This window comes from Sorangium sp. So ce117 (genome assembly GCF_051524395.1).
GTDB classification, from domain to species: Bacteria; Myxococcota_A; Polyangia; order Polyangiales; family Polyangiaceae; genus Sorangium; species Sorangium cellulosum_B.
The window spans coordinates 1,499,461-1,557,131 of sequence record NZ_CP150309.1; the positions used below are offsets into that span (position 1 = coordinate 1,499,461).

Genomic DNA, 57,671 nt, shown 5'->3' on the forward strand with positions numbered 1-57,671 from the left:
ACGGTCACCCGTCCGCCGCCCGCGCGACACAGCGCGCCGTGCTGGACCGCGTTCTCCACCAGGGGTTGCAGCAAGAGCCGCGGCAGCAGCACGCCGCCGACGTCGGCCGGAATGTCCCAGTCGAAGCGCAGGGCGTCACGGTGGCGTGACTCGAGGATCTCCGCATAGCGCCTGAGCCACGTGATCTCCTGGTCGAGCGGCTGCATCTCGTCTTCCCCTTGCAGCGAGCCCCGGAGCAGGTCTCCGAGTGACCCGATCAAGCGCCGCGCCTCGCGCGGATCCTGCACGACGAGCCCCGCGATCGTGTTGAGCGTGTTGAGGAGGAAGTGCGGCTCGAGCTGTGAGCGCAAGCGCGCGAGCTCCGCCGAGACCCGGAGTTGCTCCGCCTCGAGGCGGAGCTTCTCCGTCTCGAGCGCGCGGCGCTGGGCCTGTTCGGTCACGTGCGGGGACACGAAGACGAGCCCCCAGATGCCGGCGAGCACGAGGCCCATCATGGCGCCGAATCCCGCGACGAGCGGTGGGGAGAGCGGCCCCTTCTCGTCGAGCTCGAAGCCGAGGAGCCCCTCGAAGACGAGCACGAACGCGAGCGCGAACAGGGCCCCGATGACGACTGCCACGACGAGGCTCACGACCAGCAATCTGGTCGGGCTGAAACGGCGCTCGACGCAGCGCTCGAAGGCGGCGGCGAGGGCGAGCAGCACCACCGGCGCCGCGACCAGCCAGAGCGAGAAGCTGATGACGATGCTCGCGATATGCTCCCCGCCGCCGAGATCAGGGGCGGTCTGGAGCACCCCGACGCCGATGGCCGAGGCCATGCCGAGGAGCCAGCGTCGCCGGGTATGGAGGGTCAGCGGCGCGCGCGAAGCAGAGCCTTCCATGAAGGAAAGCTATCATTCAGGGAGACGGTCCACAACATTCGCCGCTCGCGAGACGACGGGGAGAAGGGCCGAGACCGAGCGCTCACCGGCTCGTGCGCGCGGAGCGACGGCTCGTCGGAACCAGCACCCGGCTCGTCGGAAGTGCGCGGCAGAGCCGCGCGCCAGATGGGAGAGCTGAGAAACCCAGCCAGCTCATCAATCTCACTCGCTCAGACGGACGAACCATGACCCAACACACATTCCGCAGAGAGCGCGAGCCGTCCGGCGGCTCGCGTCCAGGCCGGCTCGCGACCCGCCCTTGGCATTGGGCCGCAGTCGTGCTGATGGCGACGAGCGCCTGTGGCACGAGCAGCACGAGCAGCACGAGCAGAGAGGACCTCACGGGAGAGCAGCTCTTCAGCACGCCCTTCCCGCGCTCCAACGGCCGCTCGTGCGCCACCTGCCACGTACCGGAGGACAACTTCACGCTCACACCCGCCCACGTGGCGCGGCTGCTGGAGACGAACCCGGGCGACCCGCTGTTCAACGCGATCGACGCCGACGACCCCACGGCCGAAAAGCTCACCTTCGAACACCTGAAAAAGGGCCTCGTGCGCGTGTGGCTCACGTTGCCCGACAACGTGGACCTGATAGACGATGAGGGCAACGTGATCACCCCCGGCGATCGCAAGCTCTTCGTGTGGCGCGGAGTGCCCTCCATCGCTGACTCGGCGTTGACCGCGCCTTTTCAACTGGATGGACGCGTGGAAACGCTCGAAGATCAAGCCCAGGGGGCCATCACCGGGCACAGCGAAGGCGGCGAGGCTCCCCGGAGCGAGCTCGAGCGCATCGCCGCGTTCGAGCGCGATGTCTTCTCCTCGGACCGGGCGCGAAGCGTCGCGGCGTATCTCGCCGGCGGCGGCGCCCCGGAGAGCGCGCCGAACGTGGACGACGAGCTCGATCTCACGCCGACGGAGGAGCGGGGACGAGAGGTTTACAAGGTCCTATGCGCGGCGTGCCATGGGGGCGGCAACCAGGCGACCATCGTGGATCGGGAGATTCACGATCTGGCCTTCCCGGTTATCAAACCCGACGGAACCGTGCTTTATGAAGTGCCAGCTACGGATCCTCCGACCCCGGTGCTCGTCGCTCAACCCGAGAACGAATTTCTTAATATCGGGTCGGCATACGAAACATTTATGGGTCAGCTGGACCCTGATTCGCATGTCTTCACGAGGGGTGTGAGCTTTCCGCGTTACCGGTACCGGTTCTACACGGACGATTCTCGAAGAGAGATAGCCGCGGACCTGCCTCCGGCTCCCCCGCCGGGCTTCGATGACGATCTGGACGGCGATGGCGGCCCCGCGGGCCTCAATGACGATCTGGACAGCGATGGCAACCCCGTCGCGGGGCCGAACTTCGGGCTACAACTTTTTTCTGCCGATCCGGGTCGCTCCATGATCACCGGGAGCCCCAACGACTTTGAGGCATTCGATGTGCCAACATTGCGTGGAATAGGGAAGACTGCCCCCTACTTCCACGACAATGCCGCGGACACCCTGGAGAGGGTTGTTGAGGTCTACAGCGACCACCTGCTCTCCAGGTTCCCATCCCTCACCCTGCCTGGGGAGAAGGAGCCGGACGATGATGGGGATATCGGCCCTCCCGAAGCGTTGACCGCCGATCAGAAGCGCGACCTGGTGGCCTTTCTGAAGCGGCTGTGAGAGCGAGCCGACGGCGAGCCTGGTCGCGGCGTTCGCGCTTATCGACGATCGATGTTCGCGCGCCTAGCGCGGGACCTCGGGGATGAATTCGGCGCCCAGGCGGAAGATCAAGAAGTCCTTGGTGACGTTGCCGCTGCTGCTGCCGGGCCACATGAAGGGGCTGCCGCCGCTGCGCTCCGGATCCCACTCGTACCACATCCACCGAGCCTCCTCGTCGATGTCGCAGACGATGGAGAACTCATTGCCGGGCTCCGGGACCTCGCGCTCCGTGTCGTTCGTCTCTCCGAATGCCACATGGCCGTGCGCAGACGCCTCGGTGGTCACCCAGCCGGCGCTTGTCGTCTGCGGGTCGAGATCACCGCTGTTGCAGCGCGCGATATACTGGTTGATGGTCTCCAGCGTCGGCCCGTTCGAGCCGAGGTCGTAGTCCTCGCCCGTCGCGCAGACCTCCCACGCGCCGTTGCCGGTGAAGACGGGAGCGGCCCCCTCGCGGAAGAACTGGCCGATCACGCCCTGTGTCGTGGACTTGTCGGCGTATGTGATGATGTAGAGATAATGCCCGGCGTTCGCGGACGCCGCTGGCACGGTGTACGACTCTGGCCCGTTGCCGATGGGACAGGAGAAGATCTTGCCGGCGAGGGTGTTCTCGATGCCCCCGAAATAGTTCAGGAGCCCGTCGCCGGTTCCATAGCCGAAGCCGTACGCATTGTCGGCCGTGATGATCACGCTCACCGCGGTCGAGAGCCCGGTCCCTCCGCCGCCGCCGGCGATCTCACCGAGACCGTTCTCGTCCTCCCCGCCCGAGCCCCCGTTACCGCCGCCGCCGCCGGCGCCGGAATCGCCAGGATCGGTGCCGGCGTCCGAACACCCGGATGCATGAAGCGCGACAGCAAAAGCCAAAGCTGAAACAAGACGTAAATTCATTCCACCAGGATCGGCGAAGTCGCGCCCTGCGTAAAGGCCTCTCGGAGAGGACGAGCGCGGCGTCCGGGCGTCGCGGGCCATCTGGCACGATTCCGACGCTTCCCTCGCCGGGGTGCGGCCCGTCTCCTGGAAGGAAAAGGAGAAGGTCGAGAAGGCGGCTTGGTCCGCCTCAGCGCTTGTTTCCTGCTTCCGCTCGCCGCTCGAACCGCAGCCTGAGCACCTCGTCCTCGAGCTCGTTCGCGATCGCCATCGCCCGCCGCCTCGCCTCCGCGCCCTCGTCGCCGCCCACGATCCGCGCCAGCATGTTCAGCGCCATCGCGCGCATGCGCATGTGTCCGCCGTCCCCCGCGTGCCGGCACGCCTCGCGCGCGAGCGCCGCGCCTTCCTCGGGGAAACCCTGCTTCCACCGCGCATACGCCAGCCCGTTCGCCCGCCGCGACCGCGCGAAGGCCGGACCGTCCTCCGGGATGCGCCGGTACAGCGCCTCCGCGGCCGCCGGATCCGGCTGCTTGCCGCCCCAGGAGCGGTTCCGCTCGAAGGCGCGTTGATCGATCCACCGGGCGAACAGGCAGGCTCGGTCGCAGGCGGGCATCGGCAGCTCGAAGAGCGGCTCGATCTCGTCGAGCAGGCCAGGCACGCGCGCGACGTCATCGCGGCTCGCCACGAAGGCCTCTGTGAGCAGGGCCTCCACCCGCGCCTCGGGCGGGGCCTTTCCGAGCAGCGGCCGGATGCGGGCGAGGTGCGTCTTTCCGGCCTCGCGGTCGTCGCCGCGCAGCACGCAGGTGGCGTGGGCGAGGGCGAGGAAGACGTGGGAGGTCGGATCCTCGCTCACCGGCGGTCGATCCCAGAGGCGCAAGAGGTCCTGGGCGAGGGGCAGGGGCAGATCGGTGAACCGCGAGTGATAGGCGCCCATCCAGCGGGCGCGCTCGGTGAGCGCGTCCGGCAAGCCGAAGGCCGCGAGCGCGCGCGCCCCCCACGTCCCGCCGTCCCGCTGGCCGCGCGTCCGCAGCCGGCGCAGGGCGCGCTCGATCGAGGTCACGTCGTCCTCGTAGCCACGCAGCGAGGAGAGCCGCTCGGCGACCGCCGTCAAGGAGCCGTGCTGCGCGACGAGCCAGGCGACGTAATCCTCCCAGGAAAAGCCCGCGGGAGCGGCCTGTCCGGTTTCGTGTCCGGGCATTTTCTTCGCGTCGATCCTATCAAGGTCCAGCAGAGAGGAGGACGGACATGGGAAAGGATCCTGCGTTTTTCCTGGTGATCGATCTGGAGGCGACGTGCGACGAGGGGGGCCGCATCCCCGAGCGCATCATGGAGATCATCGAGATCGGCGCGGTCCTCGTGGACGGCGCGACGCTCGAGCCCGTGGGCGAGCTCGCCACCTTCGTGCGCCCGGTCATCCGGCCGAAGCTCACGGAGTTCTGCACGAAGCTCACCACGATCACGCAAGCAGAGGTCGACGCCGCGCCCACGTTCCCTGAAGCCATCGCGGCGCTCGGGCGCTTCGTCGGCCAGCGGGAGGCGCTCTTCTGCTCGTGGGGCGATTACGACCGCAAGCAGTTCGAGATCGACGCGGCCCGCTGGGGCGTGCCCCTGCCGCTGCAGGGGCACATGAACATCAAGAAGCGCTTCTCCGCGGCGCTCGGGGTGACCCAGCGCTACGGCATGGCGAGCGCGCTCGATCGGCTCGGACTCCCGCTCCACGGGACACACCACCGCGGGATCGACGACGCGCGCAACATCGCGCGTATCCTGCCTTACGCACTTGGCCGCGTGCCGATCCCGGAGGCCGGAGAACCGCCCGCGCGCGCGGGCTGGCTCACCCCGCGCGCGCCACGCGGATCGCCTCCGCGATGCCGGCGGAGGTGAGCTCGGGGTCCTTCAGGAGCGTCGCCGCCCAGGTCGCGAGCTCGCCGGTCGTCCGGAAGACGTTCGGCGCCCGCCCCGTGTGCAGCAGCATCATGATGGAGCGGACCGAGGCCGCGATGAACCCCTCCGACTCGACGAGCGTGGCGGTGCCCCTGAGGCTCCGGCCAGGGGAGCTCGCCGCCCGCCGCATCGCGGCCCGGCTCGCCTCGTCCGGCGGTAGGGTGCGCTCAAGGGGGAGGACGACGACGAAGACCGCGCCGCCCGGCTGGCTTGCCGACCAGCGAGCGAAGAGCTCTCGCGAGCGATCGATCCCGACCGCGGTGGCCTCGCCCCGCCAGATCAGCAGCATGAGCCGCCGCCACACCGCGACCACGTACCCGTCCGTGCGCTCGAGTAGCTCGGCCGTCATCGGAGGAGGACGGACCGTTATCATTGTGGCGTATTGTCGTTCCGCCGGGGGGATGGTCGTCAAGCCCATGCCTATTATTCGGCGCACGCCGGACCCGGCGGACGCGGTTACGCCGGGAGCCCGTCCCTGTCCAGCCGCTCCAGCCGCTCCAGCGGGCTCGATAGCCGCCCGGCGTCGCGCCAATCGGCCGCCAGCAGCGCCCGCTCGGCCGCGGTCCCGCTCAGCGTCTCGCCCCGCGGGAGGCGCGTGGCCGGGCCCACCATTCTGGGCCGGGCGCATCGGTGAGCCGGCTTTGGTGTGCAGCGTACCAGCGGCGGCGGACCTCCGGCGCCGCCCCGGGGGCGAGCAGCCGCCCACGTGGGAACCGCTTCCACGCTCGCTCGGGTTCGACGAGCTCGAAGACGTACTGATATCGTGTTGCACGCGCCGTTGGTGAGCCGCTGTAAGCAGGAAGAGCCGGTATCGGGGTGGCAGCGCGGGTGCAGCGCGGCGGACCATCAAGTTCGCCCCACAGCAGCGGCAGCGCGCAGCAGCCCAGCTTGCGGGCATGTGATGAACGGTGCGCGATGAGCTGCGCCCGCCGCCTGACACCCACCCGCACGCGAGCCCGCACGCGAGACCACGAGCCAGATAAAAAGCTCACGCGGCAAAAAAGGACCTAGACAGGCGAAGCGAAGATTCGTTATCTTGAAAAATGGTCCCGTGCGCACTCTGCATCAAATCTCGTCAGACACTCCCGCGTACCTGATCCGATCCTGTTCGTCCCCCGGCCTCCGCGAAGGGTCGGCGAGGGCTGCTGATCCGGCTGAGCGTGCTGAGCGTGAAAGCGTGCCGCCGCCGCACGCGCCGCCCGGGGCACGCCGCGACCCGCGGACCGCGAGCTGCGCACTGGCCATCGATGTCGATGAGACATCGATGCGACAGACCACGCTCGTCTCTGCGTTCCTCCCCACAGATCTCGAGACGACGCGAGACGCCGAAAAACGTCACCGCACGACCCAAAATTGTCACTGCGCAACTCGATATATTTTTCTGGTCTGTCTTCAAAAAGATCTGGACACCTTCGTAGTCGAGTTGCTATCTTGAACACTGTCACCTTGCGCATCCGCCCTCCGATCGAAGCACAAGCACCCGCGTACTTGATCCGATCCTGATCATCCCGCGGGGGCTCATTCCGACCGGAGCCCGCGAAACCGACCTCGCCTGACCCGTGAGTCATGGCGCCTGCTATCCGGATGACGCTCCAGCAATGGTTCACCCGTGAGGACCTCGAGGAGCTACCAATGAAGCAGATCGCAATCGCATCTTCTGCCGCGCTCGCCACGCTGTTCATCACCGCCACCAGCCTCGCCAACACGACCGCTCCGTCTCCCACGTGCACCGTGATCAAGCGGGGTGTCCTGGGCGACATCTACAACGCGGAGATCTGGAGCCTCGCCCCGAGCTACCATGTCCCGTCCCCTTTTGAGGTCAACACCGGGTTCTCCAGCTCGGTCGGAGAGAAGCGCGCCCTGTTCCGCTTCGATCTCAGCCCCATCCCCGCCGGCTCTCTCGTCACGTCGGCCAAGTTCTACGCCCTGACGTACACGAGCACCGCGAAGACCGTGTACGTCCACCAGGTGCTCGCTCCCTGGAGCGAGTCGCTCGTCACGTGGAACAACTTCGGCGGCATGGACCCCGCCGCGTTCACCACGTTCGTGCCCAACGTCACCGGGTGGAGCTCGGTCGACCTCACCGGGATCGTGCAGAACTGGGTGAGCGGGACGGCGCCGAGCTACGGGATCCTCCTCGAGGAGGGCGCCAGCGGGAAGACGTCGTACAAGGGCAGCGCCCACACCGACATGGGTTACCGCCCTCTCCTCGAGGTCTGTTACACGGTGCCGAAGGGCTCGATCGGCGACAAGGTGTGGTTCGACGCCAACGCGGACGGCATCGAGGACGCCTCCGAGCTCGGCATCTCCGGCGTCGTCGTCGACCTCTTCGGCGACGCGAACTGCGACGGCGTCGCCGACGGCGCCATGCTCCAGACGGCGGTGACCGGCGCAAACGGCGTCTACCGCTTCACCGAGCTCAATGCGGGCTGTTACGTCGTCGACGTCGACGACGCGACGCTCCCGCTCGGCCATATCCTGACCAGCGACGACGAGCCGCTCGGCGTGTCCCTCGGCGTGGGTGAGAACGTGGCCAACGCCGACTTCGGCTACGTGACGTACTCGTCGATCGGTGACACGGTGTGGCTCGACAGCGACGCCGACGGGCTCTACGAGCCGGAGACCGGCGAGCTCGGCGTCAACGGCGTCCGTGTCGAGCTGTTCCAGGGGGCCCAGCTTGTCGACTTCACGATCACCGGCACGAGCCCCTACACCGGCCAGCCCGGCTTCTACCTCTTCGACACGCTCCCGGCGGGCACCTACTCGGTGGTCATCACGCCCGACAACTTCATGGCGAGCGGTCCGCTCGCCGGACAGGAGCCGACGGCCGACCCCGACGGCGGGCTCGACAACGTGGGCGTTGTCTCGCTCGGCTGGGCACAGGACCTGCTCGACGCGGACTTCGGCTACCAGCTCTCCTGCGGCAACGGCGTCTGCGGCGGCGACGAGAGCTGTTCCACCTGCGCCGTCGACTGCGGCGTCTGCCCGCCCCAGTGCGGCAATGGCACCTGCGAGGCTGGCGAGGACTGCGGGAGCTGCAGCGCCGACTGCGACGTGTGCCCGCCCGCCTGCGGCGACGGCACCTGCAACGGCAGCGAGAGCTGCGGCACCTGCGCGGACGACTGCGGCACCTGCCCGCCGGTCTGCGGCAACGGCACCTGCGAGGCCGGCGAGGACTGCGGCAGCTGCTCGGACGACTGCGGCGCCTGCCCCGCGGTCTGCGGCAACAACGTCTGCGAGAACGGTGAGGACTGCTCGACCTGCACCGGCGACTGCGGCGCTTGCCCCGCGGTCTGCGGCAACGGCGTCATCGAGGCCGGCGAGAACTGCCTCGAGTGCCCGAGCGACGTCGGCATCTGCCCGCCGGTCTGCGGCAGCGGCGTCTGCGAGGCCGGTGAGACCTGCTCGAGCTGCGCGGCCGACTGCGGCGAGTGCCCGCCGGTCTGCGGCGATGGCGTCTGCAAGGCCGGCTCCGAGGACTGCTCGAGCTGCGTGGCCGACTGCGGCGCCTGCCAGTGCGCCTCCCCCGGGACCGGCACCCCCGGCTACTGGAAGAACCACGAGGGCGCCTGGAAGGTCTCGCAGCTGACCATCGGCGGCAAGACGTACACGAAGTCCCAGCTCCTCGACATCATCAGCCGTCCGACCAAGGGTGACGTCACCTACATCATCGCGAAGCACCTCATCGTCGCCAAGCTCAACGTCGGTATCGGCAACCAGTCGAGCTGCATCGAGGACACCATCGCCGCGGCCGACGCCTGGCTCAAGAAGTACCCGCTCGCCAGCAACGTGAAGGAGGGAGGCAAGAACTCGCCCTGGTCGACCGGCGAGCCGCTCGCCACGAAGCTCGACAACTACAACAACGGCCTCCTCTGCGCGCCGCACCGTGACTGACCGACGCTCGGCCGATAGCCGGTGATCGGCCGGCACGACGAGACCTCCCCAAGGCCAGCGCCCGCCCCGAGCGAGCCGCCTCGAGCGCGACCTGCGCTGGCCCCTCCCCCTCTCCTCGGCCGCTTCCCCTCCTGCGCCGCTCCCTCCCCCGAGCTCCTCCTTACCGAACGTCCTGGTCCGCGATCGGCAGCCTCATCGCTCGATCGCTCCGCAACCAGCAGCCCATGCGAGGCGTGCCGCTGCATCCTTGATGCCCTTCATCGACGAGGAGGTAATCCTGAGGTCGAGTGCTTCAGGAGATGGTGGCCTTCGACCGCCGTGTCGCTCACTTCTCCAGGTTGCGCTTGGAGAAGGTGTCGTCGTTGACGGCCTCGTTCACCTTCACCTTCTTGCGCGTGAGCGTGGTGGTGAGGTTCTTCGTGTGGTCCACCATCTTGAGGGTGCCGGGGGTGCAGACGTCGCCGTCGCAGGAGTAGCCGGTGCGGGTCTCGGTCTTCACCAGCTTGCCCTCGCTGTTGTAATACTTGATCTCGCTGGGGACGTTCTTGTCCTTCGTGATCGTCATCTCGATCTTGGCGTAGGAGGTCGCCTGGCCGCTCCTGGGGGTGAGCGTGAGCTTGACCTCCTTGCCGCTGGAGGAGCTGACGGCCGGCGTGTAGCTGCCGTACTTCTGGGTGGCCAGGTCTTCCTGGCTGAAGGCCATGCCGAAGGCGCTCTGATCGCTGGTGTGGCTGGCGATGCGGCGGACTTTGCCGAAGGACGGCAGGTAGACGTACATTTCGGAAGGGGAGAGGATGAGGACCTTGGTGCCTTTGAGGTCCGCGGGAGCGGTGAACTCGGTGAGGCGCTTCTCGCCCTTCATCCACACGTTGATGCCGACGGTCTTCTCGGGTTTGCCGCTCTCCGCCGTCTTGGCCTCGTATTCGAAGTACAGCGTCTTGGCCTTGTTCATGGCCGCTTCGGTCGCTGCCAGGGCCTTGTCGGCGGCGTCGTCGGCCAGCGCCGCGGGGGCGTGCGAGAGACCGAGCGCGACCGTGGTGGCGAGGATGGAAACGAAGCGCGAAAACCTCATCGGGACCTCGGAGAGATGGGGGGGCCGCCGCTTGCCGGGGCAGAGCCGCCGTCGTTGATCAGGGCAGTGGAGCTTGGGGGCGGTGGCCCCGAGTTCGAACAGAGTGGTGGCGCCCTCGGCATCATAGAAACATGGCGTCCGCAAGGTCAATCCTGCTGTTCCCGCCCCTGCCGGCGCCGGCCGCGGCTCGGCTCCGGCGCCGGATGTCCGAACGGCGCGGCGTCGTCGGTCAGAGCACCCTGCGCATCACCTGCGGCAGGAGGACGTCGTGGAGCAGCTCGGGGACAGCGCGCTTCAGCCGCCAGAACCAGCGGCCGTCGCGGTGAGGCACGGCGTAGAGGCTGCCGGCGTCGACCGAGTCGAGCGCGCGCCGCGCCACGTAGTCGGCCTGGAGCCCCTCGCGCCCCATGAGCTTGAGGGCGGCCTCCCTGGCGGCCGCGTCGAGGCCGCGCCCGCTCTCGACGATCTGCGTCCTGAAGAAGGTCGGGCACAGGACCGTGACCCCGACGCCGTGCGGGGCGAGCTCGACCCGCAGCGCCTCGGAGAGGGCGACGACAGCGGCCTTGGTGACGCAGTAAGGGGCGAGCCCGGGCACCGAGATGAAGCCGGCGGCGGACGCGACGTTGAGGAAGTGTCCGCTCCGCTGCTCCTTGAAGCGCGGCGTGAACGCGTGGCAGCCGTGGATGACGCCCCAGAGGTTGACGCCCAGGATCCACCCCCAGTCCGAGAGGGGGATCTCGCCGACCTGCCCGCCGGCGCATACGCCCGCGTTGTTCACGACGAGATCGACGCCGCCGAGGGCGCGATCGGCCTCGCCCACGAGCTCCGCCACGTCGTCGCTCCGGCTCACGTCGCAGCGGACCGTGTGCGCCTCGCCCCCGGCGCTGGCGACGAGGCGCGCGGTCTCCTGGGATCCTTCGTCGTTGAGGTCGGCGAGGAGCAGCTTCGCGCGACGGCTCGCGAGCTCGAGGGCAAGCGCGCGGCCGAGGCCCGAGGCCGCGCCGGTGATGACGACGCGGGGGTGCTTGGGGAGGGGCATGGTGAACTCGCATATCACGGATGCTCGCCGCTCCGCGAGGAGCACCGCTGTGCGTGTAGCGAGAACATAATGAAGCCTGCTTGTCAGAGCGAAGCCTGCTTGTGACGCCCTCTCACCAAGGCACGACGGCTCGCGCGCTCCCGGTGGTGCCGCGGGCCACCACCAGACATGGAGGCGCGCCCCTCCAGCCCCGCGTCTCTCGCGCCGCGCCGCCGCCAGGATCTCGGCTGAAACCGCCTCTCGCCCTCGCCCCGCTCCCATCGTTGGCCCTGGTACGGCTCATGCGAGTGTCCTCCTCGCCCCCGCACGAAAGAAGCCGCGCGACGCTCGTTGCAACGACCAAGGAGAACCGATGCTGCCCACGAACACGACCCAGAAGACCCGCTCCCTCGTCATGTCCCTCACGATGGCCGCCGGCCTGGCCGTCACCGCGTTCTCGTCCCCTGCGGCGGCCGGGCCGCTGCCGACGCTCTCCGGATGGGGCGTGCGCGGCCATGCCAGCTTCATGGGCTCGGTGAGCCAGCAGGTCGACGGCTCGCTCAGGGGGCATTTCACGATCATCATCCACAATCCCGGCGAAGCCCCCGTCACCTGCCGCTACCTGCGCTTCCGTCCCCATACCGTGAGCGGCGGAAGCTGGAGCTTCGATGGCCATGGCACGTGCTGGACCTCGGGCGGCGCGTTCGCTGCGGCGAACCGCTTCACCTTCTCTGACCTCGGCAGCCCAGGCGCGGGCGTCGACGCCGTCGACGTGAACTACTACGGCGCGGTCGGCGTCTCGATCCCCGGCGGCCTCTTCGATGACGGCGACATCGTCTACACCCCTTGAGGCCATCCGCGATCCAGAGGGCATGTCACGCCGGGCCGGCGCTCGCGCCGCTCGCTCCGTCGATCGGGCGACCGGTAGATCATGGCCCCGAGCCCGGCGCCGGTGATGCGACGCTCTGCTCCCTCGCCGCGCGGCACGCGGCTCACACCGCCGGCGCTTCGAACTCGCCGAGGATGAAGGTCGCCGCGACCGCGGGCTCGAAGAACTCGGCGCGCACGGCGCGGTACTGCGCGTCGGCGAAGAACCGCTCCCGCGTCGCGCGGTCGGGGAACAGGAGGGTGAAGACGCGGTTGATCCGCTCATCCCCCTTCAGCACGCGCGCCACGACGAAATCGTGGCCGAACGCGCCGCCATAGGACAAGAGGATCGGCATCATCCCGGCGCGGTAGCGGGCGTAGGACGTCTCGTCCGCCATCTGGAGCCCCACCAGGAGCACGTGCTGTCGGCCCTCAGCGCCCATGGGAGTAACCTCCATCCACGTCGAGCGTCGTGCCGGTCACGAAGCCGGCCCTGGCCAGGAACAGCGCCGCTTCCGTCGTGTCCCGCACCTCGCCGACGCGCCCCAGCGGGTGGATCGAGGCCATCGAATCGGCCCCTTCGCCGATGAGCGGCGTGCGGATGATGCCGGGCGCCAGCGTGTTCACGCGGATGTTGTGGGCGGCGAGCTCGGCGGCCAGCGAGACGGTGAGCGCGTGGACGCCGCCCTTGCTGGCCATGGCGGCCGAGGCCGGCATCCGCGCCATGGCCTGCTGGACGAGCACCGTGCCGATGTTGATGATCGAGCCCCCGCCGCCCTCGAGCATCAGCGGCACCGCCGCCTGCGTCATCAGGAATGTCCCCTTCACGTTGGTGGTGAAGAACCGCTCCAGGTCCTCCTCCGTGCTCTCGAGGAACGGCTTCACGCCGAAGATCCCGGCGTTGTTGATCAGCACGTCGACGCCGCCGAAGCGCTCGCGCGCGGCCGCGGCGACGGCCCGCGCCGTGGCCCGATCCCCCACGTGGCCCGGCACGGCGACGACGCGCGCTCCGCCGTCGAGGCTCCGCCGCGCCTGCTCGAGCTTCTCCGGGTCGCGGCCGTTCATGACGACGCTCGACCCCTCGGCAAGGAAGCTCCTGGCGAGGTCGAGGCCGATACCGCTGCTGGCGCCTGTGATGATGACGCGATCGATCCTGGTGGACATGGAGTGTCGTTCCTTTCGCGCCGACAACCTAGGACCGTCCCTCGAACCGAGAAAGTGGTATGTTTCTATCAAGTTCATAACTCCAGGTTTTGATCCTGCGGGCCCCGCCATGACCTACGATCAGCTCGTCGCCTTCCTCGCCGTCGCGGGCGAGGGCACGTTCAGCGCCGCGTCCGCGCGGCTGCACAAGTCCCAGCCGGCCGTGAGCAAGCTGGTGCGCAACCTCGAGCGGGAGCTGGGGATCGAGCTGTTCGATCGCCGGGAGTACCGCGCCACGCTCACCGACGCCGGCCGCCTGTTCCACGAGCGCGCCGCGGCGGTCATCGAGGGCACCGAGGCGCTGCGCAGCTTCGGCATGCGCCTCTCGGGGAAGGTGGAGCCGATCGTGCGGCTCGCCGTCGACGCGGTGACGCCGCTCGGGCCCATCATGGACATCTTCCGGGGGCTCCTGGCGCGTTATCCCCTGGTGCGCATCGAGCTCGGCACCGAGCGGCTGGCGGGCACCGCCGACGCGCTGCGCGAGGACCGCGCCGATCTCGCCGTCGCCACGAAGCTCGGGATCGACGGCTCGGCGGTCGAGACGGCGCGCTTCTGCGACGTGCGGGTGATCCCGGTGGCGCGCTTCGATCACCCGCTGGCGACCTGCGGCGCGCCGATCCCGCCCGCGCTGCTGCGGGCGCACGCGCAGATCATCCTGCGCGACAGCGCGAGGGGGAGCGCCTCGCCGTCCCTGAACGTGCTGGAGGGCGGCCTGCGCTGGACGGTCACCGACGTCGCGGCGAAGAAGGAGGTCCTCCTCGCGGGCATGGGGTGGGGCGGGCTGCCCGAGCACGTGGCCGCCGGCGCGCTGGCGGCGGGCGAGCTCGTGGCGCTGCAGGTCCCCGAGTTCGTGGCCGACACCATGGAGCTCTTCGTGATCCGCCGCCGCGACCGCCCGCACGGCGTCGTCGCGCAGGCGCTCTGGGAGGCGCTGCTGCGCTGCGGCCACGGCGCCGGGGCACCCGCGGCGGCCGCGAAGGCCCCGCGCCGCCCGAGGAGGGGTTGAGGGCCGCGCCGGCCCGACCTCCGGCGGCGGAGCGCGCTCGCCAGGCGGGTCGGCGCCATGCCCGCGAGCGCCGGCCGCGGCTGGCACGCTGCTGCTGGGTCACGCCTCGCCACGGCAGATCGCTCGGAGGATCTCGCGCGTGTGTCCGCGCAGCCATGCGTGCGCCTTGTCGCCCTCGCAGCGCTGGTGCCACAGCTGGACGATCCTGAGCTCCGGCGCGTCGAGCGGCAGCGGACGGGTGCTGAGGCCCAGCGCCCGCACGATGGGACCGCAGACGCGCGCCGGCAGCGCGACGACGAGATCGCTCTCGTGGGCGAAATGGATGGCCGCCGCGCACGTGGGCGCCGCCGCGATGACGCGCCGCCGCAGCCCCAGCGCCTCGAGCGCCTCATCGATCGGATCGCGCAGGCGGCCACGGCGTGAGACGATGACGTGGAGCGCCTCGGCGTAGCGCCTGGCGGTGAGCCGGCCGCGCGCGAGCGGGTGGGCCCGGCGGAGGGCGACGACGAGGCGATCTTCGCCGACCAGCTCCCCACGGATCTCGGGGAGCGCGGGCTCCGTCGAGCCGATCTCGAGATCCACGCGCCCGTGGCGCAGGTCGTCCGTGTCTCCCGCGGGCTCGGCCAGGAGCCGGACCTTCGCGAGAGGCGCCTGCTCCTGCGCCGCGCGCAAGAGCCGCGTACCGAGCGCCGTCGTCAGGGCGTCGTGGCAGCGGACGGTGAAGGTCCGATCGAGCCTCGCCAGGTCGAGCTCCCGCTCGGGCGCGAACACCGCGTGCGCTCGCTGGACGATGGCCTGGACCTCCTGTCGCAGGGCCAGCGCGCGCGGCGTGAGCGCCATCGTCCGGCCGGCGCGCACGAGGATCGGGTCCCCCGTGGCGTCCCGGATGCGCCCCAGCGTCCGGCTCATCGCGGGCTGGGACAGGTGCAAGCGGGCCGCCGCGGCGCTGACGCTCCTCTCCTCGAGCAACGCGTCCAGCGCCGGCAACAGGTTCAGGTCCACATGCATGGCGGTAATTCTTCCTCATACAAACTATGCATTGGACGGTATGAGTCGTCCAGGGTTTATTCCTCCGTACGGTGGTTCAGCGGTTTGCGACCACGCGCGCGCCGCTCGTCCGAGGAGGATTCATGTCGATTCATTCCGAGCATTCCGAGCAGATGAACAACGATGTGATGTGGCGAGACCGAGGCCCGGGCCGCGCGGAGGACGAGCTCCTGCTGCCCGCGGTCGTCGCGGCGCTCTCCGCGGCGGGCGAGCGGCTCGTCGGTCGCTTCTCGACAGAGCCGCGCCCGAGGAGCCGGGAGGACATCTTCGCCGCGCTCGGCGCCAACGATGCGGTCTCCCTCGAGGCGCTCCGCGAGCCCTTGTCGCGCGCTCGCCCGGAGGCCCGGTGGGTCGAGGACGAGCTCGAGTGCGGGCCCCTCCCGCCGGGGGAGTGGTGGGTCACCGACACCGTCGAGGGGAACATCAACCATGTTCACGGGATGGCGGACTGGTGCGTCACGGCGACCCTCGTCCGCGACAACGAGCCGGTCCTGACGGCTGTGCACCTGCCCTTGACCGGCGACACGTACACCGCCCGGAAGGGCGCCGGCGCGTACCTCGGGACGAGGAGGATCCGCGCGTCGGCGAAGACGGAGCTCGGCGCTGCCTTCGTCGGGACCGGCCAGGCGAAGCCGGGTGAGGACGAGGAGACGTACCGGCGGATCGGCATGTCCGTCACCGCGATGCTCGGGAGCGCGCTCGTCCTGCGCGTCTCGGTCCCGGCCACCCTCCAGCTCGTTCAGGTCGCGGCCGGCCGGATGGACGTCTTCTGGCAGTACAGCCAGATCCGCTCCGGGCTCGTCGCGGGGGCGCTGCTCGTCGCGGAGGCCGGGGGCACGGTCACGGACACACGCGGGGAGCGCTGGAGCCTCGCCAGCGAGGACTTCCTGGCTGCAGCGCCCGGGCTCCACGCCGGCGCGGTAGGCGTCCTGTCGACCATCCGATGAGAGGAGGAGGCTGAACATGGATCAACTCATGGGAAACATTGGAATCCTCGGCTCGGGCCGTGTCGCCACGGTCCTCGCCAACAAGCTCGCGGGCGCCGGGCGCGCCGTCACGATCGGCACCAGGGACCCGGCGCAGGCGGCGCTGAAATGGTCGGGAGGGCGCGTCGACTTCAGGGATCCCGCGGAGACCGCGCGCCTGGCCGCGATCGTCATCAACGCCACCCCCGGGGACACGAGCGTGGAGCGGCTCGGCGCCCTCCGCGACGCGCTGAAGGGCAAGATCCTTGTCGACATCTCCAACGCGACGCTGCGCGGCCGCGACGGTCTTCCCGGCAGCCTGCTTTACCCGAACGACAGCGTCGCCGAGCGCCTGCAGGCTGCGCTGCCCGAGACGGCCGTCGTCAAGACGCTGAATACCATGCTGTTCACCGTCATGGCGGATCCCACGAGCCTGCGCGCCGCCCCGACCGCGTTCCTCTCCGGCAACGACGAGGGCGCGAAGGCGGTCGTCGGACGGTTGCTCGGCGATCTGGGCTGGCCGGCCGACTGGATCGAAGATCTCGGAGACATCGAGACCGCTCGCGGCCCCGAGGCGGTCGCCTTGCTCGTCCCGTCCGTGCTGCGAAGGCGAGGGCTCGCGCCGTTCGCCGTCGCGCTCGCCCGGTAAATGCGACGAAGCGCATCACGGAGCTGGAGCCCAATCCATCTCCGTGGCCGTGGCTTCGCGAAACTGCCCATCCGGTGTGAACGTTCACCGCGAGAAAAATTGCAGGCGACGAGAAGCGCCGTGTTCATGTGATTTTTCGCTGCAGAACGGAACGTGTGCGCACCGGGAGGCAACACGTCCTGAAGAATCAAATCATGTCGCCGTCACTGGAATCACGGAGCCGCCGGGACGGCCCCGACGGCTCCTGTGCGGTCGAAGGGGAGGGATCCGCTCTCAATTTCCTGGCGATTGAAGAGCGCTCGTTGTCTAATCGCTGGACTTCAGCGCTCCCAGCGCTGGTGAGGAGCGACAACGATGTCCAGACCCTCGCGTCACCAGCCTGCGCGCCGTCGCGGAGGCGCTCGGTGGGCGCTGCCGATCGCGCTGGTCCTCGCCAGCGGCTGTACGGGATCCGTGGGTGAGCCGGGCGCCGGTTCCGGCTCCGGCTCCGGCTCCGGCTCCGGCAAACCTGGTACCGACGATCCCATCGGTGTTTGCCGGGACGACACGGTGTATCCCGGGCGAGCGCCGCTCCGGCGGCTGACGCGCTTCGAATACAACAACACGGTTCGCGACCTCCTGGGGGACACGACGGAGCCAGCCTTCTCGCTGCCGAGCGAGGATATCGGGAACGGCTTCGGCAACGACGCGGACACGCTGTCTGTCTCGAGCCTGCTGGCCGAGCAGCTGGGCACCATCGCGGGGGGCATCGCCCAGCGCGCGACCGCGACGCCGGAGGCGCTCGCGAGGCTCGCTCCCTGCGCGGGCGACGTGACGGCGGCGAGCGAGGGAGCGTGCGCGCGCACGATCGTCGAGGATTTCGCGGCGCGCGCCTATCGCCGGCCGCTCCAGGCCGGCGAGGCGGACGAGCTCCTGGCGCTGTACAGCGTCGGGCGAGAGGACGCGACGTTCGCCGCCGGCATCGCGATGGTGATCGAGGCGGTGCTCCAGTCGCCCGATTTCCTCTACCGCGTCGAGTGGGGCGCGCCCGATCCCGCGCGCCCGGCGCTCCGCCGGCCGACGGGCGACGAGATGGCGACGCGGCTCTCGTACCTGTTCTGGGGCACGATGCCCGACGAGCCGCTGCGCGCGGCCGCGCAGGCGGGGGAGCTCGCGACGAAGGAAGGCGTGCGCTCGCACGCCGAGCGCATGCTCGACGACCCCCGGGCCCGGCCCGTCGTGCGGTTCTTCTTCGACAGCCTGCTCCCCATCAGCAGCCTCGCGGATCTCGAGCGGGACGCGGAGGCCTTCCCGACCTTCTCTCGCACGATCGGCTCGCTGATGCGTGAGGAGACGCAGCGGTTCCTCGAGCAGGAGATCTTCGAGGAGGCCGGCACCTGGCCGTCCATCTTGACCGCCCCGTACTCGTACATGAACGGCCCGCTCGCGGCGTTCTACGGCGTCTCCGGCGTGACGGGCGACGCGTTCCAGCGCGTGGAGCTCGATACGACCCGGCGCCTCGGGCTCCTCACCCAGGCGGGGGTGATGGCCGGGACGACGCACTCGAACATGACGAACCCCGTGGTCCGCGGCTCCTTCGTGGTCCAGAAGCTGATGTGCCATGTCATCCCGCTCCCCACGGGCGACATCCTGGAGAAGGTGAAGCCGCCGGACCCGTACACCGGCAAGACGGCGCGGGAGCGCTTCAGTCAGCACAGCGAGGATCAGGTCTGCGCGACGTGCCACCAGTTCATGGATCCTGTCGGCTTCTCGTTCGAGAACTACGACGCGGTCGGGCTGTTCCGCGCGACCGAGAACGACGTCGCGATCGACGCGAGCGGCTCGGTGCCGGGCACGGAGGGGGCCGTGAGCGGGCCGATCGAGCTGGTGCGCAAGCTCGCCGAGACGGAAGACGTGCAGAGCTGCTTCGCGACGCACTGGATCGAATACGCCTACGGCCTCACGCTGCGCGCCGAGGACAAGTGCACACGAGAGGCCGTCACGGCCGCCTTCAAGACGTCCGGATACAACGTGAAACAGCTCCTCATCGAGCTCACGCAGACGGACGCCTTCCACACCATGGCTCCCCGGGAGGAGTGACGGCTATGTCGACGTTTCGCTTGAACCGGCGTGCCTTGTTGCGAGGTGCTGGCGGCATCGCCATCGCGCTCCCGTGGCTGGAGATCATGGGCACCGAGCCCACGGCGCGCGCGCAGGCCGCCCCCGCGAAGCGCTTCCTCGCCGTCTACACGCCCGGCGGGACCGTGATGGACCGCTGGCGGCCGACGGGCTCCGAGACGAGCTTCACGCTGAGCCCCATCCTGGCGCCGCTCGCGCCGGTGCAGAGCCGGCTGCTCGTCGTCGACGGCCTCGACATGAAGAGCGGGCTCGGCGAGCAGCACCAGGCCGGGATCATCGCCTGGCTCACGGGCACGCCGCAGGACGGCGCCGCGGGCCGCGCCTACGGGAGCGGGCCGTCCATCGATCAGGTGATCGCCTCCCGGATCTCCGGGGGTCAGAAGGCGAAGGCGAGCCTCGAGATCGCGGTGCGCTGGGCGACGGGAAAATCGCACGGCCTGCTGTCTCCGATGAACATCGCGAATTTCGAGAACGACGCGCCCTACAGCCCGATCCCGCCGCGCATCGATCCTGTGGAGATCTTCACCGATCTCTTTGGCACGCTGAACCCCGGCGCCGACGACGACGCCGCCCGTCGGCTCGCGCGGAAGCAGTCGATCCTCGACTTCCTCGACCGGCGCTACTCCGCCCTGTCCTCGCGGCTCGGCGCGGCTGACAGGCAGAAGATCGATCAGCACCTGACGAAGATCCGCGAGATCGAGGAGAGCCTCAGCAAGGCGCCGATCGCGGCGGGCGCTTGCCAGGCGCCGGCGAAGGTCGACACGTCCGACTACAACCCGCGCACGGGGCGCAACTCCGCCGACAACGGCTCGATCAAGGACACGTCGACCGACGCGGCGATCCCCAAGGTCGGCAAGCTCATGACGGACATGCTGGTGATGGCGCTCGCCTGCGACATCACAGCGGTCGGCACCCTTCAGTGGAGCGACACCGAGGCGAAGCACACCTTCCCTTGGCTGAACCTGAGCGAGCACCACCATTACTACCAGCACGACGGCGGCTTCAGGGCGGCAGAGTGCGAGCTGATCTGCAACTGGTATTCGAAGCAGCACCTCTATCTCCTGCAGGAGATGGAGAAGGTCGACATGGGCGGACACTCGCTGCTCGACGAGAGTGTCGTCTTCTTCGGCTCCGAGATCTCGGATCCGCCGAGCCACAAGAAGACGAACATGCCGTTCCTCCTGGCCGGCGGCGGCGGCGGTCTGCGCACCGGGCGCTGGCTCCGGTACAAGAACCTCCCGCACAACAACCTGCTCGTGTCGATCTTGAACCTGTTCGGCGACACCCGGACCACGTTCGGCACCCCGGAGCATTGCACCGGGCCGCTCACGAACCTGACATAGCAGCGAGAACGAGGCGCGTCCGAGCAAAACCGGGCGAGCCGCTTGGAGGCACCACGCGGCGGGCAGACCTCGAGGGCACGCTCAGAAGGCCTACTCCTCGACACGGACCGATTGACCGATACCGTCCGTCGGTGGGGCATGGCTCAGCCAGACGGCGCAATGAATACCATTGACGACATTGCCTTGCATCGTCGACGAGGTGATGGAGTGGCTTGAGGAGAGCCGCGCTGGATGTTGCTCTTCACCTGCAGGCACGCTCCCTGGCTGAGCCAGATCGAGTGCGCTCTCTCCGACGTGCAGCGAACGGTTTCTTTCTCCAGGGATGAGTCTTGGTCGGCCGTCCCTGAAGAGGTCCAGCGGGCTGGAGCGCCTCATCGCGCCTTTGGCGAGTAAATCTCTGTTGAGTCTTGACCTTGGCTGCGGCACGCTCGTCCTTCGATGCACAGGGGGCAGCTCTTCGGCGGCCGCTTCGCGCTCGTGGACCGCGCGGGCACGGGGGGAATGGGGACGACGAGACGCGCGGGCTCCATGGGCGAGGCGCGCTGGTCGCGTGAGCGCTAGCGCGTCGTCCTCGCTGACCGCGCAGGCCATCGCCAGGCGCCGCGCTCGCGGGCAGCGTGGCCGCGCGAGCGACGTCGCGTGGTGCCACGCGCGTGGCCGTCACGGCGCGCGGTCACCGCTGCCTGGGCACGGTGCCGCGCTGGGTCGGGCTTGCAGCCGACATCGTGCAGCGCGGGGCGTGTGGCTGGTCGCGCGCTCCCGCGGTGGCGCGGCCAGGCAGCTGGCGCCAGCACGTCGACACGCGCTGGCGCCGCACGGGTAGCTGCTCGCTGGCGCACGCTCTGGACGGTACGACCCCTAGCCAGTGTAGTGTGCTCGCCTAGATTCCGTTTGACGCCGATCCTCTGATCAGAAGAATGCCCCGCGTCGGCACGTTGCTCACGAGTTGCGGAAGACGGGAAGGGGACGATGGGCACAAGAAGGCGGCGGATCCCATGGGCGATCCTGGTCATCCCGCTGCTCGTCGTCGTACCGACGCAAGGAGAGGCCTCCGAGCTGAGCGCTGGTGTGAGCCTCGGGTGGCTCCATGCCGGTACCGTTCCGCGCCTCGCGGTGGGGCCGCACGCGGGCATATCTTGGCCCATCCAGCGAGACATCCTGTTCACGGTGCACGACCTGTGCACGATCCTACCCCCGATCCAGGAGGACGGGCTCGGGATCTACAACCAGACCTCGGTTGACATCGGGTACGCGTGGAAGGACGGCAACGTCAGCGCGGGGCCGTCTGTCGCGTTCTACCTCATGCCGGCGTGCGGCGTCACTTTGTGCGGCCACGTTGGTGGCTTGGCCGTAGGCGGCCACGCGCAGACCAACGCGTACGTCGCCGGACCGCTCGGGGTGTCGGTGAGCGTCAACGTGGATTGGGTCGGTCGGGGCAGTCTGGTGCTCCCGGGCTATGTGTCCGCCGTCGTTGTCGCTGGTCCTGTGCTTCGATGGAGTGAGAAATGAACGTGAGAAAAGTTCTATTATTGATCTTGACTAGCGCGGTTTGGGCGCTGGCGGCGTGCAACATGACGTTCGGCGACTGCTATCCTGTGGGGGAAAGAACTTCGGGTGCAGGTGCCGGTCCGGGCTCCGAGCCACGCCCCGTCTTCACCTCCTCCGCATCCGGTGACTTCGGGGCCGACCCCCAAGGTGGCGGCGAGCGCAAGATCGCGTGCAACGAGTGGGAGCTTGAAGACGAAGAGGAGAGGACGAGCGACAGCGACAGCGCGGAGAGCCCGACAGCTGGCCCGACGAGCCCGCCAGACCCGTGCCCCGGATTCGGCGACATAGCCGGAGACGGAGCGACCTTCTTGAGCTGTAGCGATGCGTGCAGCTCGAAGTGTCCGCCGCCTGGAATGGCCCCATGGGTATACGTAGATTTCGATCCGTCGGACTTCCCGTTTGTTACCATCGTCACGGACGATGGCACGGGTAAAGGCGGAGGGTGGCAAGAATCCAGGATTAACCTGACTTTTCGGAGACTCACTATCCCGCATGAGATCAAGAAGTGGTCCTGCCCTCTTACCATCGGCATGCCGATCCGGACTGAGATTTATGGACCAATCGATCCAGATCGTGCATCTAGCCTCAGCGAGGAGATCATGGAGGAGGTCGCAAACGGCATGGACTACCACCTGCCGGCAGGTATCTTCTGCAAAAGGTTTGCTGACACGGCGGACGCTGCGTTCAAGTCCAAGTACAAGCGACTCGGCGCCAAGGTGACCAGTCCATGATGATAACTCGCTCCGAGCTCCTCGACGTTGTTTACCGCTTCTACCCGCGCGGTGTGCATAAAATCACGCGCATCCATGTGCCCCCCGACGAGATCGTCTACGAGGACACGGAGGAGCGCCGCCGCCTGGTGGAAGCCGCAAGACGAGGGCAAGCGGAGTACCCAAGGTGGAAGGTCATGATCGACAGGCTGGGGGAGCGATGCAGCCTTCAGAACGAGTCGCTCAGCCTGTTGGCGGGGTGGGTCGAACCGGCGTACTCGGCCCGCATCTGGCTCACCGATGATGCGGCGCTCAGCTTCCACGTGTCCCTGCTCGGGCCATACTACGGGATCCACCTCCCCGGCATCCCCCAGGAGGAGCCGGTGGCGCGCGAGATCGCTGGGGAGATCGAGGCCACGTACCCCGGCTACCAGCCGATCCCGCCGGAGCTCGGGAACGAGGTGGTGCTGGATGTGGACATGGACGGGGTGTCGATGGGCCAGGCGACAATCTACGTGTGCCTCTTCTCGGTCGTGTGGACTTGGGTGGATCCGTAGCTGTCCCCCTGGGTGGATGCCGCCCGTCGTGCAATGAGGGCGAGACCGAACAGGGCAACGGTGAGCCCGATGTATGCGGACCTGCTGCCAGCGCCGTGAGCGCTGCATCGTGCGTCGTTGCTGGTGTCGTCGGTTCCGTCATTTCTGCTGCTGCCGGCGGCAACGCCGGAGGTGCCGCCGCCCCCGCCATTCCCTGCTTGGCCGCCCGCGCCCGGCTCCGCACCGCCGCTCCCGCCCCCGCCCGGCTCCGCACCGCCGCTCCCGCCCGCCCCGGGCTCCACAGTGCCGCCTCCGCCCGTGCCAAGCCCTGCGCCGCCGCTTCCACCCGCGCCGCCGCCTGCGGCCAGCCCGGGTGAGGGCTCCCAGCTGAGCAGCCGCGAGACGACGCGCCGCGTGCGCGCAGCAGGGCCGAGCTTGTCATAGCTCAGCAGGAACCGGCCATCCTCGCCGCGGGCCAGCATCGGCGCATTGCACTCGTCATCGACGAGCAGCGCCTCCATGCCCGGCGTCCCATCGGGGGCCACGGCGCGGATCCGGAGCCGGTGCGTCTCCGCCTCTTCCCACACAACCTGGTAGCTCGCGCCGTCCCAGGCCACGGCCGCCGCATGACCGGCGCTCGTCGGCGAGATCAGGAACGCTTCGCCCCGCCAGCCGCCCGTGCCGTAGATTCGACCGTGCACCGGCCCCTCACCGCCCTCCGGCCAGCTACCTGCGGACTCCGTCCAGACAACGAGCGTGTCCGTGCCGTCCGTCGCCCCGGCGATGGCGGCCGGTGCGCTCGACAGCAGGAAGCCCTCCCCGACGCCTCCCGTGCGGCTCACGGGGACGAGATGCAGGCCCGCCTTCACGTAGGCCACCAGGTAGTCCTGCCCGGCGTGGAGCGGCATCGCGTGCGACTCCGCCCCGACCGAGGGCACGATGGGGAACACCGGGCCAGCGCTCCCCGAAGCGCCGAGCAGGCGGCCCGACGCGGTGTAAACGAAGGGCTCTTCCGCGGTCCTCTCCACGAAGGTCACCAGATAACCGTCGCCGTTGCCGGCGACCGACGGCGTCGCCGACAGGTGGAGCGACGAGACGGCGACGCTCTCCCCGAGCGCGCCGTCGCCCGACACCCACCGCAGGTGATCCCCGCCGGCGCCGAGCGCGCTCCAGGTGAGCACCGACGCGCCGCCGCCGTTCGAGGCCAGATCGATCGCGAAGGCGCTGCTCGCGAGCTCGATCCCGACCGGATCGACGACCTCGCCGGCCGCGCTCACGCGCACCGCGCGCGCGGTCATCCGCTCCCGGTCCGGGTCCGGCTCGTCGGTCCAGGCGACGAGGTAGCTCTCGCCGGTCCAGACGACGCGCGGGGCGCCCTGCCTGTTCGGCAGGGGGCTGAGCCCGAGCCGGCCCGCGGCCAGCGCGAGATCCGGGCCGATCAGGCTGCCCTCGATGCCCTGGCCCTGGAACGCGAGCAGGAAGCGCGAGCCGTTCCACGCGAGCGAGCTCCGATCCGAATCCCAGATGGAGCGAGGCGACCCGTCCGCGAGCCTCACGTCATCTCCCAGCACGACACCCTCGGCCGAGACGCGGGCCCCGACCATCGCGCGACCGTCCCGCTCGTCGGCCCAGGCCACGAGGTAGCTGCTGCCGTCGAATGCCGCGGCGGGGGCCCCGGTGCCCGGGCTCGGCCGCGAGATCGGGAAGTCCCTTGCCGCGATCGTGCCGTCTGCGCGCAGCACCGCGCCCCGGATCGTGCTCGTGGGATCGTCCCGTACCCACGTGGCCAGGAAGCTCGCCCCGCCGGACGCGAGCGCGGCCAGCCGCGCGTTGCCCGGGCCCTCCGAGATCGGAACGCCCCCGGCGTCGAGCGCCCTCCCATCGCTGGCCACCCGCGTCGCACGGATGGCCCGCGCGCCGCCGCCGGCGACGTCCTCGTCCCAGGCCACGACGGAGACGTCCGCCCCGGCGCCGACCGCCGGGCGCGACGCGCGGCCGCTCGTGGACAGGGCGCGCTCGGCGCCGGGAACGGCGCTGCCGCTCGGGTCGACGAGGGTCGCGCGGACGTCGTCGGCCCCATCGTCGGCGAGGCTGAGCCAGGCGGTCACGAAGCGCTCCCCGTTCCACTCGACCGAGGGATACACGCCCTCGTCCGACGTCGAGATCGCGAAGCTCGCCGGCCCTTCGAGCGTGCCGTCGGGGCGCATCACGCGGCCGCGGATGGTGATCCGGGCGTCGTCGCCGTACTGGCTCCAGGTGACGAGGTAGCGGCCTCCGCCGTACGCCACGCTGGGCAGGTACTGCCCGGCGGACTCCTCGCCTAGATCCAGCCAGTCGAGATCGAGCACGTCCCCGCGCGCGCCGACGCGGACCGCGCGGATGCGCGACAGATCCTCGAAGACAACGAGGTAGCTCGTCCCGTCGGTCGCGATCTCCGGATCGAACCCGACGTCTTGCTGGACGGGCACGGGCGGCTCCGTCCCGATCTCCGGCCCCACCTCCGGATCGAGCAGCGCCGGATAGCCGCTCTCCTCGACGACCGAGGCGGGCACGCGCAGCTCGATGTGGCCGTCCGCCCAGCGGGCGGGCACCGGAACGCGGCGGCCCGACGCGTCGATCCACGTGCCGTGGCCGTACACGAACCGCTGCCCCGGCGCGGCGCCGAGGACGAGGCCGCGGGCGTCGCTCGCGACCGAGGGCGCGGCGTCCGCGGCGCCGAGCCGGGCGCTCACGCGCACGACGAGATCGCCGCGCCCCCCGGGCCGCTCGGGGAACCGGAACGCCTGCTCGGCGTTCGCCTCGTGGTTCTTCCACAGCTCGCTGCAGGTCTCGAACGCGCGCTCCGCGCCGCCGTCCGCCGCCATGCGCACGCGGCCCTCGCCGTTCACGCACTCGTGGCCAGCGCGGGCGATCGATCGCGTCGCCAGCGTGAGCGCGCTCCCTGGCTGGAACTCGCCGGGCGCGCCCTCGACGAGAGGCCCGCGGAGCGCGCGGCGGCGCGCCGTCAGCTCGGCGGCGGTGCGCGCCTCGGCGAGGGCCTGGAGCTGCCTCGCCCGCCCCCTGCGTGCCGCCCTCGCCACGGGCTTCGCGCGGATCCGCGCCGCTTCGCCCTCGACGTCGATCCGGTGGGCGGCGCCCTCGGCGGAGAGCCCTTGTCGCGTGGATCGAAAGCTCGCCCGCGCCCTGCTCACGATCCGCCCGAGCTCGACCGGCGCGGCGCCGCTCGGCCGGAGCGCGCGCTCCGCGGGGCGCCCGGCAGGACCATTCCCCGCCGCCTGCGGTCCAGGCGCGCTGCACGCCGAGGCGCACCCCGCCATCAACAGCAACAATGCTTGACTCGAAGTCAGCGTCACGACGCACCTCCTGACGGCCTTGGCAGCCGACGCGCACCCCGCCGTCCTTCGATGGATGAGCCAGCAGGACGGTAACAGCGTGTGAGCGTTCACGTCGATCGTGGACCACGACGAGGTCATGCGACGACTCCGGTGTTGTGACCTGGCCAGATCGCCGAGTCAGCAAGACCCAGAGGACGCTGTGCGCTTGACGGGGGCAGGGGCGTGAAGATCGCCGCCAGGCCGCGGGCCAGACCGAGCTGGCCCGCCGCTCTCACTGCGCTCTCACTGGAGGATGGCCGGGGACGGATTCCCCGTATAGACCTGCGAGCAGCGGGGCTTCTTTGCGTCGGACGGGCAGCGGAGCCCCTGGTAGAAGCTCAGCGTGTTCGCCAGGGGGGCATATCCGCTCGGGACCTGGAGCTTCGACACCGAGCCGAAGTAGGCGAGGCACGCGTCGCGCCACCAGCGCGCCTCGTAGTGCTGGATCTCGAGGAAGTCGCTCACGTCACCGAAGCGCTTGCCATCGATACGGCCCTCGACGGACTTCCATGTCTCTCGCATCACCCCCACCTCATCGACGCCCTGGCTGTAACGATGGACGAGCTCCTCCCAGACCGTCCTCCCCGACTTCAGCTTGTCTTGCCAGCCGACGCGGTGGAAGAAGAGCACGAGATCGTCCGGCACCGTATCCCGGCTCCCGAACTTCTGTCCCACCTGCGCGGCGTACTGGGCAACAGCGTTGCTGCCCGACGAGGTGCGGTTGAAGCCGATGTTGTTCGCGTCCGCCTTGTGATAGTAGACCGGGTTCCACTCGACGCGGCTCAGGCTGTTCAGCCATGGCCCTGGCCCGTAGTGATGGTCGTTGCCCATGATGTGGACAAGGCCGAGGGGCGTCATGTAATCGACAAGCGCCTCGCGTGACTCCATCATGATCTGAACGACCGGCTCGACGACGACGGGGTCGTTCGAGAAGGTCTGCCGCACCCACTCCTCTGCGATGGCCTCCGAGGAGAGGTCCGGGTTCCACGCCAGGCGTCCGAACACGTACCAGTTCGCCTGGTTCATCTGCGATCCGGTCCAGTTCGTGTCGTCACCCACGTTGGCGACGCCCGAGATCGCCGTGGTCGTGTACTTGTGGAGGGTGCCGTCGATGATCCGCGCCACGGTCGAGCCCTCGCCGCCCGCGTAGGTGTCCGCCTTGAGGACCTCCTCGTAGAGCGGGCCGAGGTAGGCGAGGTGCGTGTCCTCGCCGAGGTACTCCTTCGTGATCTGGAGCTCGAGGGCGAGGGGCGTCTTCGGCATGGCCCCGAGCAGCGGATGGAACGGCTCCCGGGGCTGGAAATCGAGCGGGCCGTTCTTGGCCTGCACGAGGACGTTGCCCTTGAATTTGCCGTCCAGAGGCTTGAACTCCTCGTAGGCCTGCTTGATGCGGTCCGGCGGGCTGGTGTCGGAGTAGACGAAGGCGCGCCATATCACGATGCCGTCGTGCGGCGCGAGGGCGTCGGCGAGCATGTTGGCGCCGTCGGCGTGGGTCCGCCCGTAGTCTTGCGGCCCTGGCTGCCCCTCGGAGTTCGCCTTCACGAGGAAGCCACCGAAGTCGGGGATCTGCTGGTAGATCTCGTTGACCTTGTTCGTCCACCATTGCTTGACGCTGGCGTTGGTCGGATCGGCCGTGCTCAGGTTGCCGATCTCGACCGGCGCGCTGAATCGCGCCGTGAGGTAGACCTTGATGCCATAAGGGCGGAAGACGTCGGCGAGCGCCTTGACCTTCGTGAGGTACGATGGAGTCAGGACCTGCGCGTTGGCGTTCACGTTGGTCAGCACCGTCCCGTTGATGCCGATGGAGGCGTTGGCCCTCGCGTAGTCCTTGTAACGGGGAGAGAGCGTGCCGGGCAGCGCGCTCCAGTCCCAGATGGAGCGGCCCGCGTAGCCGCGCTCCACGCTGCGATCGAGGTTGTCCCAGTGGTTCAGGATGCGATGGCCGATCTTCGGAGAGCCGGTGAGCGACAGCTTGTCGAGGGCGCTGTGGCTCTGGACGTGCCGGAGGAGCGCGAAGGTGCCATAGAGCACGCCCACCTCGGTGTTGCCGGCCACGGCGATCACCGGTTGGCCTCCGACGTCGGCGGCCTCGACGAGGTAGCCCTCGGGGCCCAGGGCGCCGAGGCGCGCCGCGAGCGGCAGGCCCTTGATGACGTCCGCTGTGGCCGTCCCGATCACCACGGCGCCCGGTCCGTCGACGGCCGCGCCGGTCCCGACCGTTCCCCCCGTCAACCCGCTCAGCCCCTTGACGAGCTCGGCCTCGGCGATGTCGAGGCTCGCGCCGGTCCCCGACTTGACCACGCGCTTGAAGGCCGCCTGATACTCCGCGAGGCGCCCCGGAATCGGCACCTTCGGGTACCTGAGCCAGAGGTCTGCGCCCGTCTCGTCCGGCAGGGCGCCCGGCGCGGGGTACTCCTCGTCGGAGCCCGACATCCCGCCCGTGCTCCCTGTCGATGCTGTCGTGTCCATGCCGCCCTGGCCGACCGATGCGCCGCCGCCCGTGCCGCTGTTCGCGCCGCTGCTCGCGCCGCCGCCCGTGCCGGTGGCCCCGCTGGGGCTCCCCGCTGCGCTGGAGCCGCCGCTGCCGGTCACCTCGTTCGGCTCATCGGTGCCGCTCGAGGAGCAAGCGCCCGCGAGCGCCGCGCTCAAGAGCCCGACAACGAGGAGCGGTACCCTCAGGATCTTCATCGAATGAGGCCGTCGGGGGGGCGGTCGGCCCGCGCGACGTGGCATCTTGTTTTCCGAAGGAGGCGCCATCTGAATCAGCCTTTCCATGGAGGGTGGCTTGGGAAAGAGGGTGAACAAACCGATTCGCGGATCTCGAGGGTGAATCTCGACGCCCGTCAAGGGCTAAACGCGCCGTGCAAGACCGCAACGCACCGCGGCTCCGCCACGCCTTGCCCACCTCGTCAGAGGTCGCTTCTCGTGCGCTCGTGCGCGAAGTGTTCAGCGCTCCTGCATTTCTGGCGGGGTCCGAGCAAAAAACGTCAGGAATGCGGGCTGAAGCTGCCAATCACCGTGATCGAGGTGCCTTCCACCGGGAGTGCTCACCCGATCGCGCTGCGGTCCAGTGTCTCCGGCGGAGGAGGACGCGGCACGATCGGCCCGCGCATGGCCATGCCGACCCCTGCAGATCTGCGAGGTCCGCAATGTCCGTTCGACCGGATTGCCCCAAATGGCTCATCGGAACCGCTTTGCTTCCGCTGCTCACGGCGTGCGCGGTGAGCATCGGCGACGACTCGACGGGCGGAGGAGGCGACGGACCCCATGCGCAACATCGAGCTCGGCCGGCGTCACCACCTCTGTAGGTCAGGGCACAGGGGGCCGGCCGTGCTATGCGATCGTCGTGTCCAGCGCCGCTGATCCCTCGGCTCCTCCGCCGCCGCCCGCCTTCGCGGCCAGCGACTACAGCTGGCTCGTCGGCTTCGAGGGCGACTGGCGCGACACCTGGTGGAACCGCGATTTCGTCGAGCTCATCGCCCGCCGGCTCCGGCTCCACGAGGTGCGCGCGGCGGTCGATGTCGGCTGCGGCGTCGGGCACTGGGGTCGCACCCTCCTGCCCGTGCTCCACGGCGACGCCACCCTGGTGGGCGTCGATCGTGAACCGTCGTTCGTCGCGCGCGCCGCCGCCGAGGCCGAGGCGTGCGGGGTGGCGGCGCGCACGTCGTACCGGGAGGGCCTTGCCGAGGCGCTCCCGCTGCCCGACGCGAGCGTCGACCTCGCCACGTGCCAGACGGTCCTGATGCACGTCGCCGACCCGCTGCGGGTGCTGCGCGAGATGCGCCGTGTCCTGCGCCCCGGCGGCCTCCTGCTGGCGGTCGAGCCGAACAACTTCGCCGAGAAGGCCACCGCCCTGGTCACCGCGCCCGGCCTGTCGCGCGCCGACCGGCTCGCGCTGCTCGAGCTCGAGGCAACCTGCCAGGACGGCAAGCGCGCGCTGGGACAGGGGGACAGCTCCGTGGGTGAGCGGCTGCCAGGGCTCTTCCGCGAGGCAGGGCTCGGAGATCTCCACGTGTGCCAGTCGGACAAGTGCTCCGCGCTGATCCCGCCGTACGAGACGCCCGCGGAGCGCGCGGAGCTGCGCCAGATGCTGGCGTGGATCGACGGCGGCATCTGGCTCGGAACGGGCGGCACCCGTGACCAGGCCCACGCCTGGTACCTGGCCGGCGGCGGCGAACCGGCGCAGTTCGAGCGGCTGTGGGCGATCGCCATGCAGGAGGCCCGCGCGTGGAAGCAGGCCGCGCTCGCGCGCACGCTCGGCGGGGCGTGCGGGGTGACGTTCTATCTGGTGTCGGGGCGCAAGCCGGCGTGACGCCCGGCCTCGGAACGGCATAACTCGACGATGGCGACGATGGCGCGCGCCCAGGCAGCCTGAGCGACGGCGGCACGATCCGGAGGATCGACTCGGGGGGGAGATTGCTGCCCGGAGCGCTCGCTCCTTGCAGCTGCGTTTCCGGGTTGCTCTTGCTCTCTCATGGTGCCCCGCCCCACCGTGGGGTATCCGCATGTGAGTGGCTGTCCGACGAACACCGTGGTTGCCAGGCAGGGGATCGGCAAGGTCCGCGCGGTGTTCATGATCAGACGCACGCTGGCCGGGAATATTGAGCTCTACCAATTGAACGAGAGGGTTCGCAGGCGTCTCGCTGGTGCACGTATCCACCTTGAGCAGAAGCCCGCGACTCAGTCGTTCCGATCCTGGAGCATCTTATGCGTATGACTCGCTTGCTTGGCTGCATCTCCGCTGCGTTCGCGTTCGGTCTGTTTGCGTGCGCCGTGGAGCCCATCGAGGAAGAGGATCTCGACACGCTGGACGGCGCCCTGGACAGCGCTGACGGCTCGATGTCGGCGGATGTCGCGATTCAGTCGGACTGGGGGAACGGCTACTGCGCGAACGTCAGGGTGACGAACAAGTCCCGCTCCCCGGCCACCACCGGCTGGAACGTGGTCGTCCGGCTCAACGGCTCGACGCTGGCCAACGCGTGGAACGTGACCTCGGTGTCCTCGAACGGGCAGTTCACCGCCACGAGCGTGACCCACAATGCAGCGATCAAGGAGAAAGGTTGGGTGGAGTGGGGGTTCTGCGCGAACGGCAGCGGGCGGCCCGCCGTAGCGTCGGTCACCGGCAGCGGAGGCACGATCGTCGGCACGGGCGCGTCCTCCTCGTCGAGCAGCAGCGCGAGCTCTTCGTCGAGCAGCAGTTCCTCGTCGAGCAGCAGCTCCTCGTCGAGCAGCAGCGCGAGCTCTTCGTCGAGCAGCAGCTCGGGGGCGGGCGGGGCAGGCGGCTCTGGCGGTGCGGGCGGCTCCGGTGCGGGCGGCTCCGGTGCGGGCGGCTCCGGTGGATCCGGCGGGTCGGGCGGCTCTGGCGGGTCGGGCGGGAGCACGGGCGCGGTCGAAGACAGCGGCGCGAGCTGCCCCAAGCCGACGTTGCCCGCCGCCTCGTCTCTCCCGGTGTTCGACACGCATCACGATCCGTTCCTGAGCTTGAGCGGCTCACGCATCACGAAGAAGTCGGAGTGGGCGTGCCGGCGCGCGGAGATCAAGTCGCAGGTCGAGACGTATGAGTCCGGATCGAAGCCCGTGGTGTCCAAGGACAATGTCACGGGGCAGTTCTCGGCGAACAGGCTGACGGTCAACGTCAACGATGCAGGGAAGAGCGCCTCGTTCTCGATCAACATCAGCCGGCCCTCCGGCGCGCCTGCTGGTCCGATCCCGCTCGTCATCGGCATCGGCGGTTCGAATCTGGACAACAGCGTGTTCACGCAGAACGGCGTCGCGATGGCGACCTTCGACAACAACGCGATGGGCGCCCAGAACGGCGGCGGCTCGCGCGGGACGGGCACGTTCTACAACCTCTACGGCAGCAACCACTCGGCCAGCTCGATGATCGCGTGGGCCTGGGGCGTGAGCCGGATCATCGACGCGCTGGAGAAGACCCCGGGCGCCAACATCGACCCGAAGCGCATCGCCGTGACGGGTTGCTCGCGCAACGGCAAGGGCGCGCTCACGGCCGGCGCGTTCGACGAGCGCATCGTGCTGACGATCCCCCAGGAGTCGGGCGCCGGCGGCTCGGCGAGCTGGCGCGTCTCGCAGGCGGGCGCCAACGCCGGGGAGAACGTGCAGACCCTGTCCAGCGCGGCCAGCGAGCAGCCGTGGTTCCGCGCGAACTTCGGCTCGACCTTCGGCAACCGGGTGACGTCCTTGCCCTTCGACCATCACATGGTCATGGGGCTCGTCGCGCCGCGCGCGCTGCTCGTCATCGACAACAGGATCGACTGGCTCGGCATCAACAGCACCTTCACGGCGGGGTCCATCGCCCAGCAGATCTGGAAGGGGCTCGGGGTGCAGGACAAGATGGGCTACTGGCAGACCGCCGCCCATTCCCACTGCGCGTTCCCGTCCTCGCAGAGGGCGGCCCTCGAGGCGTACGTAAGGAAGTTCCTTGTCGGCGGCGGCACCGCGGACACCAACCTGCTCAAGGGCGACGGGGCGACGGCCGATCTGGCCAGGTGGATGAAGTGGACGGCGCCGACCCTCCAGTAACCGCTCGGGGCGACGGGGCGCCTCACAAGGGGCGCCCCGACCGGCACCCGCCCCGGCGGCGGTGAGCGCGTGCGGAGCGGCGCTCGATCTTTCGAGGCTCGCTCCGCGAACCGGGCAGCCTTCGACGGCGCACGCGGTTCGTGTATACCCCTGCAAAATCAGGTTCACGCGGCACGCTTCGCTTGCCTCGACCGGTAAGCCCCTGATCGGAGCGGGTCGCGACCGGCATCTGTACACCCACTTCAATTTTCCTGTGGCGCACCGAATGCGTGGACACGCAGGACGGACGATTTTGGTCCAATCCCTCCCGTCCTTGTGATCCAATCGGAGATCCCGCGGCGGGCGGCGCAATCTGCGCCGTCCCCCTGCGCCCGCCCGCGCCTGCCCATGGCCGAGATGCGTCTCGGGGCCGTCACCAAAACGCGATAAAGAAGGTGTCTCAGATGCGAACGCACGGTAAGAACAGAACAGCGCTGCATTGGGTGCTCGTGATGGGAGGCGCGCTGCTCGGCGTGCTCGAGAGCGGCTCGACCGCGATGGCGCAAGCCGAGGGCTACTTCACGAGCTGGCAGGCGTTCGAGCCGACCAACCCCGAGATTGTTCAGAACGGGGGAGACATCGCCGCGGTGGGGTGGGCAGAGCGGGGCGACTACGACGACGTGATCATCAGCAACACCCTGGCCGGGGTCCCCACGGGGCTCGAGACCAGGGGGTGGGGCCTGGCGAAGCTGGACCCTGCGCTCGATTGGATCAGCAGCAACGGCTATGCGCTCGATTACCTGTTGATGGACATCGAGGGGGACACCCAGACGCACTACGATCTGCTCCTCGACAACGTCGACCGCGTCCGAACCGACCCAGACGCGGACATCTCGGGGGCCTATGTCGGCAACTATGGCTACTACCCTGGGATGAGCGTCGATACGTCCGGCGCGTGGCCCTGGAATGTCGGTGAGCAGTACAAGATTGATCGAGAGAATATCTATTATACGTCAGGCATCAATGTCGCGATGCCGGTGGCGTACAACTCGAGCCAGTCGGCGCTGCATATCGCCTCCTCGATCAATGGCGTGCCTTATGTCGGCGGAACGGCGCCCACCCAGATCTCCGCGATCTTCTGGCAGGGGATCGAGACGGTGAGCGTGGCGGCGCGCCACCTTCCGGCTGGTGATTTGTTGATCCCCTACATCGCGGACTTCGTCAACAAGCCCAACTATGGTGTGCCTCAGTCGCAGGTCCTCCTGCCGACGGACAACGTCGCGCAGGTCCAGCACTACCGGCTCCGCGGGGCGGACGGGTTCAGGACGTGGGAGGTCAACGTCAACCAGTCGGGGGCAACCACCTACTACTATCAGACGTATGGCAACGTCGTCACCGCGACGCTCGCGTTCACTGCCGACATGGCCGACGCATGGCAGGCGCTGGACGGCGTGTTCGCGCGGGACGGCGAGCTGCGCACCCTCAACCTGGCGACCAACAAGAACGCCGGCATCGAGTGGTCCGGTGTTCAGAGAGGGGGCCGCGTCGATGTGCTGGTGAGCAACATGAACACCACCACGCAGCACGCCGACTGGTCTCATGTGGCGGCGTTGCCCTCCCAGTCGCCGGACGTCGCTTACCACGATCACGTGCGCCTTCAGTATGAGGCCTGCACCATGGATCGCGAGGACTACGAGCAGCACGTCTTTGGCAACGCGATGAACAACCAAGGCGCGAACAGCTGGTCGGGGGCGAACCCGGACAAGTTCGCGATCGGCTCGCCGCCGGGAAGCGGGAATGTCTCCGAGCAGAGCATCGTCTCCACGGGCGGCTACAACGGCAAGGTAGCCTGGTCGGCGTTCGATGGTCCGAGCTTCAGCAGCACGGAGAAGGTCGTCTACTCGGGTCTCATCTACAATGCCATCTCAGGCGTCGCGTTCGAGCCGATCAACGTGGCCGGCGGGAGCCCGACGGGCTACGCCCTCCCTGCCTACCAGGGGCCGACCGTTTCCATGGCCTGGGGGGCGCTCCGTCTTCGCTCTGGCTATGACGGCGGAGATGTCTATCAAGCCGTCAACATCCCCGCCACGATGGGCAAATGGCTGGAGGTGAAGCTGGTCGTCAATCCCACCGTGGGCACCGGTCTTGGCTCGCTGTACGTCCGCAATGTGACGGACGGGCAGAAGGACTTCACGCGCGTCGTCTTCGACAACCTCACGACGACCGGCGTGACCGAGCGGGTGCTGGTTGTCCCGCTGCTCATGGGCGTGAACAAGAACCCCTCCAACTTCAATGGATTCGTCGTGGCGGCCTACGGCGACAGCAATGCCGTGGATGACCTCTCGATGGGGTACTACGTGCCGCAGATGAATGACAATTTCGATCATTATCAGTCTGGCGTCGCCATGGATAGTCAGGTTGTTCCGCAGCTCGTGTGGAAGGGGCCAGCCTCCGGCGGGCCGGGGCAGCTCACGGCTTCCGCGCCGTACGGCACCGGTAATCCCTCGACGCTGGCGGTGAACCCGTCGGGCTCGACGTTGGCCCGCGCCTGGTGGGAGACCGAGCTGACCGACCACGACGCGAGCGACCTGACTGTCTATTCCGGGCAGCTGTACGGCACCACAGGGGTTTACTTTGCTCCTGTCAACACGGTCGCCAGCGCGAGCAACGGCCTTACCCCGAACTACTACGTCGGGTTCCTTGTGCAGTTCGAGCAGGGGCAGCTGCGCCTCCGTGGGTCGCGGGACAGCGGCGAGCTGTACAAGGCGACCAACTTCGCGCCGGCCTCGGGCAAGTGGTACGATATCCAGGTGCAGGTCGACCCGAACCGCGACATCGACGGCACCGCGGGCGGTGACTTCGGCGCCGCGCGCGTCTGGGTGAAGAACCTGACGGACAATACCGCTCCGGTCCTCGTCGATTTCGACAAGATGTCCACGACCGGCGTCGTGGAGTCATTGCTGGAGGTGCCGCTGTTCTTGAACGCGACGACCCGGAACCCGTCCAGGTGGAACGGGTGGGAGGTCGGCGGTATCAACTCGAGTGTTCAGGTGGATAACCTGCGTTCGGCGTTGTACCCGTATCTCGATTTCGTCGGCCGCAACCAGTATATCGCCGATTGAGGGCCCGTGGCGGGGGCCGGTCGACTATGCGATACGGCAGGCCTCTTCGAAATCGAGGCGCGGGTTGCGCGGGTAGAGCTTCGCCGGATCGCCGTGGCCCAGGTTGATGAGGAGGATCGATCGCCAGGGCACGTCGGCGAAGAACGCGGCGTCGACCTTCTCCCGGTCGAAGCCGCCCATCGGCCCGCAGTCGAGCCCGAGCGCGCGGGCCGCGAGGATCAGGTAGCCGGCCTGGAGCGAGGCGTTCTGGAGGAGAAAGAAGTCGCGCTGCTCCGGCGGCATCCCGGCGAGGGCCTCGCCCATCGTCGGGCGCGCCGGGAAGAGCTTCGGCATCTTCTCGTGAAAGCGCGTGTCGTAGGCGATGATCGCGGTGACGGGCGCGCTCATTGTCTTCTCGACGTTGCCCTCCGCGAGGCAGGGGCGCAGGCGCTCCTTGGCCTCAGGGCTCTTTACGAAGACGACCCGCGCCGGCACGCTGTTGGCCGCGGTCGGGCCGAGGCGCAGGGCCTCGTAGAGGCGGTGCAGGGTCGCGTCGTCGATGGGCTCGGCGAGCCAGCCGTTGTGGGTGCGGGCTTCGAGGAGGACTTGCTGGAGGAGTTGGTCGCTCATGATGCTTGCTCGGTGGTACGTGGGTGAGGTGGGGCGAGTCGTTCCGTGAGATCCCGCCTCAGGTCGCGAGCGCGTGCTCGCCGACGCGGGCCTCGGTCGATCCAGTAGCCGATGGTGCGTGCCTTGTCGTTCATGAGCGGGCATTCTGAGGCCTGGACACGCATGTAACAATGCATCAACAGTTGGAAGCACCTGCCAGGATTTGATCCAGATGGACGAACCCCTCGAGACCTCCGAGCTCCTCGCCTTCTCGAAGACCGTGGAGGCCGGATCCCTGTCCCGCGCCGCCGCCGAGCTCGGCGTCCCTCGCGCCACCATCAGCCGCCGCCTCGCGCGGCTGGAGGAGCGGCTCGACGTGCGCTTGCTCCGCCGGACGACGCGCAGCCTCGCCCCCACCGACGCGGGCGAGGCGCTCTACCGCCACGCCCGCGTCGTGCTCGACGCCGTCCACCACGCCGAGGCGAGCGTGCGCAAGGCCGACGGCGCCGTGCGCGGCGAGCTGCGCGTCTCGGTGCCGCCGATGGTGGACACGAGCTTCAACGCGATGATCTGCGATTTTGCGCGGCGCTACCCCGAGGTCCGCCTTCACGTCCACAACACGACCCAGCACGTCGACCTCCAGCGCGGCGGCTACGACGTCGCGCTCCGCGCGAGCAGCGCGCTCGAGCCCGGCCTCGTCGCCCGGACGCTGGCGCGCATGCCGCTCCTCGCGGTCGCCTCGCCCGCGTACCTCGAGGCCCGCGGCACGCCGCGCACGCGCCGTGATCTGCGGAGCCACCGCTGCATGATGGGCTTCGCCCGGGGGGAGCTGCCGCAGACGCACTGGCCGTCCTCCGGCGGTAGGTTCCAGGTCGAGGGCGCGCTCTTCACGAACGACCTCCTCCTGCTCTGCGACGCCGCGCTCCAGGGCCTCGGCATCGCGCTCTTGCCGCAGCAGGTCGTGCGCCCTCACCTCGAGAGCGGCGCCCTCCTGCACGTGCTGCCAGGCGCGATCCAGGCGGACTCGCACATCGCGGTGGTCTACGTGGAGCGGGAGTTCATGCCGCCGCAACTCCGCGCCTTCATCGACGCGGTGATGGCGTGGGGAGGGGAGAACCTCCTCCCGTGCGCCGACGCGCCGAAGCCGAAGCGGGCGGCGAAGAGCGGCCTGCGCCCGGGCTCGAGATCACCCGGCGGCGCCCGGCGCGCCTCCGGATAGCCTCGCCCCGCAGGCTGTGGAGTGAAGGCGGCGCCTTCGATGCTCATCGACCGGTGTTTCTGGCGGGATTTCAGACACGCGGAACTAGAATAGCGATCACGTTGTTCAAGCGAGAAATAAACCGCCAAGACACCAAGGACGCCAAGATAAGATTCTCTTCTTGGCGTTTTTGGTGTCTTGGGTGCGCCGGTAAAACCGGCATCAGGAAGTAGGTGAGCATGCAGCAGTACAGAAGCAAGTCCTACCCCGGGAGGTGCCCACCCCCGGGAAGTCAACCTTGCGGCGGCGTGGGCGACCACGACGGCGAAGCGTAGGAAGACGAGCGGACGGGCCGGGCGATGGAGCCTCGAAAACAAATCAGTCAGTGGGAGCCGACGCGTTCCAAGACCGCGGAAGGCCACGGTGCAGCGGCCGCAAAGACAGCGGTGGGCGATGGCACTGCACTCCCCTCGGGGTCGGAGAGTTCGGCACGTCAGCACTTGCCTGATGAACGGGAACCGGGAGGCCTCGGAGGCGCCTCTTCGCCAGTGGTGGGCGGGAGGCAGGCGCGGGAAGGCGACAAGCCGCAAGCCGCAGGGGCGAAAGCCCCGGAGCCGCATGCCCCGATGGAGTCGGACGAGCCCATAGTACCGAAGAAGTCGGCGAACTCGCGGGTAACGCCCGAGGAGTCGATGGAGGGAAGGGGCGAGGCCAACGGGAATCTCGACCAGCGAAACGCGTCCCGGGCTCAGGATCGGCAAGACGCGCTCACGCACCTGGATCGAGTCGGAAAGCGAGCGACGAAGGAGAAAGGGACGCGGTTCGATAACCTGCTGAGCTACATCAAGGCGCCGCTGCTGAAGGAGGCGTACGAGCGCCTGCGGAAAGACGCGGCACCTGGCGTCGACGGTGAGACGTGGAGCAGCTACGGCGAGAGGCTGGACGCACGGCTGCTCGACCTTCAGGACCGCGTACAACGCGGAAGCTACCATCCGCAACCGGTACGGCGCGTGCACATCCCGAAAGGCGATGGCCGCACGAGGCCGCTCGGGATCCCCGCGCTGGAAGACAAGATCGTCCAGCTGGCGGCGCGGATGCTCCTGGAACCGATCTACGAGCGAAGCGAGTTCCTGGGGTTCTCGTACGGCTATCGGCCAGGCCGGTCGGCGCACGGGGCTCTGGACGCGCTGAGCGTAGCGATCGTCAGCAGAAAGACGAACTGGGTGCTCGACGCAGACATCCGGGCGTTCTTCGACACCATCGATCACGGGTGGATGCAGAAATTCGTCGAGCACCGGATCGTGGATCGACGCATGGTGCGGCTGCTGATGAAGTGGCTGCACGCGGGCGTCATGGAGGACGGCCAGCTCCACGACGTGGAGGAGGGAACGCCGCAGGGGGGGATCATCAGCCCCCTGCTGGCAAACATCTACCTCCACTTCGTGCTCGATCTGTGGGCGCATCGATGGCGGAAGCGGCACGCGCGCGGGGAGATGTACATCGTGCGCTACGCCGACGATGTCGTGATGACCTTCCAGTACGAGCGGGACGCACGGGCGATGCAGGAAGCGCTTGCGGAGCGCCTCGCTCAGTTCGGACTGGAGTTGCATTCTGAGAAGACGCGGGTGCTCCGGTTTGGGCGGTACGCATCGGAGCACTGCGGCAAGGAAGGACACGAGCGGCCAGAGACGTTTGATTTCCTCGGCTTTACGCACATCAGCGCGAAGCGCGTGGATGGACGTTTCGCGCTCGTGCGCCGGACCTCCCGGAAGAAGAGGGCAGCAAAGCTGCGGGATCTCCGTAGGAAAATGAGGCGCAAGGCGCACGACCCAGCCAGGGAGCAACACCGATGGCTGAGCGCCGTGCTCCGAGGGCACTACAACTACTACGGGGTACCTGGAAACGCGCGAGCCCTGGGCTCGTTTCGCCACCAAGTGCGCGAGGCGTGGCACAGGGGCATGCAACGTCGCAGCCAGCGGGCTCGTTGGACGAACGACCAACGGACCCGTTTCGACGAGCGTTTCCCGCTTCCTCCGCCGCGCATCACACACCCCTATCCCACCGTGCGCTTCTCATCCGTAGACCGGAGGTGGGAGCCCGGTGCGGGAAAACCGCACGCCGGGTTCTGTACGGGGGGCGGCCCGAAAGGGCCGTCCCTACCGTGACCGGTTCGAAATTATGCGCTTTTCAGGCGATTCAACCCGTTTGTAGCTCTAGGCGCTCGCGCGGGCCCCTCCCTGGCCCGGGCGCCCTCCGCTCAGCCGCTGTCCGAGGAGCTGCTTCGCGCGCTCCGCGCGCTGCAGCTCCTCCTGCCGGACCTCGCTGAAGAAGGAGGCGAGCTCTTGATCACCCTGCTGCTTCGCATCCTGAATGTACTGTGAGTGGGTCTGCGCGCCCTTGAGCGTATGGTAGAGCACGCTGACCAGGTTGTAGTCCTTGTCGGGGATCACGCTGCTCTCGCTGCGGCCCTCCTGTTTGACGGAGCCCTGCTGCCCCTGCGCGCCCATTCCCTGCTTCTGCTCGGTCGCCATATCAAACCTCCTCGACTCCCCCCACCGGAGCCGGGCAATGCAAGCGGGAGACCGCGCGCCGGGGAGCCCCTGTGTCGAGGGGTCTGCGCGAGCGGCGCGGTCGCTCCACCCTGCTCGTCGCGTGCTGCAAGAGCAGGCAGACGCCCGCGCAGGATCGCACCACCCTGCGCGATCGCGCCCCCTCACGCCGAGAAGGCCGCGAGCGCGCTCGACGCAGCCCGCGCCAGGCCATCGCAGCAGGCACGGCTCAGCTCGCAAGACACGCTCCCCGGGGCGCCTGCCGGGCTGATCCTGGCGGGCTCACAGAAGGCTCCTCCTCTCCCGCATTCTCCTCGCGACCGCACGTCGCCAGCCTTGTTCTCTCCGCTCTGGTCGGATCTTCCGGCGTGTCGGCGGCTGCCGAGACTGCCCATCGTGGACACGTGGTGATCGCCCCCACGGCAGCGAGAACTCAGGCGGTTCCAGGCCCGGGCGAGCTGATACGCTGCGCCTCACGCACCAGCTCGTCCCTCCGAGCCCTCACCCTATCCTTCCATGAAATCACGGTCTCACGGCTTTCCTCTCTCCCTTCCCACTCTCGCTCCGGCGCTCGCGTGCGTCGCGCTCACGGCCGCGGCGTGCGGCTCTGACACCCCCGGGCCGAGCGAGCCGCGGGACACCGGCGTCCATCCGCGGCTCCTCGCGCGCCCGGAGCACCGCGACCTCCTGCGGTCGCGCGTCGATCGCGAGCCCTACGCCTCGATCCTCGCCACGCTGAAGCGCCGCGCCGACCGCGCCTACGAGGAGGAGCCCGACCCCGCTTCATGGGACCACAAGACGAACGGCAACAACGCCTCGACCGCGCAGGCGAATGCCCTCCTTGCCTGGGCCTTCGAGGACCGGGCGGCGGCGGACAAGGCGCGCGAGTTCCTGCGCCGCCTGGAGACCGACTGGGACACGAACACGGTCCTCGACATGAACATCCGGATGGCGAGGATCCTCATGGGGTACACGAACACGTGGGACCTCCTGAGCGCCACGCCGTGGTTCCCCGACGAGGAGTCCGCCCAGGCCGAGAGAAAGATCACCGACATCACCGGTCAGTTTTTCGCCAAGTACCTCGAGCACGATTTCTATCGAGATCTCCTGCTGCGCCCCGCGCAGAACAACCACCCGATCCGGACCGCCGACGCGATCGGCTATGTGGCGCTCGCGTTCCCCGAGCACCCGGCGGCCGCGACCTGGTGGAACTGGTCGATCTCGGAGCTCGATTACCTCTGGGGCCCGGACGGCCAGTACGTGCAGCCCGACGGCGGGGCGTCCGAGGGCCCGTATTACTCCGGCTTCGCCTGGGGCCCCACGGCGGCGTTCTTCATCGCCCTCGACAACGCGCTCGAGGGCGAGGTGGCCTTCACCCGCGACTGCCGTACCCGCTCCGACGAGGACCCGTGGGCCGGGCACGGCTGCGTCGACGGCGAGCAGGGCGCGCTGGAGGTCCCGCTGCGCGGCGGGCTCTTCACGAAGGCCGTCGACTGGTCGCTGTCGCTGCGACTCCCCTGGGGCAGCCGGCCCCCGGTCGACGACGGCGTCTTCACCCCGTTCAACGGGAGCCCGCTGCTCACTTCTTTCGGCGGGAGCGGGGAGTACCTGTGGGACTGGGAGCAGAACCGCGACCCCCAGGCCATGGAGTTCGGCGCCGACCTCATCGCCCATCACCTGCTCTACGTCGACGACGCAGTGGCCCCCGAGGCGCCGCGCTTCCTCACGCGCTTCTTCCCTGACACCGGCCACGCGGTGTTCCGCTCGGACTGGGGCGACGACGCGCGCTGGCTCCTGCTGCTCGCGGAGCACGGCTCGGCGCGCAAGGCGATCCACGACCACGTGGACGGCACGTCGTTCTCCCTCGCGGCCTACGGAGAGTACCTGTTGATCGACGCCGGCTACTACAAGCCCGATTCGCTCGACAACGCCAAGACCAGCCAGTCGCCGTCGCACAACGTGATTCTGATCGACGGCCGATCCGCGCCCGACAAGGGGCTCTTCAACGATTTCGGCGACGCGGACGCGTTTCTCCGGAACACCCACGACGGCGACGCCGTCGACTACGCGGAGGCGCACCAGGACTACCAGGACACTCACGTCGAGCGATCCGTGGCCTTCGTCGACGGCCGCTACTTCGTGGTCGGCGACCGCCTCTCGACGTCGCACCCGGCGGCCCGCGCGCACGCGTGGCGGCTGCACGGCTACGCGGGGCTCACGTCCGGAGGCACCTTCGAGCTCCTCCCCGACGGCGGCCGATGGGAGCGGGCGCGGGCGGGGGTCGAGGCGCGCGTGCAGTCGACGTCGCCGGGGCTCGCGGTCGTGGAGCCGCCGTACACTCCGCTCACGGTGCCCCACGTCCACGAGTTCGAGGAGGACCGCAAGGCCGCCGACCACGCGGTCATCGACGCAGCCGTGCAGGCCGAGGCGCCGGGGTTCCTGGCGGTGCTCCTGCCCTACAAGGTCGGCGTGGACGCGGGGCCCGACGCGCCGCTCCAGGCGGCGCCGATCGCGGCGGAGCCCGGGGTCGTCGCGTGGCAGATCGAGAGTGAAGGAGGGACCGACGTCGCGGTGCTGCGGAGCAAGGGAGCCCCGGAGGCGCTGGCGCTGCCTGGGGGGCAGTTCCTCGAGACCGACGCGGAGCTCGTCGTGCTGCGGATCGAGGGCGACCGGCCGTTCGCGCTGATGGCGAGGGGGACCAGGGTGCTCCTCGACGGGAGCCCCCGCGTCACCGCGCCCGACGCCACCAGCCTCGCCGTGGAGGAGTGAAATGCCCCCTCGCGAACGTGGACGTGAACGTAGTCGTGGCCGTGGTCGTCAACGACAAGAACGTGGACGTGAACGTGAACGTGAACGTGAACGTAGTCGTGGACGTGAACGTGGTCGTGGTCGTGGTCGTCAACGACAAGAACGTGGACGTGACCGGTCTGCCGATACCTCGGTCCACGACCACGACCACGACCACGACCACGACCACGTTCACGACCACGTTCACGTCCACGACCACGACCACGGCCGCGACCAGATGCCGCCGAGAGCGCGCCCTCACCTGTCGCGCCGGTGGTCGCGCTTCCGCGCGCTGCTCGTCGCTGCCGCCGCGTGCGCCGCTGCGGCCGGCGGGTGCGCGGGGGATTCGGGCGCCGGGCAGCCCGGCAGCTCCGGGGCGGGGTGCATCCCGACGTCACCGTCGGCGGAGGACGCGTTCGCGCGCGAGCGCGCACCCGACTCGGAGAGCATCACGCTGGCGCGCGCCATCGCCGACCGCTGGATCACCGAGCACCCGGCGGAGTCGCTGCCGTGGGACTGGGGCGAGGGCACGGTCATGCTCTCGCTTGTCGAGCTGTACCGCGTCACGCAGCACTCCCCGTACCGGGACTACTACCGGCGCTACCTCGATCACCACCTCGAGTACGGCTACGAGATCACGACCAGCGACCGCTGCCCGCCGGCCATGGCCGCGCTCGCGCTCCACGAGGAATCGTGCGCGGCCCCCTATGCGAAGGTCGTCGACGACGTGCTCCGCTACCTCTACGAGGAAGCCCGCCGGACGGAGCAGGGCGGCATCAGCCACCTCGGCGTGTCGCCGCTGTTCGAGCCCACCCTCTGGGTCGACTCGCTGTTCATGTTCGGCAACGTGCTCGTCCGCGCCGGCGAGCGCTCGGGCGAGGCGCGTCCGCTCGACGAATTCTCGAATCAATTCCAGATCTTCGCGTCGCTCCTCCAGGACGAGCCGGGGCTCTTCCGGCACGCGTACGACTGGGCGGCGCCGCAGGATCCGGACGTGTACTGGGCGCGCGGCAACGCCTGGGTCACGGCGGCCGGCTACGAGTACCTCCGCGTGCGCGCGGCGCGCGGCGAGCGCGACGACGCCGTGGCCGGGGCGCTCGAGCGGCAGGTCGCGGCGGTCCTGGGCGCGCAGGACCAGGACAGCGGCCTGTGGTGGACCATCATGAACCGCCCGGGCGAGATCTACCTGGAGACGAGCGCAACAGCCCTCTTCGCCGCCGGGCTCGCGCGCGGGTTGCGCCACGGCTTCCTCGACGCCTCGGTGCACCCCGCGATCGACCGCGCCATGGCGGGCGTGCGCTCGCGCATCGAGGAGGACGGCTCCGGGCGGCCGGTGGTGACCGGAATCTCCGGGCCCACGACGGTGGGAAAGCTCGAGGATTACGCGGCAGTCGAGCTCCGCGACGATCTCTCGTACGGCGTCGGGGCCGTGATCCTGGCGCTCGTCGAAACGTCCGGGCTGTAGCGCTGCCAGCGCCACGCTCGCCGTGGCCTCGGCGCGCGGCCGCCGCGCTCCTGCGCCGCGGTTGCCTTGCTGCTGCGCTTCGCCTACGCCTCAGCGCGTCCGCCGGCCTTCGCGACGCGATGGCCGGAGCGACGAGAGCGGCGCACCCTGGTGCGTCACGCGCGGGTCAGGCGAACCGGGCTCGCGCGGGTCGCGGCCGTCCCTGTGGATGGCGCAGGCCACCGCCGAGGACCCTCATGTCTGTACTCGTGAAGCTCGACGCGATCACCAAGGTCTACTGGATGGGCGAGGTGGAGGTGCAGGCGCTCCGCGGCGTCTCGCTGGAGCTCTCGCGGGGCGAGATGGTCGCCATCATGGGCGCCTCGGGGTCGGGCAAATCGACGACCCTCAACGTGATCGGCACGCTCGACCGCCCCACCGGCGGCCGTTACCTCCTCGACGACGAGCCGGTCGAGGAGCTCGACGAGGTCGAGCTGGCCCAGCTCCGCAACCGCAAGATCGGGTTCGTCTTCCAGTCGTTCAACCTCCTGCCGCGCGACACCGCCCTCGCGAACGTCGAGCTGCCCATGGTCTACGCTGGCGTCCGGCCGGCCGACCGGCGGGCGCGGGCCGCGCGGGCGCTCGCGCGCGTCGGCCTCGAGGACAGGGCGCACCACCTGCCGAACCAGCTGTCCGGCGGCCAGCAGCAGCGCGTGGCGATCGCCCGCGCGATCGTCAACGAGCCGCCGCTCCTCCTCGCGGACGAGCCGACCGGCGCGCTCGACTCCGCCACCACCGGGCAGGTCATGGAGCTCTTCTGCGCGCTGCACGCGCAGGGGATGACGGTCGTCGTCGTGACCCACGACCGCTCGATCGCCGACTACGCCACCCGCGTCGTCACCTTCAGGGACGGCGCCATCGTCGAGGACACCGGCCCCCGCGGCCGGCGCGTGGACGTCCCGTCGCCGGTTCCTGGACCGCCGTCGCCGGTTCCTGGCCCTTCGTCGTCGGTTCCTGGCCCTTCGTCGTCCCCTCCTGGAGGCCTCTCGTGAGCGCCCGGCGTAAGCGGCGCGTCTGGCCGTGGCTCGTCGGGGCGCTGGCGCTCGCCGGGGGCGGCGCCGCCGTCCTCGCGAAGGCGGGCGGCGGCCCCGCGCCCATCGACCCCGCGCTCGTCGTGACCGCGAAGCGCGGTGACCTCGCCGTCGAGATCCTCGAGACCGGGCGCATCGAGGCCCGCGAGCAGGTCGAGCTCAAGTCCAAGGTCGCGGGCCAGGTCGCCGAGGTGCTCGCGGACGAGGGCGCCCGGGTCCGGAAGGACGAGCTGCTGCTCGTGCTCGACCCGACCGACTACGAGCGCGAGGTCGCCCGCGCCGAGGCCGAGCTCGCCCGGGCCAGGGCCGCCGCGGGCTTCGCCAAGCGCGTGGTCGCGCAGCGGACCGCCGGCGTCGAGGCCAGCGTCGTCCCCGCGCAGGAGCTCGACACGGCCAAGCACGACCTCACCGAGAAGACCGTCGCCATCCGGCTCGCCGAGGTCGCGCTCAGCGCCGCCAGGGACCAGCTCCGGTACACGAAGATCTCCTCGCCCCTCGACGGCACCGTCATCCAGCGCAACATCGAGCCCGGCGAGGTCGTCACGCCGGGCGTGCAGTCGACCTTCAACGGCAAGGCGCTGCTCACCGTGGCCGATCTCTCGACGCTCGTGGTCAAGGTGGACCTCAACCAGATCGACGTGGCCAAGGTCGCGCTCGGCCAGACGGCGACCCTGACGCTCGACGCCCTGCCCGGCAAGACGTACGCGGCCAGGGTCACCAAGATCGCGCCCGCCTCGGTGAAGCTCGAGGGCCGCGAGGTCGACGTCTTCCCGGTCGAGGCCGAGCTCACCCAGATCGACGGCCTCATCAAGCCCGGCATGACCGCCGACGTGCGCATCCGGCTCGACAGCAGGCCGGGCGTGGTCTCCCTGCCCATCGAGGCCGTCGCCGACGAGGGCGGCAAGCAGCTCGTCACGCGCGTCGTCGACGGCCCCGACGGCAAGCAGACGACCGAGAAGGTCGAGGTCGCGCTCGGCGCGCGCAACGATCGCGACGTCGAGATCGTGAACGGCGTCCCGGAGGGGGCCCGCGTGCTCATCAACCCGCCCTCGGCGGCCGCGAACGAGACGAAGATGTGAAGTGGTCCGCCTACCTCGCGATCGCCGCGAAGGCCCTCTCGGCGCACAAGCTGCGGTCGCTCCTGACCGTCCTCAGCATCACCCTCGGCGCCTTCGCCATCGTGCTCATGACCTCGCTCGCGGAGGGCGGCCTGCTCACGCTGGGCCGCGGCATCGAGCAGCTCGGCGGGGCGCGGCTCATCCTCGTCGCCCCGAAGGCGCCGGAGCGCGCCGAGCGGAAGAAGACGATGTACGTCACCGGCTTCACCCGCCGGGATCGCGATCGGCTCGCGCGCGGCGTCCCCCACGTCGCCGAGCACACCATGTACGCCATGCTCGGCTCGCGCGACGTCACCTCCGACGAGGGCAAGGAGGATCGCACCGACTTCATCGCGGCCGACAGCGGCTTCCTCGCCGCCTTCCGGATGCCCGTCGCGCGCGGCCGGACGTTCTCCGACGAGGAGGACCGCCGCCGCGCCCGGGTCTGCGTCGCCGGCCCGAAGCTCGCGGCGCGGCTCTGGCGCGGCGACCCGATCGGCCGGTGGGTGACGGTCGGGGCCCTGCGCTGCCGCGTGATCGGCGTGCTGGCAGACGCCGATCGGATGGGCGTCAACTTCGGCTTCAGCTGGGTCGACCTGCTCGTCGCCCCGCTCGACACGGCGGCGGACGTCGAGAAGGCGGTGAGCACCTCGGCGCTGCTCGTCATCAAGACCGACGACGTCCGCAACAACGACCCGGTGAAGCGCATCGTCAACGCGCTCCTCGTCGACCGCCACCACGGCGTCGACGACTTCACCCTCCTCGATTTCAGCAGCATCATGCAGAAATTCGAGGCCATGTTCACAACGATGAAGGCGATCGTCGGCCTCATCGCGGGCGTCGCGCTGCTCATCGGCGGCGTGGGCGTGATGAACATGATGCTCGTCAGCGTGTCCGAGCGCGTGCGCGAGATCGGCATCCGCAAGGCGCTCGGGGCGTCGCCGCGCGACATCAGCGCGCAGTTCCTGGCCGAGGCGGCGCTGCTCTCGGGCTTCGGCGGCCTGCTCGGGGTCGCCGGCGGCGCCGCCGCGGCCGAGCTCGCCTCGGCGGTCATCCGCCGCTTCACGCCGAGCTGGATCGGCGCGGTCTCCACGCCGGCCGTCGTCGCGGCGCTGCTCGTCTCCTCCGGCGTGGGCGTGATCTTCGGGTGGCTGCCGGCCCAGCGCGCGGGACGGCTCGACCCCGTGGCGGCGATGCGGCGATGAGGCTCGACGATCTCCTCCACTCGACGCGCGCCGTGGTCGCCGACCGGACCCGCGCCGCGCTCACGCTGCTCGGCATCATCATCGGCACCGGCTCGATCGTGCTGCTCGCCTCGCTCCTCGCGGGCGGCGAGGAGGCGCTCCTCCGGGCGAGCCAGCAGGCCGTGGAGGCCGACCTCATCCAGGTCCACCCCGCGGAGGTGAGCGTCAAAGACCGGCGCCGCACCCGGCGCGATCTCTCGCGGGACGACGCCCGCGCGCTCGCCGCCTCGCGCGCCCTCGGCGGCGCCTCGGCCCTGAGCGAGTCGGTGCGCCCGACCGAGGCCCGCGCCGGTGGCAAGAAGAAGCGGATCTCCCTCGTCAGCGCCGTGCCGGCGGCGCCGGCCCTCTACGACCTGGAGCTCGCGGCGGGCCGGTTCCTCATCGAGGCGGATCTCGCGGCGCGGCGGCGCGTGTGCGTCGTCGGCCACGAGGTCTGGGCCGAGCTCTTCGGCGGCCCTCCAGCGCGGGCCGCGCAGGCCGAGCCCCTCCACATGACGGCCGACGGGCACGTGTGGACGGTCGTCGGCGTGCTCCAGGACCGGCCGATCCTCGGCTCCACGGACGACACGAACATCTGGAACCGCAAGGTCCTCGTCCCGGAGACCACCTACGACGCGCTCTACGCGCCGTCGCACAGGACCGACCGCCTGTACGTCCGGCAGGATCCGCTCGTCACCGTCCGGACCCCGCTCGCCGCGCTCCGCGGCGTCATCGACGCGACGCTCCAGCGCCGCCATCACGGGGTCAAGAACTTCAGGATCGAGGACGAGGACAGCCACGGCCAGGAGCGGCTCGTCCTCGACATCATCAAGATGCTGCTGCTCAGCACCGGCGTTGTCGCGCTGATCGTGGGGGGCATCAACATCATGAACATCATGCTGGTGACCGTGACCGAGCGGACCCGGGAGATCGGCGTCCGCCGCGCGGTCGGGGCCTCGCCGCGCGCGATCCTGCTGCAGTTCCTGTGCGAGGCGGCGGCCGTCTCGCTGCTCGGCGGCGTGCTCGGCGTGCTCTCGGGGCTCGCCCTCTCCTGGCTCGCCAGCGCGCTACTCGCGCAGATGGTCGGCCGCTGGGCGTTCCAGGTCGAGCCCTGGTCGCTCGTCCTCGGCCTCGGCCTCTCGGTCACGATCGGCGTGGTCTTCGGCTTCTACCCGGCCTGGCGCGCCGCGCGGCTCGACCCGATCGAGGCGCTCCGCTCGGAGTAGCGCTCTCTTACCGCTCTCGGCGCGCCACCATGGGGATCAATTAGGCCAATTGTAATTGTCTACGTACAACAATTGGTAGGTGGCATCGCCCGTGGCGGCGCATGGCTTGAGGACCATATTGGTCGGGGTAGCGCTCCCGTTGGTGTCGAGGCATTGACCATTGGTCGCGTTCTGCAGTTGGAACGTGCTCGAGCCGGGGAAGTTGCCGATGACGGTCCACATGAATTCGTTGCCGGTCCCGCAGGCCTTGACCCGCACGTTGGAAGTCGTACCGTCGCGGTAGGCGCATTCCGTGCCCCCATCGGGGTTCCCGTTCCGCAGCCGGAAGGTGCCCGTGCCGAAGGCTTCGAGGTGCCAGCGGGTCGCCGGTTGATCGGCCGTGGAATAGGCGGCTTGCAATTGGGGGTCCGTTCCGGTGGGGCGTCTCAGGATGGCGGGATCCGCGCCGCGCGAAAAGAACACCGCATTGAATGTATACAGGCCCTGGAGATGGCCGAACACCAAGGTGGAGCCGAAGGTTTGCCCCGATCCCCCCGTGCCGTCATCCCTGCTGCGCACGGTGAACCCTTTCGCGGTTCCGTTGAAGGGGATGAGATCGGCGAGGAAGCGCGCGCCCGAGCTCGTGGTGGGGGCATAGCCGCCCACGCTCGAGCCCACCCAGGAGGGGCTGATGGTGTAGGTCGCGGTGCCGTAGCCGGAGGTCGCCGCCGCGGTGATTTCCTTGATCATGGGATAGGTGAGGCAGCTGTCCCACTGGGGAGGGCAGGCTTTCACCCCGATCGCGTACGACTTGAGCGGATTGTCATGGGCCGGAGAGCTTCGGGCCCGGGCGCTGGCGCGCCAGGCCCTTCCGTTCGGGCCGTCCACCGGCCGCGATTCCACCAGGTACGCATCGGTGGCGGCGGTGATGCTGTCGGCCGGGTTGGTGCTGAGGACGTGCGCGCCTCCGCCGATCAGGAAGTAACCGTCAAGGAGCCAGGACTCCGGGGTCTCGACGGTGTAATTGGACGGGGGATTGACGGCGCTTGTCACGTAGTCCACGCCTTCGGTGACGCTGGGCGTGAAGGCGTTACCGGCGGCATCGACGAGCTGCATTTGGATGACATAGGCCTGCAATTGATGGGTCGCGCCGGAGGCCCTCACCACCCAGGTCGATTTGTCATCGATCCCAAGGCGCGGGGGCGAATGGCCCGCCGGGCCCGTGCAGCCGAAGGCGTTGGCTGCCGTGAAGAAGTTCGGGCTGGGAAAGGATGCCTGCAGCATGGCGCCGGGGTTGTTCTCCCCCAGGATCTGCGCGCCGCCCCCGATGCGGACCCAGCCATCGTCGGCGGTGCAATAGGCGCAATTGGTCGTCGCAGCCGCGGTGGGATCGCAGGTCTTCACCCGGATGCGGATCCTTCCGCTGCCGTCGGTGAAGTCCGTGTTCGTGATGGCGGCCGCGGTGACGAGGGTGTCCTCGGGTCCGGCGGGGGAGCCGTTTTCCTCGGTGACCGCGCATCCGGTCAGCAGCCCGCCGGCCAGCAACGAGCCGGAGAGGGCGGAACGGGCGACGCGGATCCCGCGGCGCCCGGCCAAGGTCATAGAATGCAGCATGAACATGACTCCTTGAAAGATTTTACCTTATGTTATTGCGGTGTTGGTGGCGTCCGCGGGATCGGAGGCCTCGCAGGGTCCGGAGGCGCGGTCAACGGCGGCCGCTCACGCCTCGGTGCGCGGGATGGCGTTTGCTCTTCCTGGTCTCTTGCCCTGATCAAGCAGCTCGACCTGAACGGCGCTGACCGCGCCCGTGCGATTCCATGCAATCCCAGGGTCTCCCATTTCGCGGAAGCCATTCGAAGTCTTGATATTCGTCGTTGGTGATATCGCTTCGATCGATGTGTTTGGGCTCCGCTCCGGTGCTCGTGGCACGTAGATCGACACACGGGTTCTGTTGTCGATGCCCGTGAGCCAAACGATCGGCGCGGCTCGGGCTCGTGGCAGCCGTGTCGCCTGCCCGCAGGCTGCCACGTCTGCCGGGGCGCTCGTCGTCCGGAGGCCCGATGCCTCGCGGTCGTCGTGAACAACGGTCCTCCTCGGCCGCTGCCCGGAGGTTATCGCACGCCTCGTGCCAGGTTCAGCAATGGCCTGGGTCGTCCGGCCATCACGCTCCGTGCGGAAAAGGCACGGCCGAGCTGGAAATGAAATGCGGACCGATGCGCCGCTACCTGTCACGGGTTGCACCGTGACTTGTCACGGACCGCAGCGTGACATGTCACGGGTTGCACCGTGACATGTCACGGACCGCAGCGTGACATGTCACGGGTTGCACCGTGACTTGTCAGCGTGGTCGCGCTGGTGGTGGGGGGCGCCGGCCGGCGGCGCGACGCCGGCCCGGTCCACGCCGGTCAACGCGGGTCAACGCGGGTCAACGCGGGTCAACCGCGGATGAACACCCAGACCGCATCGTCCTGCTGCCGCGCGGCCGCCCTGTAGAACAGCGAGACGTCGACGTGACGTGTCTTGTGAGGGAAGTGGAACACGAAGCCGAAGGTGGCCTTGAGCTCGCGCCGCTCGACCCCGTCCAGGAAGCGCCCGTGGAACTTCTTCACCCGGCTGCAGGGGGCGATGTCGGTGAAGAAGTTTTTCCCGATGACGTCCTGACGATTCCGGCGCGCCTGACGCTCCTCGTAGAGGTTGTAGGAGAGCACCGTGCCCTCGCGATCCAGCCGGATGATCCCGAAGGGCTGCGCGTCCAGGCCGCGCTCATCCAGGTTGAACACCCCGATATCGAACTCGAACTCACCGGCGGTGGACCGCTCCTCCGAATCATCCATCCAAGAACCTCCCGACGTGCGCTGCCCCCCGACGGACGCTCGCCAGGGTAGGGGACGCCGCGGAGCGTGACAATCCGGCGCGACCGCATCGTGTCGTCGGGCAGGGGAGGGGGCCGCCCGGGGTCGAGCGGCCCTTCCCGCGCGCTCGCCGCGATCTCGCCTCGCGCGCGGCGCGGCGCGGTCGATGCGGGCCCGCGGGGACCTCGGCTTGCCGTCCTTCGAGCCGGTAGGACCAACGGGTGGGTCAGCGGCGTCGGTGGAGGGGGGCGTTCAGGGGCGATCGCGCGCGCTGCATGGGCCGGATGAACCGGCGCGGATTCTGCGCGCTCAGCGCAGCAAAAGCACGGCTCGCGCGAGCGCGGCGGGAGGCGACCCGGGGCATCGCCTCTCCGAACCGCGTGATGCATCTGGTTCGAGCGTGATGTCTCGAATGTCCAGCCTGGCGGCATGAATCTTGAGTACTGGTCCGTGTTGAGTCAGTCGCAGAGGGAGCTCGATCATGTCCAGCATTCCGACCCGTCATCCGCAGCTTCTCGCCTGGGTCAGCGAGATGGTCGCATTGTGCAAGCCGGAGTCTGTCCGTACCTGCGACGGCAGCGAGGCAGAGAACACGGAGCTGATTGCGGCCATGCTGAAGAGCGGCACGCTGCTCCGCCTGAACCCGAAGAAGCGGCCCAACAGCTACCTGAGCCGCTCGGACCCGCGGGACGTCGCGCGCGTCGAGTCCCGCACCTTCATCTGCTCGCTGAACCCGAATGACGCCGGGCCCACGAACAACTGGATGGCGCCGGTCGACATGAAGGCCAAGCTGAACGGGCTGTTCGACGGCTGCATGCGAGGCCGGACCATGTACGTGGTGCCGTTCAGCATGGGGCCCCTCGGCTCGGAGATCGCCCACATCGGCGTGCAGATCACCGATTCGCCCTATGTCGTGGTCAGCATGCGTATCATGACGCGCATGGGGAAGGGGGCCCTCGAGGTGCTCGGCGACAGCGGGCGCTTCGTCAAGTGCTTGCATTCGGTCGGCGTGCCCCTGCAGCCCGGGCAGCAGGACGTCGCGTGGCCGTGCAACCCCGAGAACACGTACGTCACGCACTTCCCCGAGGAGCGCACCATCATCTCCTTCGGGAGCGGCTACGGCGGCAACGCGCTGCTCGGGAAGAAGTGTTTTGCTCTGCGCATCGCCTCGGTCATGGGGCGCGACGGCGGGTGGCTCGCCGAGCACATGTTGATCATGGGAGTTCAAGAGCCGAGCGGCGCCAAGACGTACGTTTGCGCGGCGTTCCCGAGCGCGTGCGGCAAGACGAACTTCGCCATGATGGTCCCTCCCGAGACGCTCTCGGGTTACAAGATCTCGACGGTCGGCGACGACATCGCGTGGCTGAAGCCGGGCCCGGACGGCAAGGTGTACGCGATCAACCCCGAGGCGGGCTTCTTCGGCGTGGCCCCCGGGACGAACGAGGTGACGAACCCCAACGCGATGGCGGCGATCAGCCGCAACACGATCTTCACCAACGTGGCGTTGACGGACGACGGCGACGTGTGGTGGGAGGGCATGACCAAGACCCCGCCGGCCCACCTGATCGACTGGCGCGGGCAGGACTGGACGCCCGACGCGGGGCGCCCCGCTGCCCACCCGAACGCCCGCTTCACCGCGCCGCTCGTGCAGTGCCCGTCGGTGGACCCGCGCTGGGACGATCCCAAGGGGGTGCCGGTGAGCGCGTTCATCTTCGGCGGTCGCATGAGCAAAGAGATGCCGCTCGTGTTCCAGGCGTTCAACTGGGGCCACGGCGTGTACCTCGCGGCCACGATGGGCTCCGAGGCGACCGCCGCCTCCGTGGGCCAGGCGGCGATGCGCCGTGATCCGATGGCGATGCTGCCCTTCTGTGGTTACAACATGGCGGACTACTTTTCGCACTGGCTCAACTTCGGCCGCAAGCTGCCGAACCCGCCGCGCATCTTCCGCGTGAACTGGTTCCGCAAGGACGAGCAGGGCCGCTTCGTCTGGCCCGGGTTCGGCGAGAACACGCGCGTGCTGTCGTGGATCCTGGCGCGGGTGCACGGGCAAGGATACGGCGTGGAGAGCCCCTTGGGCTGGATGCCTCGCCACGACGATCTGCCGTGGGAGGGCTTGAGCTTCTCGGAGGATACGTTCTACGATCTGATGAGCATCTCGCGCGACGTGGCGGCGGCGGAGGTCCGTCTGCATGAGGAGCTGTTCGACATGTTCCTGGATCGACTGCCGAAGGAGTTCGTGTTCGAGCGAGAGCTGCTCAAGTCGCGGCTGTGGCGGAGCCCGGCGCGGTGGGAGCTCGCGCACGATCCGACGTGAAGCCGCGGTCTCGCGGGAGGCGCCTCGCGGAGGAGCGGCGCTCCGGCTGGAGCCCGGCTTCGGGAGGGCTCGCTGTAGAGGAACACCATGACCGGGCTGGTTGAGCTCCTGGCGAGAGAAGAGCTGCTCCTGCTCTTCACCGTCATCCTGCTCGGGCTGGCGCTTGGCCGGCTGGAATATCGCGGCTTGCGGCTCGGGATGGCCGGCGTCCTGTTCGCGGGATTGGGGCTCAGCGCCTGGCTGCACCCTCTGGGAGAGCTGGAGCTCGCGCCGCAGATCAAGGAGCTCGGGCTGCTGCTGTTCGTGTACTGTGTCGGCCTCACCAGCGGTCCCGGCTTCTTCGCCGCGTGGCGCAGCCGCGGTCTCGGGATGAACCTGGCGTGCGCCGCGGCGCTCGTCTGGGGGGCGCTGCTCGCGTGTGTCGCGGGCTGGCTCTTCGGGTTGAACCGCGCGCAGATCGCCGGCCTGTTCTGCGGGGCCCTGACCAATACACCGGCGCTCGGCGCCGTCAGCGGCCGGCTCTCCGGCACCGCGCTCGAGGCGATCCCCGCGCTCGCCTACTCGCTGACCTACCCGGTGGGTGTGCTGGGGGCGCTCCTGCTCGGACGTGGCTTCGCGAAGTGGCGCCGCGACGAGCTCGCCGGCGAGGTCGCGCGGCAAGCCGCGTCGCGCGTCGCGATCGAGTCGAGGAGCGTCGAGGTCACGAACCCCCGCGTGCTGGGACATTCGATCGGAGAGCTGCGCGTGCGCGACGAGTTCGGGGTCGTTGTCTCCCGCCTTCGGCGTGGTGAGGTCGACTCGGTCCCGAACAAGTATACGGTGCTTCACGCGGGTGACGTGATCACGGTGGTCGGCACCCTTTCGTCGATTCAATCCGCCATCGAGTTCTTCGGGAGGGTCGCGAGCGAGCGTCTGGAGCTGCGCCGCGACAGGGTCGACATGCGCCGGGTCCTGGTCTCGAAGCGCGAGTTCGTCGGGCTCACGCTGGGGGAGCTCGACCTCGCGCGTCGTTTCAACGCCCAGGTGACGCGCCTGCGCCGGGCCGACCTCGACTTGATCCCCTCCGACGAGCTCCGCCTGGAGCTGGGGGACCGCCTTCGCGTCGTGGCGCCCGTCGAGCGCCTGGGCGAGCTCAGCCGTTTCCTCGGCGACTCGGAGCGCGAGATCGATGTCGATTACGTCGCGCTGGCGGTGGGCCTCTGCGTCGGCCTGCTGCTAGCGCGGGTGCCCATCCATCTCTTCGGTACGTCCGTCACGCTGGGGACCGCCGGAGGGCCGCTCGTGGCCGCGTTGATCTTCGGTCGCCTCGGGCGGACCGGCAAGCTGATGTGGGCGCTGCCGTACGAGGCGAACCTGAGCCTGCGAGAGATCGGGCTGCTCCTGTTCCTGGCGGGGGTCGGCGTGAACGCGGGGGGCAAGCTCGCGGGGTTGATGAACCGGGAGGGCCTGGCCATCATCGCGATCGGCGCCTGCGTGACGGTGACGACGAGCGCGCTGGCGCTGGTCCTGATGCGGCGCTGGGGCGGGGCGGGCGTCGTGGCGGCGCTCGGAGGCACGAGCGGCATGCAGACCCAGCCGGCCACGCTGGCGGCGGCCTTCGAGCTGTCCCAGCGCTCCGAGGAGACGTATGTCGCCTACGCGCTTGTGTATCCGCTGGCGATGATCGGCAAGATCCTCATTGCGCAGCTGCTCGCCGTGCTGGCCTGACGTCGTCCCTCGACGACGCGTCGTCAGCGCGCGGCGCGCCGGGTCGCGACGTAGGAAGATTCACAGGGATGCGGTAAGACGGGGAGTCAAATCCCATTCATCTCCCCGTCTCCCCGCCTCCCTGTTCAATTGTTCTTCTCTAACAATGCCAACAATCGAGGGGATCTGTCCGCCTCACGTCGTCGCGGCCGCCTCGGCCGTTCCGCCGCCGTCCGCGCTCTCCTCGGGATCTCGCTTCGCGTGCGGGAAGCGGTCCATGCGGCTGAGCACGGGGAAGCCGAGGGCCCACAGCGCGGCGACCACGAGGGTGGCGCTGCCGCCGAGGAGGATGGCGGGGAGCAGGCCGAGCCAGCTGGCGGTGAGGCCGGACTCGAACTCGCCGAGCTCGTTGGAGGCGCCGATGAACACCGCGTTGACCGCGCTCACCCGCCCTCGGATGGAGTCCGGCGTCTCGAACTGCACGAGGATGTGCCGGATATAGACGCTCACCATGTCGCCCGCGCCGACGAGGAACAGGGCGATGAGCGCGACGGTGAAGCTCCGGGTCTGCCCGAGGGCGATGGTGGCGATCCCGAACACCGCGACGCCGCCGAACATCCAGCGGCCCACCTGGCGGGTGATCGGCCGGAAGGCGAGGACCCCGGCGGTGATCGCGGCGCCCGCGGCCGGCGCCGTGCGGAGCAGGCCGAGGCCGGTCGGGCCGGCGTGGAGCACGTCGCGCGCATACGCGGGCAGGAGCGCGACCGCCCCGCCGAACAGCACGGCGAACAGGTCGAGCGAGATGGCGCCGAGCACCGCCGGCTTCGACCAGACGAAGCGCAGCCCCTCCAGCACCGCGCTCCACGACGTCGGCTCCGCGCGCCTCGCCTGCCGGGCCGCGTGCACGAGGCTCATGAGCACGAGAGAGACGAGGAGCAGCGCCCCGACGATCGAGTACACGATCGTCGACCCGGCGAGGTAGAGGAGCCCGCCGAGCGTCGGCCCGACGATGACCGCGACATGGAAGCTCGAGGAGCTGAGCGCGACCGCCTTGCTGAAGCTGTCCTGCGGCACCAGGTTCATCAGGATCGCCTGCTGCGCCGGCATCATGAAGGCGCGCGCGCTGCCGAACAGCACGAGCACCGCGAACACGGGCCACACCACCGTCAGGCCGGACACCGTGAACGCGAGCAGCAGGAGGGAGCAGAGCAGCTCCAC

43 protein-coding genes and 1 pseudogene (2 of these 44 only partly in view) are annotated in these 57,671 nt (G+C 69.2%); 26 read left to right on the forward strand and 18 right to left on the reverse strand.

The window, feature by feature from the left end:
• Positions 1–878, reverse strand: partial view of a sensor histidine kinase gene (locus WMF46_RS05545; protein WP_437984634.1) — the 5' portion only. Its footprint begins 229 nt before the window's first position; 878 of the gene's 1,107 nt are visible here — the first part of the coding sequence; its start codon is at positions 876–878; the stop codon falls past the left edge of the window.
• A gap of 224 nt (positions 879–1,102) precedes the next feature.
• On the opposite strand from WMF46_RS05545, the gene WMF46_RS05550 reads away from it, so the two are divergent.
• Positions 1,103–2,581 (forward strand): cytochrome c peroxidase, encoded by a 1,479-nt coding sequence (locus WMF46_RS05550; RefSeq protein ID WP_437984635.1) that lies wholly within the window; start codon positions 1,103–1,105, stop codon positions 2,579–2,581.
• Positions 2,582–2,644: 63 nt separating this feature from the next.
• On the opposite strand, the gene WMF46_RS05555 is transcribed toward WMF46_RS05550, so the two are convergent.
• Together WMF46_RS05555 and WMF46_RS05560 are read right to left on the reverse strand one after the other, a co-directional pair.
• Complete coding sequence (locus tag WMF46_RS05555; protein WP_437984636.1) at positions 2,645–3,481, reverse strand: hypothetical protein; 837 nt, start codon at positions 3,479–3,481, stop codon at positions 2,645–2,647.
• Positions 3,482–3,674: 193 nt separating this feature from the next.
• On the reverse strand, positions 3,675–4,682 hold the full coding sequence (locus WMF46_RS05560; RefSeq protein ID WP_437984637.1) for a hypothetical protein: 1,008 nt from the start codon (positions 4,680–4,682) through the stop codon (positions 3,675–3,677).
• Between the two features lie 47 nt (positions 4,683–4,729).
• Between WMF46_RS05560 and WMF46_RS05565 the strand changes: the two genes are divergently transcribed.
• Positions 4,730–5,368 (forward strand): exonuclease domain-containing protein, encoded by a 639-nt coding sequence (locus WMF46_RS05565; protein WP_437984638.1) that lies wholly within the window; start codon positions 4,730–4,732, stop codon positions 5,366–5,368.
• Here WMF46_RS05565 and WMF46_RS05570 read toward each other — a convergent pair.
• Positions 5,319–5,777, reverse strand: coding sequence for a hypothetical protein (locus WMF46_RS05570; protein ID WP_437984639.1), 459 nt, complete (start codon positions 5,775–5,777; stop codon positions 5,319–5,321). The two genes, WMF46_RS05565 and WMF46_RS05570, sit on opposite strands and share 50 nt — an antisense overlap.
• Positions 5,778–5,884: 107 nt before the next feature.
• Positions 5,885–6,040 carry a hypothetical protein gene (locus WMF46_RS05575; protein ID WP_437984640.1) on the reverse strand — a complete coding sequence of 52 codons (156 nt, stop codon included), beginning with the start codon at positions 6,038–6,040 and terminating at the stop codon, positions 5,885–5,887.
• Between the two features lie 1,020 nt (positions 6,041–7,060).
• On the opposite strand from WMF46_RS05575, the gene WMF46_RS05580 reads away from it, so the two are divergent.
• Positions 7,061–9,322, forward strand: a complete 2,262-nt coding sequence (locus WMF46_RS05580) for an SdrD B-like domain-containing protein (RefSeq protein WP_437984641.1) — start codon at positions 7,061–7,063, stop codon at positions 9,320–9,322.
• Positions 9,323–9,647: 325 nt separating this feature from the next.
• Here the strand turns inward: WMF46_RS05580 and WMF46_RS05585 are convergent, their stop codons facing one another.
• Both WMF46_RS05585 and WMF46_RS05590 read right to left on the reverse strand, forming a co-directional pair.
• Positions 9,648–10,394: an outer membrane lipoprotein-sorting protein gene (locus WMF46_RS05585; protein ID WP_437984642.1), complete on the reverse strand. Its 747-nt coding sequence runs from the start codon at positions 10,392–10,394 to the stop codon at positions 9,648–9,650.
• A gap of 229 nt (positions 10,395–10,623) precedes the next feature.
• On the reverse strand, positions 10,624–11,433 hold the full coding sequence (locus WMF46_RS05590; protein ID WP_437984643.1) for an SDR family NAD(P)-dependent oxidoreductase: 810 nt from the start codon (positions 11,431–11,433) through the stop codon (positions 10,624–10,626).
• A gap of 352 nt (positions 11,434–11,785) precedes the next feature.
• On the opposite strand from WMF46_RS05590, the gene WMF46_RS05595 reads away from it, so the two are divergent.
• Positions 11,786–12,262 carry a hypothetical protein gene (locus tag WMF46_RS05595; RefSeq protein WP_437907411.1) on the forward strand — a complete coding sequence of 159 codons (477 nt, stop codon included), beginning with the start codon at positions 11,786–11,788 and terminating at the stop codon, positions 12,260–12,262.
• Positions 12,263–12,404: 142 nt separating this feature from the next.
• On the opposite strand, the gene WMF46_RS05600 is transcribed toward WMF46_RS05595, so the two are convergent.
• Positions 12,405–12,722 (reverse strand): DUF1330 domain-containing protein, encoded by a 318-nt coding sequence (locus WMF46_RS05600; RefSeq protein ID WP_437984644.1) that lies wholly within the window; start codon positions 12,720–12,722, stop codon positions 12,405–12,407.
• Entirely contained in the window at positions 12,712–13,443 is a 732-nt protein-coding gene (locus WMF46_RS05605) for an SDR family NAD(P)-dependent oxidoreductase (protein WP_437984645.1), read from the reverse strand. Before WMF46_RS05605 ends, WMF46_RS05600 begins: the two co-directional genes overlap by 11 nt.
• A gap of 109 nt (positions 13,444–13,552) precedes the next feature.
• Here WMF46_RS05605 and WMF46_RS05610 point away from each other — a divergent pair, with 109 nt between their 5' ends.
• Positions 13,553–14,488: a LysR family transcriptional regulator gene (locus tag WMF46_RS05610; RefSeq protein ID WP_437984646.1), complete on the forward strand. Its 936-nt coding sequence runs from the start codon at positions 13,553–13,555 to the stop codon at positions 14,486–14,488.
• Positions 14,489–14,587: 99 nt separating this feature from the next.
• On the opposite strand, the gene WMF46_RS05615 is transcribed toward WMF46_RS05610, so the two are convergent.
• Entirely contained in the window at positions 14,588–15,496 is a 909-nt protein-coding gene (locus tag WMF46_RS05615; protein ID WP_437984647.1) for a LysR family transcriptional regulator, read from the reverse strand.
• 167 nt (positions 15,497–15,663) lie between these two features.
• Between WMF46_RS05615 and WMF46_RS05620 the strand changes: the two genes are divergently transcribed.
• The 7 genes from WMF46_RS05620 (at position 15,664) to WMF46_RS05650 (ending at position 23,425) form a co-directional block, all read left to right on the forward strand.
• Positions 15,664–16,482, forward strand: a complete 819-nt coding sequence (locus WMF46_RS05620; RefSeq protein WP_437987860.1) for an inositol monophosphatase family protein — start codon at positions 15,664–15,666, stop codon at positions 16,480–16,482.
• A gap of 28 nt (positions 16,483–16,510) precedes the next feature.
• Positions 16,511–17,149, forward strand: coding sequence for an NADPH-dependent F420 reductase (locus WMF46_RS05625; RefSeq protein ID WP_437984648.1), 639 nt, complete (start codon positions 16,511–16,513; stop codon positions 17,147–17,149).
• Between the two features lie 354 nt (positions 17,150–17,503).
• A complete protein-coding gene (locus WMF46_RS05630) occupies positions 17,504–19,228 on the forward strand; it encodes a DUF1592 domain-containing protein (RefSeq protein ID WP_437984649.1) in 1,725 nt (574 codons plus the stop codon).
• A 5-nt stretch (positions 19,229–19,233) separates the two neighbouring features.
• On the forward strand, positions 19,234–20,610 hold the full coding sequence (locus WMF46_RS05635) for a DUF1552 domain-containing protein (protein WP_437984650.1): 1,377 nt from the start codon (positions 19,234–19,236) through the stop codon (positions 20,608–20,610).
• A 969-nt stretch (positions 20,611–21,579) separates the two neighbouring features.
• Positions 21,580–22,119, forward strand: a complete 540-nt coding sequence (locus tag WMF46_RS05640) for a hypothetical protein (protein ID WP_437984651.1) — start codon at positions 21,580–21,582, stop codon at positions 22,117–22,119.
• The gene (locus tag WMF46_RS05645; protein ID WP_437984652.1) at positions 22,116–22,889 is read left to right on the forward strand and encodes a hypothetical protein; all 774 of its coding nucleotides are present in this window, start codon (positions 22,116–22,118) and stop codon (positions 22,887–22,889) included. Before WMF46_RS05640 ends, WMF46_RS05645 begins: the two co-directional genes overlap by 4 nt.
• Positions 22,886–23,425: a hypothetical protein gene (locus WMF46_RS05650; protein ID WP_437984653.1), complete on the forward strand. Its 540-nt coding sequence runs from the start codon at positions 22,886–22,888 to the stop codon at positions 23,423–23,425. Before WMF46_RS05645 ends, WMF46_RS05650 begins: the two co-directional genes overlap by 4 nt.
• Here the strand turns inward: WMF46_RS05650 and WMF46_RS05655 are convergent.
• Both WMF46_RS05655 and WMF46_RS05660 read right to left on the reverse strand, forming a co-directional pair.
• Entirely contained in the window at positions 23,380–26,757 is a 3,378-nt protein-coding gene (locus WMF46_RS05655) for a hypothetical protein (protein ID WP_437984654.1), read from the reverse strand. The genes WMF46_RS05650 and WMF46_RS05655 overlap by 46 nt on opposite strands.
• A 264-nt stretch (positions 26,758–27,021) precedes the next feature.
• Positions 27,022–29,466, reverse strand: coding sequence for an alpha-glucuronidase family glycosyl hydrolase (locus WMF46_RS05660; RefSeq protein WP_437984655.1), 2,445 nt, complete (start codon positions 29,464–29,466; stop codon positions 27,022–27,024).
• A gap of 658 nt (positions 29,467–30,124) precedes the next feature.
• On the opposite strand from WMF46_RS05660, the gene WMF46_RS05665 reads away from it, so the two are divergent.
• From WMF46_RS05665 to WMF46_RS05680, 4 genes and pseudogenes are all read left to right on the forward strand, one after another.
• Complete coding sequence (locus tag WMF46_RS05665; RefSeq protein ID WP_437984656.1) at positions 30,125–31,090, forward strand: class I SAM-dependent methyltransferase; 966 nt, start codon at positions 30,125–30,127, stop codon at positions 31,088–31,090.
• Positions 31,091–31,617: 527 nt separating this feature from the next.
• Positions 31,618–31,842, forward strand: a pseudogene (locus tag WMF46_RS05670) (cellulose binding domain-containing protein); the annotation flags it as partial.
• Between the two features lie 417 nt (positions 31,843–32,259).
• Entirely contained in the window at positions 32,260–33,318 is a 1,059-nt protein-coding gene (locus tag WMF46_RS05675; RefSeq protein WP_437987861.1) for a glucuronyl esterase domain-containing protein, read from the forward strand.
• 443 nt (positions 33,319–33,761) lie between these two features.
• Positions 33,762–36,419 (forward strand): hypothetical protein, encoded by a 2,658-nt coding sequence (locus tag WMF46_RS05680; RefSeq protein WP_437984657.1) that lies wholly within the window; start codon positions 33,762–33,764, stop codon positions 36,417–36,419.
• Positions 36,420–36,443: 24 nt separating this feature from the next.
• Here the strand turns inward: WMF46_RS05680 and WMF46_RS05685 are convergent, their stop codons facing one another.
• Positions 36,444–37,028, reverse strand: coding sequence for a malonic semialdehyde reductase (locus WMF46_RS05685; protein ID WP_437984658.1), 585 nt, complete (start codon positions 37,026–37,028; stop codon positions 36,444–36,446).
• A gap of 211 nt (positions 37,029–37,239) precedes the next feature.
• Here WMF46_RS05685 and WMF46_RS05690 point away from each other — a divergent pair, with 211 nt between their 5' ends.
• Both WMF46_RS05690 and ltrA read left to right on the forward strand, forming a co-directional pair.
• Positions 37,240–38,226: a LysR family transcriptional regulator gene (locus WMF46_RS05690; RefSeq protein WP_437984659.1), complete on the forward strand. Its 987-nt coding sequence runs from the start codon at positions 37,240–37,242 to the stop codon at positions 38,224–38,226.
• Positions 38,227–38,831: 605 nt separating this feature from the next.
• A complete protein-coding gene (gene ltrA / locus WMF46_RS05695; protein ID WP_437979957.1) occupies positions 38,832–40,370 on the forward strand; it encodes a group II intron reverse transcriptase/maturase in 1,539 nt (512 codons plus the stop codon).
• A gap of 48 nt (positions 40,371–40,418) precedes the next feature.
• On the opposite strand, the gene WMF46_RS05700 is transcribed toward ltrA, so the two are convergent.
• Positions 40,419–40,736: a hypothetical protein gene (locus tag WMF46_RS05700; RefSeq protein ID WP_437984660.1), complete on the reverse strand. Its 318-nt coding sequence runs from the start codon at positions 40,734–40,736 to the stop codon at positions 40,419–40,421.
• Positions 40,737–41,270: 534 nt separating this feature from the next.
• Here WMF46_RS05700 and WMF46_RS05705 point away from each other — a divergent pair.
• Positions 41,271–43,523 (forward strand): heparinase II/III domain-containing protein, encoded by a 2,253-nt coding sequence (locus WMF46_RS05705; protein ID WP_437984661.1) that lies wholly within the window; start codon positions 41,271–41,273, stop codon positions 43,521–43,523.
• Here the strand turns inward: WMF46_RS05705 and WMF46_RS05710 are convergent.
• Positions 43,483–43,767 carry a hypothetical protein gene (locus tag WMF46_RS05710; RefSeq protein WP_437984662.1) on the reverse strand — a complete coding sequence of 95 codons (285 nt, stop codon included), beginning with the start codon at positions 43,765–43,767 and terminating at the stop codon, positions 43,483–43,485. The two genes, WMF46_RS05705 and WMF46_RS05710, sit on opposite strands and share 41 nt — an antisense overlap.
• A 12-nt stretch (positions 43,768–43,779) precedes the next feature.
• Between WMF46_RS05710 and WMF46_RS05715 the strand changes: the two genes are divergently transcribed.
• The 5 genes from WMF46_RS05715 (at position 43,780) to WMF46_RS05735 (ending at position 49,622) form a co-directional block, all read left to right on the forward strand.
• Positions 43,780–45,006, forward strand: a complete 1,227-nt coding sequence (locus tag WMF46_RS05715; protein WP_437984663.1) for a glycoside hydrolase family 88/105 protein — start codon at positions 43,780–43,782, stop codon at positions 45,004–45,006.
• Positions 45,007–45,242: 236 nt separating this feature from the next.
• Entirely contained in the window at positions 45,243–46,037 is a 795-nt protein-coding gene (locus WMF46_RS05720; protein ID WP_437984664.1) for an ABC transporter ATP-binding protein, read from the forward strand.
• Entirely contained in the window at positions 46,034–47,155 is a 1,122-nt protein-coding gene (locus WMF46_RS05725; RefSeq protein WP_437984665.1) for an efflux RND transporter periplasmic adaptor subunit, read from the forward strand. Before WMF46_RS05720 ends, WMF46_RS05725 begins: the two co-directional genes overlap by 4 nt.
• Entirely contained in the window at positions 47,152–48,378 is a 1,227-nt protein-coding gene (locus WMF46_RS05730; protein ID WP_437984666.1) for an ABC transporter permease, read from the forward strand. The genes WMF46_RS05725 and WMF46_RS05730 overlap by 4 nt, the downstream gene beginning before the upstream one ends.
• Positions 48,375–49,622 carry an ABC transporter permease gene (locus WMF46_RS05735; protein ID WP_437984667.1) on the forward strand — a complete coding sequence of 416 codons (1,248 nt, stop codon included), beginning with the start codon at positions 48,375–48,377 and terminating at the stop codon, positions 49,620–49,622. The genes WMF46_RS05730 and WMF46_RS05735 overlap by 4 nt, the downstream gene beginning before the upstream one ends.
• 36 nt (positions 49,623–49,658) lie before the next feature.
• On the opposite strand, the gene WMF46_RS05740 is transcribed toward WMF46_RS05735, so the two are convergent.
• Together WMF46_RS05740 and WMF46_RS05745 are read right to left on the reverse strand one after the other, a co-directional pair.
• Positions 49,659–51,221, reverse strand: a complete 1,563-nt coding sequence (locus WMF46_RS05740; protein ID WP_437984668.1) for an RICIN domain-containing protein — start codon at positions 51,219–51,221, stop codon at positions 49,659–49,661.
• Positions 51,222–52,036: 815 nt separating this feature from the next.
• Entirely contained in the window at positions 52,037–52,435 is a 399-nt protein-coding gene (locus WMF46_RS05745) for a PAS domain-containing protein (RefSeq protein ID WP_437907440.1), read from the reverse strand.
• Positions 52,436–52,934: 499 nt separating this feature from the next.
• On the opposite strand from WMF46_RS05745, the gene WMF46_RS05750 reads away from it, so the two are divergent.
• A complete protein-coding gene (locus WMF46_RS05750; RefSeq protein ID WP_437984669.1) occupies positions 52,935–54,767 on the forward strand; it encodes a phosphoenolpyruvate carboxykinase (GTP) in 1,833 nt (610 codons plus the stop codon).
• An 87-nt stretch (positions 54,768–54,854) separates the two neighbouring features.
• Positions 54,855–56,474, forward strand: a complete 1,620-nt coding sequence (locus WMF46_RS05755; RefSeq protein WP_437984670.1) for an aspartate:alanine exchanger family transporter — start codon at positions 54,855–54,857, stop codon at positions 56,472–56,474.
• A 174-nt stretch (positions 56,475–56,648) separates the two neighbouring features.
• Here WMF46_RS05755 and WMF46_RS05760 read toward each other — a convergent pair whose 3' ends face one another.
• Positions 56,649–57,671: the 3' portion of an MFS transporter gene (locus WMF46_RS05760; RefSeq protein ID WP_437987862.1), read on the reverse strand. It continues 264 nt past the right edge of the window; 1,023 of the gene's 1,287 nt are visible here — the last part of the coding sequence; the start codon falls outside the window, past its right edge; it ends in the stop codon at positions 56,649–56,651.

Bases quoted from the DNA above. Each gene is read 5' to 3' on its own strand.
- WMF46_RS05550 (WP_437984635.1), top strand. From the start codon at position 1,103: ATGACCCAACACACATTCCGCAGAGAGCGCGAGCCGTCCGGCGGCTCG.
- WMF46_RS05560 (WP_437984637.1), bottom strand. From the start codon at position 4,682: ATGCCCGGACACGAAACCGGACAGGCCGCTCCCGCGGGCTTTTCCTGG.
- WMF46_RS05565 (WP_437984638.1), top strand. From the start codon at position 4,730: ATGGGAAAGGATCCTGCGTTTTTCCTGGTGATCGATCTGGAGGCGACG.
- WMF46_RS05570 (WP_437984639.1), bottom strand. From the start codon at position 5,777: ATGACGGCCGAGCTACTCGAGCGCACGGACGGGTACGTGGTCGCGGTG.
- WMF46_RS05575 (WP_437984640.1), bottom strand. From the start codon at position 6,040: ATGGTGGGCCCGGCCACGCGCCTCCCGCGGGGCGAGACGCTGAGCGGG.
- WMF46_RS05580 (WP_437984641.1), top strand. From the start codon at position 7,061: ATGAAGCAGATCGCAATCGCATCTTCTGCCGCGCTCGCCACGCTGTTC.
- WMF46_RS05585 (WP_437984642.1), bottom strand. From the start codon at position 10,394: ATGAGGTTTTCGCGCTTCGTTTCCATCCTCGCCACCACGGTCGCGCTC.
- WMF46_RS05590 (WP_437984643.1), bottom strand. From the start codon at position 11,433: ATGCCCCTCCCCAAGCACCCCCGCGTCGTCATCACCGGCGCGGCCTCG.
- WMF46_RS05595 (WP_437907411.1), top strand. From the start codon at position 11,786: ATGCTGCCCACGAACACGACCCAGAAGACCCGCTCCCTCGTCATGTCC.
- WMF46_RS05600 (WP_437984644.1), bottom strand. From the start codon at position 12,722: ATGGGCGCTGAGGGCCGACAGCACGTGCTCCTGGTGGGGCTCCAGATG.
- WMF46_RS05605 (WP_437984645.1), bottom strand. From the start codon at position 13,443: ATGTCCACCAGGATCGATCGCGTCATCATCACAGGCGCCAGCAGCGGT.
- WMF46_RS05610 (WP_437984646.1), top strand. From the start codon at position 13,553: ATGACCTACGATCAGCTCGTCGCCTTCCTCGCCGTCGCGGGCGAGGGC.
- WMF46_RS05615 (WP_437984647.1), bottom strand. From the start codon at position 15,496: ATGCATGTGGACCTGAACCTGTTGCCGGCGCTGGACGCGTTGCTCGAG.
- WMF46_RS05620 (WP_437987860.1), top strand. From the start codon at position 15,664: ATGTGGCGAGACCGAGGCCCGGGCCGCGCGGAGGACGAGCTCCTGCTG.
- WMF46_RS05625 (WP_437984648.1), top strand. From the start codon at position 16,511: ATGGGAAACATTGGAATCCTCGGCTCGGGCCGTGTCGCCACGGTCCTC.
- WMF46_RS05630 (WP_437984649.1), top strand. From the start codon at position 17,504: ATGTCCAGACCCTCGCGTCACCAGCCTGCGCGCCGTCGCGGAGGCGCT.
- WMF46_RS05635 (WP_437984650.1), top strand. From the start codon at position 19,234: ATGTCGACGTTTCGCTTGAACCGGCGTGCCTTGTTGCGAGGTGCTGGC.
- WMF46_RS05640 (WP_437984651.1), top strand. From the start codon at position 21,580: ATGGGCACAAGAAGGCGGCGGATCCCATGGGCGATCCTGGTCATCCCG.
- WMF46_RS05645 (WP_437984652.1), top strand. From the start codon at position 22,116: ATGAACGTGAGAAAAGTTCTATTATTGATCTTGACTAGCGCGGTTTGG.
- WMF46_RS05650 (WP_437984653.1), top strand. From the start codon at position 22,886: ATGATGATAACTCGCTCCGAGCTCCTCGACGTTGTTTACCGCTTCTAC.
- WMF46_RS05660 (WP_437984655.1), bottom strand. From the start codon at position 29,466: ATGAAGATCCTGAGGGTACCGCTCCTCGTTGTCGGGCTCTTGAGCGCG.
- WMF46_RS05680 (WP_437984657.1), top strand. From the start codon at position 33,762: ATGCGAACGCACGGTAAGAACAGAACAGCGCTGCATTGGGTGCTCGTG.
- WMF46_RS05685 (WP_437984658.1), bottom strand. From the start codon at position 37,028: ATGAGCGACCAACTCCTCCAGCAAGTCCTCCTCGAAGCCCGCACCCAC.
- WMF46_RS05690 (WP_437984659.1), top strand. From the start codon at position 37,240: ATGGACGAACCCCTCGAGACCTCCGAGCTCCTCGCCTTCTCGAAGACC.
- ltrA (WP_437979957.1), top strand. From the start codon at position 38,832: ATGGAGTCGGACGAGCCCATAGTACCGAAGAAGTCGGCGAACTCGCGG.
- WMF46_RS05700 (WP_437984660.1), bottom strand. From the start codon at position 40,736: ATGGCGACCGAGCAGAAGCAGGGAATGGGCGCGCAGGGGCAGCAGGGC.
- WMF46_RS05705 (WP_437984661.1), top strand. From the start codon at position 41,271: ATGAAATCACGGTCTCACGGCTTTCCTCTCTCCCTTCCCACTCTCGCT.
- WMF46_RS05715 (WP_437984663.1), top strand. From the start codon at position 43,780: ATGCCGCCGAGAGCGCGCCCTCACCTGTCGCGCCGGTGGTCGCGCTTC.
- WMF46_RS05720 (WP_437984664.1), top strand. From the start codon at position 45,243: ATGTCTGTACTCGTGAAGCTCGACGCGATCACCAAGGTCTACTGGATG.
- WMF46_RS05735 (WP_437984667.1), top strand. From the start codon at position 48,375: ATGAGGCTCGACGATCTCCTCCACTCGACGCGCGCCGTGGTCGCCGAC.
- WMF46_RS05740 (WP_437984668.1), bottom strand. From the start codon at position 51,221: ATGTTCATGCTGCATTCTATGACCTTGGCCGGGCGCCGCGGGATCCGC.
- WMF46_RS05745 (WP_437907440.1), bottom strand. From the start codon at position 52,435: ATGGATGATTCGGAGGAGCGGTCCACCGCCGGTGAGTTCGAGTTCGAT.
- WMF46_RS05750 (WP_437984669.1), top strand. From the start codon at position 52,935: ATGTCCAGCATTCCGACCCGTCATCCGCAGCTTCTCGCCTGGGTCAGC.
- WMF46_RS05755 (WP_437984670.1), top strand. From the start codon at position 54,855: ATGACCGGGCTGGTTGAGCTCCTGGCGAGAGAAGAGCTGCTCCTGCTC.